This is a genomic window from Streptomyces sp. f51, assembly GCF_037940415.1.
GTDB lineage: Bacteria > Actinomycetota > Actinomycetes > Streptomycetales > Streptomycetaceae > Streptomyces.
The window spans coordinates 3,636,032-3,692,040 of record NZ_CP149798.1 but is presented as its reverse complement, the minus strand read 5'-3'; the positions used below and the strand labels follow the sequence as shown (position 1 = coordinate 3,692,040).

The window sequence follows — 56,009 nt, the reverse complement described above, 5'->3', positions numbered from 1 at the left end:
GCGGACGTACGCCCACTTGCGGTCGTCGAGCCAGGCCACGTAGTCCGAGGGACCGATGTGGACGTTCTTCTCGCCCAGCTCACGGTCGGGGATCTGCGAGGTGACGGCCTGCGTCTTCGAGATCTTCTTGGACTCGAGGCGGTCGCGCTCGAGCATGTTCTTGAAGTCCATGTTGCCGCCGACGTTGAGCTGCATGGTGCGCTCGAGACGGACACCGCGGTCCTCGAACAGCTTGGCCATCACGCGGTGCGTGATGGTCGCGCCGACCTGCGACTTGATGTCGTCGCCGACGATCGGGACGCCGGCCTCGGTGAACTTGTCCGCCCACTCCTTGGTGCCGGCGATGAAGACCGGGAGGGCGTTGACGAAGGCGACCTTGGCGTCGATGGCGCACTGGGCGTAGAACTTCGCCGCGGCCTCGGAACCGACGGGCAGGTAGCAGACGAGGACGTCGACCTGCTTGTCCTTGAGGATCTGGACGACGTCGACCGGCGCCTCGGCGGACTCCTCGATGGTCATGCGGTAGTACTTACCGAGACCGTCCAGGGTGTGACCGCGCTGGACCGTGACGCCCTTGTTCGGGACGTCGCAGATCTTGATGGTGTTGTTCTCGCTGGCACCGATGGCGTCGGAGAGGTCGAGGCCGACCTTCTTCGCGTCGACGTCGAACGCGGCGACGAACTCGACGTCACCGACGTGGTAGTCGCCGAACTGGACGTGCATCAGGCCGGGCACCTTGGTCGCCGGGTCGGCGTCCTTGTAGTACTCGACGCCCTGAACCAGCGAGGCGGCGCAGTTGCCCACGCCGACGATGGCTACGCGAACCGAACCCATTCCGGTTGCTCCCTGTGTCTATCGGTGAAACCCCGAGCGGGGTCTCACGTGGCGGTGTCGTCGGACGGATCCGGCCGGGGGCTGTCCCGGTGCCGGGGCAGGCCGCCCGTCTCTCCAGATGAATTGTCCTGCTGAGCGGAGCCTTCGAACCCGGGACGTTGGACGTCCCGGCCGGCCCGCTCGCTCTCGATGAGCTCGTTCAGCCAGCGCACTTCGCGCTCCACGGACTCCATTCCGTGGCGCTGGAGCTCAAGCGTGTAGTCGTCGAGGCGCTCTCGGGTGCGCGCCAGCGAGGCGCGCATCTTCTCGAGGCGCTCCTCCAGACGGCTGCGGCGACCTTCCAGTACGCGCATGCGTACATCGCGTGACGTCTGCCCGAAGAACGCGAAGCGAGCAGCGAAGTGCTCGTCCTCGTACGCGTCGGGCCCCGTCTGCGCGAGAAGCTCCTCGAAGTGATCCTTACCTTCCGCCGTCAATCGGTAGACGATCTTGGCTCGACGTCCCGCCAGCGTTGCCGTCAGGGCGTCTTCGGGTGTGGATCCTGCTTCCTCGATCAACCAGCCGTTGGTGACCAGCGTCTTGAGGCACGGGTAGAGCGTTCCGTAGCTGAAGGCACGGAACACACCCAGTGACGTATTGAGTCGTTTGCGCAGCTCATAGCCGTGCATCGGGGACTCGCGGAGCAGGCCGAGTACGGCGAACTCGAGGATCCCGGCACGCCGGCTCATCGTCGCCTCCTCCCTGTCGCTGCCTCGTCGGCGCGGCCTTTATGCCGTGCTGATGTATCGACTCGATACATCAGCACGATAGAACGGCGCTGCGGATGCGACAAGAGGGAGCAGAGTGAACGGCGTCACATCACCGATTCATACGAAGCAAGTTGCCTGATTTGGGGTGAACTTCGGCCCTAGGTGTGTTTTGACGGTGCGTACTCTGTGCGGGATGGACAACCACCGGGAACCGAGTGACGTCTGAGTACGTCAACGTCTTTGGTGCAGTACGGGTGAATGCGCGATCGACCGCATCCGTACTTCGGGGGGACCGGAAACCAGCCGCCGTTTCCAGGCGCGCAAAGGTGCGCCTGCCCGAGGAGTAATCGTTCGATGAGCGAGCACCGTCGCAAACCGCCGCAGCCGCAGGGCGGCGGACGTGCCGCGGCCCGGCGCGGCCAGCCGCAGCCCGGCCCGTCCGCAGGCCACCGCGATGCACCGCGAGACGCCACCGGGTCTCCTTCCGATCCGTATGGCCCGGGGGGTGAAGAGACCCCGTTCGGCAGTCGTGCCGAGGCCCGGCGCGCCACGCAGCGCGGGAACGGCGGCGGCCGGCGCAGAGCCGCCGACGGCGCGGGCCACGGCGGTCCCGGAGGAGGAGGGGGCGGCCGGCGCGGTGGTCCCCAGGGACCGGGTGGTCCGGGGCGTGGCCGAGGCCGCGCCCCCGAGCCCGCCAGAAAGCGCATCATCGACTACCCGCGCGCGGGCCGCTTCGGCGCCGCGCGCTGGGTGCCGTCCTGGAAGCTCGTGACCGGCCTGTTCATCGGCTTCACCGGCAGCCTGGTCGTGGCCGCCGGTGTCGGGTACGCCCTGGTGGGCATCCCGGACATCGGCAAGACCGCCAAGGCCCAGAACAACGTCTACTACTACGCCGACGGCACCGAGATGGTCGCCACGGGCGGCGAGGCCAACCGTCAGATCATCGGCTACGCGCAGATCCCCAAGGAGATGCGGTGGGCGGTGATGTCGGCCGAGAACAAGACGTTCGAGACCGACAGCGGCGTCGACCCGATGGGTATCGCCCGCGCCTTCGTGAACATGGCCAAGGGCGGCCAGACGCAGGGTGGCTCCACCATCACCCAGCAGTACGTGAAGAACGCGATGCTCGAGGACCAGTCGCAGACGATCTCCCGCAAGCTCAAGGAGCTCTTCGTCTCGATCAAGGTCGGGGCCAAGGTGCCCAAGGAAGACATCATGGCCGGCTACCTGAACTCCGCGTACTACGGGCGTAACGCCTACGGTATCCAGGCCGCCGCCCACGCCTACTTCAACAAGGACGCCACGAAGCTGGACCCCAGCCAGTGCGCGCTCCTGGCCTCCGTCCTCAAGGGCGCCACGTACTACGACCCCGCCGGCGCCCCCGGGATCGACCCGGTCAACGCCACGGCGGAGAAGAACCGCGCGCGTGCCGAGTCCCGCTGGCACTGGATCCTCAACGAGGAGGTCAAGGACGGCCGGCTGAGCGCCGCGGTCCGGGCCAAGTACACGACGTTCCCCAAGACCCAGTCACCGCGCTCCAACGCGGCGCTGAGCGGGCAGGTCGGCTACCTGGTCGACCTGGCCAACACGTACCTGATCAAGAACAGCGACAAGACCGGGATCACCGAGACCAAGCTCCGTCAGGGCGGCTACCAGATTCACACGACCTTCGACAAGACGAAGGTCGCGGCGCTCGAGGCCGCGGTGAAGAAGGTGCAGAAGGCCAACATCAAGCCCAAGCTGCGCCCGAACAACGACAAGTACGTCCAGTTCGGCGGTGCCTCCGTCGACCCGAGCACCGGTGCCATCGAGGCCATCTACGGCGGTCTGGACGCGACCAAGCACTTCACCGACAACGCCGACCAGACCGGCGCCCAGGTGGGTTCGACCTTCAAGCCCTTCGTCCTGGCGGCGGCCATGACCTGGGGTGTCAGGGACCCCAAGGGAGGTCCGGAGCAGGCGCAGGACGAACGCACCATCGCGTCGCCCAAGAGCCTGTACAGCGGCAAGAACAAGCTCAAGATCAAGGACTACAACGGGACCGACTGGACGGACGACAAGGGCAAGGAGTGGCTCCAGACGAACGACGGCGGCCAGTCCCTCAACCCGCCCACGTACCAGATCGACCTGCGTGAGGCCATGCGCGAGTCCGTCAACTCCGCCTATGTCCAGCTGGGCATGGACGTGGGCCTGGACAAGGTGAAGGACTCCGTCCTGCGCGCCGGCATCAAGGAGTCGAGCCTCGCGAGCTCCAGGTTCCCGTCGTTCTCCCTGGGCACCTCCTCCCCGAGCGCGATCCGTATGGCCGGGGCGTACGCCACCTTCGCGGCCAGCGGCAAGCAGCGGGACCCGTACTCGGTCGAGAAGGTCACCAACAAGGACGGCAACGTCTTCCAGCACGACCGGATCGCGAAGACCGTGGAGGCCTTCACCCCGGCCGTCGCCGACAACGTCACCGACGTCCTCAAGACCGTGGTCGAGAAGGGCACCGGCACCAACGCCCAGCTTCCGGGCCGTGAGGTGGCGGGCAAGACCGGTACCACCGACGGCAACAAGTCGGCCTGGTTCGTCGGCTACACCCCGCAGCTGTCCACGGCGATCGGCATGTACCGCCTGGACGACAACGAGAGCAACAAGAACCGCGAGTTCCTCCAGATGTACGGCACGGGTGGCGAGAAGACCATCCACGGTGCCTCGTTCCCGTCCCAGATCTGGCGGGACTACATGATGGTCGCGCTCCAGGGCGAGAAGCCGGAGTCCTTCCCGGTGCCCACGGACATCGGCACGGTCCTCAACGACGCGCCGAGCCCGTCGCCGACGCCGTCGGCCTCCGAGAGCGTGACCGAGAGCCCGAGCCCGACCCCCAGCGCGACGCTGACGTCCCCCTCGCCCTCGCCGAGTTCGACGTGCAGGAAGTTCGACTGGAACTGCAACAACAACAACGGCGGTACCGACAACGGCGGCACGGACGGTGGTGTGACCTCGTCGCCGACGGCGACGGACAGCACGCCGTCGGCGACGTCCAGCACCGGTACCACCAGAGGCAACGGCAACGGCAACGGCGGCCTCTTCGGAGGCGGCGGCTGACGGTCCGAGACCACCCTTCGCGCGTGCGCCCTCCGGGGAGCACGCGCGAAGCCGTTTCCGGGGTCATACCTGCCTCGGTTCTCAGACACGTACGGCAGGATGTGCGGCATGCCCAGTGCAGAGACGACGCGAGCGAGCGTTCACGAGCCGGAGCTGGTGCGGCCGACCAGGGATGACGAGGTCGCCGCCGGCGGCAGTGAGCTGATCGGCGGGCCCATCGGGAGGCGGGCCCTCCTCGGGACGTCCTGGTGGACTCCCGTACGGGTCGTCGCCCTGGTGATGATCGGCATGTTCGCCCTCGGGATGGTCCAGAAGCTGCCCTGCTACGACGGCGGGTGGTTCTTCGGAGCCAGCTCGCAGTACACGCACGCGTGCTACTCGGACATCCCGCACCTCTACCAGGGACGAGGTTTCGCCGACGGCCTCGTGCCGTACTTCGACAAGATCCCCGGCGACATGGACTACCTCGAATACCCGGTGCTGACCGGTGTGTTCATGGAGGTCGCGGCCTGGCTCACCCCGGGCGGCGGGAGCATCCAGCACCAGGAGCAGGTCTACTGGATGGTCAACGCGGGGATGCTGATGGCGTGCGCGGCGGTCATCGCCGTATGCACCGCCCGCACCCACCGCCGTCGCCCCTGGGACGGCCTCCTGGTCGCCCTGGCGCCCGCCTTCGCGCTCACGGCCACGATCAACTGGGATCTCCTCGCCGTGGCCCTGCTGGCCGCCGCGATGCTCATGTGGTCCCGCGGACGCGCCCTGGCCTTCGGTGTGCTGATCGGGCTCGCCACGGCCGCCAAGTTCTACCCGTTCCTGCTCCTCGGGCCGCTCTTCCTGCTGTGCTGGCGCACCGGCAGGTGGCGGGAGTTCGGTACGGCGCTGCTCGGTGCCGTCGGGGCCTGGCTGGCCGTGAACCTGCCCGTCATGTACCTCGCGCCCGAGGGCTGGGCGAAGTTCTACAGCTTCAGCCACGACCGCGGCGTCGACTTCGGTTCGGTCTTCCTGTTCGTCTCGCAGTGGCTGAAGATCGCGATCACGCCCGACACGGCCAACACCTGGGCGCTGGTCCTGATGGTGATCATCTGCGCGGGGCTGAGTGCCGTCGCGCTCGCCGCCCCCCGCCGGCCCCGCTTCGCCCAGCTCGCCTTCCTGATCGTCGCGGCCTTCATCCTCACGAACAAGGTCTACTCGCCGCAGTACGTGCTCTGGCTGGTGCCGCTCGCGGTGCTGGCCCGGCCGCGCTGGCGTGACTTCCTGATCTGGCAGGCCTGCGAGGTCGCGTACTTCCTCGGCATCTGGATGTACCTCGCGTACACGACCAGCGGCGACGCCCACAAGGGTCTGCCGACCGACGGCTACCAGGTCGCCATCGCCGTCCATCTGCTGGGGACGCTGTACCTGTGCGCGGTGGTCGTGCGGGACATCTTCCTGCCGGAGCACGACGTGGTGCGGCGCGCGGGCGACGACGATCCCTCGGGAGGGATCCTCGACGGCGCGGAGGACGTCTTCGTCCTCGGCCCCGCCGCGCATCCGCCGCGGCACGCGGCTCACTTCGACGGGATTCCCCGGGACGGCTGGAGCGAGCACCCGGCGCCCGGAGAGCGTTCGCTCTGAGCGAACAGGGCGCCCGAGTGACAGACGAAAGGCCGTACACGGTGTCCGTGTACGGCCTTCTCGCTGCTCCGGAGCGCGCCGGAGCCGGGCTCAGCGCTCGACGACCCGGTCGAACTGCGTGGTGGTGTGCCGCAGATGGGCCACCAGCTCGTCGCCGACCTTGGGCTCGGTGGCGTCGTGGGGCACGAAGAGGATCGAGACCTGCATGTGCGGGGGCTCGGCGAACCAGCGCTGCTTGCCCGCCCAGACGAACGGAGAAAGGTTCCGGTTGACCGTCGCGAGGCCGGCGCGGGCGACGCCCTTGGCGCGCGGCATGACGCCGTGCAGGGCCTTGGGGGCCTCCAGGCCCACGCCGTGCGACGTGCCGCCCGCCACGACCACGAGCCAGCCGTCCGAGGCCGCCTTCTGCTGGCGGTAACCGAAGCGGTCGCCCTTGGAGACGCGCGTGACGTCCAGGACGGCCCCGCGGTACTCGGTGGCCTCGTGATCCCCCAGCCACAGGCGCGTCCCGATGCGGGCGCGGAAGTGGGTCTGCGGGAACTGCTGCTGGAGGCGCCGGAGTTCGTCGGCCTTGAGGTGGCTGACGAACATGGTGTGCAGCGGCAGCCGGGCGGCGCGCAGGCGGTCCATCCAGCCGATGACCTCCTCGACGGCGTCCGAGCCGTCGGTGCGGTCCAGCGGCAGGTGGATCGCGAAGCCCTCCAGGCGGACGTTCTCGATGGCGGAGTGCAGATGCGGCAGGTCGTCCTCGCTGACGCCGTGCCGCTTCATCGAGGACATCACCTCGATGACGACACGGGCGCCCACGAGGCCGTACACGCCGTCGATGGACGACACGGAGCGGATGACGCGGTCGGGCAGCGGTACGGGCTCCTCGCCGCGCCTGAACGGCGTCAGGACCAGCAGATCGCCGCCGAACCAGTCCTTGATCCGGGCGGCCTCGTACGTGGTGCCGACGGCGAGGATGTCCGAACCCAGGCGGGTGGCCTCGTCCGCGAGCCGTTCGTGGCCGAAGCCGTAGCCGTTGCCCTTGCAGACGGGGACGAGCCCCGGAAACTGCTCGGACACCTGCTTGTGGTGTGCCCGCCAGCGCGCGGTGTCGACGTAGAGCGTGAGCGCCATGGCCGGTCCCGGAACCTTTCTCGTGGCTGCGGTGTATCAGGGGTATGAAAAGGAATTGTCGCTGATTCGCGGGGCCGATGGGGCTGTCCCGGGCCGGTTCGGCGGCCCGGGATGCGATTCGGGGCGGAGCGGCGGCCCGGGAAGCGGTTCCGGACGGCTCAGCGGCGGGACATGTACATGTCGAGAGCCTTGTGGAGCAGCTTGTTCAGCGGGAAGTCCCACTCGCCGAGGTACTCGGCGGCCTCTCCGCCCGTGCCCACCTTGAACTGGATCAGACCGAAGAGGTGGTCGGTCTCGTCCAGCGAGTCCGAGATGCCGCGCAGGTCGTAGACGGTGGCTCCGAGCGCGTACGCGTCGCGCAGCATGCGCCACTGCATCGCGTTCGAGGGCCGCACCTCGCGCCCGATGTTGTCCGAGGCGCCGTAGGAGTACCAGACGTGCCCGCCGACGACGAGCATCGTCGCCGCCGAGAGGTTCACGCCCTCGTGCCGCGCGAAGTAGAGCCGCATGCGGTTGGGGTCCTCGGTGTTGAGAGCCGTCCACATGCGCTGGAAGTACGAGAGCGGGCGCGGCCGGAAGTGGTCACGGACCGCGGTGATCTCGTAGAGCCGCTGCCACTCCTCCAGGTCCTGGTAACCGCCCTGGACGACCTCGACGCCGGCCTTCTCGGCCTTCTTGATGTTGCGGCGCCACAGCTGGTTGAAGTTCCTGTGGACCTCTTCGAGGGAACGATTGGCCAGCGGCACCTGGAAGACGTAGCGGGGCTGGACGTCGCCGAAGCCGGCACCGCCGTCCTCGCCCTGCTGCCAGCCCATGCGGCGCAGCTTGTCGGCGACCTCGAAGGCGCGCGGCTCGATGAAGTCGGCCTCGATGTCGCGCAGGCGCTTCACGTCCGGGTTCTGGATGCCGCCCTTGATGGACGTGGCCTCCCAGCGCCGGATGATCACGGGCGGGCCCATCTTCACGGAGAAGGCGCCCTGGTGCTTGAGGTGCGCGAGCATCGGCTGGAGCCAGTCGTCGAGGTTCGGCGCGAACCAGTTGATGACCGGGCCCTCGGGCAGATAGGCGAGGTAGCGCTTGATCTTGGGCAGCTGGCGGTAGAGCACCAGACCCGCGCCGACGATCTGGCCGGTCTTCTCGTCGAACCATCCGAGGCTCTCGGAGCGCCACTCCGCCTTCACGTCCGCCCATGCGGGGACCTGCATGTGGCTGGCCGCGGGCAGGCTCTGGATGTATGCCAGATGCTGCTCTCGGCTGATGGTCCTCAGGGTCAGGCTCATTCGGGGCGCTCCTCGGGCTGGTGTGTCCCCATGGGTACAAGGGCTCCGGCTCTCGCGCCGAAGCCTACTGCGCCCTGCGAGCGCCCCGAATGGCCGTATGGAACCTGGGACCCGGGGGCGCGGTGCGGGACGCCCCGAGGTCAGGGGAAAACGGACGTTCGACTCAGATCACACCGCCCGCGAGGCTCAGATCACGCCGCCGAAGAGGCCCCCGTGGGCCAGACCGAGGTAGAAACCGACGCCCGAGAGACCGAGCCCGACGATCAGTCCGAAGCGTTCCCGGGTCGTCTCGGAGATGAACTGGCCGTAGGCACCGGCGAGGATCCCGACCAGACCGGCCCACGAGCTGAGCAGATGCAGGCTGTGGAACATCGACGTGACGAAGGCCAGGACTCCGCACACCAGGGTCACCACGAGCAGGGTGTCCTGGAGCGGATGAGGCTTGCCGTCCGTGGCGAAGAGTGAGCCGGTGGTGGTGGGACGCATTGTCTGTGCCATAAGGCACCTCCTGCGGAAGGCGGCGCATGGTAGCGCCGTACACACCCGATGTGTACAGATTGACGGCCAACCCGGTCGGATTTCAACCGGAAGCGGGTGTGCAGGTAGTCTGTACCCTCTGCACCGGTGTCTGCCCAGGCTCAAGGCCAGGTCACGACAGGGATTGCCGCTCGATTCACCGATCGGCGGGCCCGTTGTCAGTGGCGGCCGATACCGTTGCGTACGCATCACAACCCTCCTGCCACGGAACGACCGTGGCCGCTGAGTCCAAAGGAGGTGGGTTCCACATGCGTCACTACGAAGTGATGGTCATCCTCGACCCCGATCTGGAGGAGCGCGCTGTCGCCCCCCTGATCGAGAACTTCCTCTCCGTCGTCCGTGAGGGCGCCGGAAAGGTGGAGAAGGTCGACACCTGGGGCCGTCGTCGTCTCTCGTACGAGATCAAGAAGAAGCCCGAGGGCATCTACTCGGTCATCGACCTTCAGGCCGAGCCTGCGGTCGTCAAGGAGCTCGACCGCCAGATGAACCTGAACGAGTCGGTCCTCCGGACCAAGGTCCTCCGTCCCGAGACCCACTGAGCTTCCCAGCTCAGCTGATCTCGGGCATCGAGTAGTACCAGCAGCCAGCAGCAAACCCGCCGAGAGGTTCCCCCATGGCAGGCGAGACCGTCATCACGGTCGTCGGCAATCTTGTCGACGACCCCGAGCTGCGCTTCACCCCTTCCGGTGCGGCGGTCGCGAAGTTCCGTGTCGCGTCCACCCCCCGCACCTTCGACCGTCAGACCAATGAGTGGAAGGACGGCGAGAGCCTGTTCCTGACCTGCTCGGTCTGGCGTCAGGCGGCTGAGAACGTCGCCGAGTCGCTCCAGCGCGGCATGCGCGTCATCGTGCAGGGCCGCCTGAAGCAGCGGTCCTACGAGGACAACCAGGGCGTCAAGCGCACGGTCTACGAACTGGACGTAGAGGAAGTCGGCGCCAGCCTGAAGAACGCCACGGCCAAGGTCACCAAGACCACGGGCCGCGGCGGTCAGGGCGGATACGGCGGCGGCAGTGGCGGCGGCCAGCAGGGCGGCGGCTGGGGCGAAGGCTCCGGCGGTGCCCAGCAGGGCGGCGGCGCTCCGACCAACGATCCCTGGGCGACCGGCGCTCCCGCCGGTGGCAACCAGGGCGGCGGCGGTGGCGGTGGCGGCTGGGGCGGAAGCTCCGGCGGCTCCGGCGGCGGCTACTCGGACGAGCCCCCCTTCTAGGCCTCAGGGCCGAGGGTGGGCCGTACTCCCACTTCTTGATCACACAGGAGATACACCATGGCGAAGCCGCCTGTGCGCAAGCCGAAGAAGAAGGTCTGCGCATTCTGCAAGGACAAGGTCACGTACGTGGACTACAAGGACACGAACATGCTGCGGAAGTTCATTTCCGACCGCGGCAAGATCCGTGCCCGCCGCGTGACCGGCAACTGCACGCAGCACCAGCGTGACGTCGCCACGGCTGTGAAGAACAGCCGTGAGATGGCGCTGCTGCCCTACACGTCCACCGCGCGATAAAGGAAGGGTGACCGACACATGAAGATCATCCTTACCCACGAGGTCTCCGGCCTCGGTGCCGCCGGCGAAGTCGTCGACGTCAAGGACGGCTACGCTCGCAACTACCTGATCCCGCGGAACTTCGCGATCCGCTGGACCAAGGGTGGCGAGAAGGACGTCGAGCAGATTCGTCGTGCTCGCAAGATCCACGAGATCGCGACCATCGAGCAGGCCAACGAGATCAAGGCCCGCCTCGAAGGTGTCAAGGTCCGTCTGGCCGTCCGCTCCGGCGACGCCGGTCGTCTCTTCGGTTCCGTCACCCCGGCCGACGTCGCTTCGGCGATCAAGGCTTCCGGTGGCCCCGAGGTCGACAAGCGCCGCATCGAGCTGGGCTCGCCCATCAAGACCCTGGGCGCCCACGAGACGTCCGTGCGTCTGCACCCCGAGGTTGCCGCGAAGGTCAGCATCGAGGTTGTCGCTGCCTGAGTGCAGCACTCGGCATAGCTGAGAGGAAGGGCCGCACCCCTCGGGGTGCGGCCCTTCTGCTTGTCCTGGACGCGTGAGGGCGGGAGTTCCCTGGGCGCGTGGCGTGGGTGTTCCCAGACGGGACGGCCGTTTCACGTGAAACCGGCGCCTTGTTTCCCGTGAAACGGCCCGTGTACGTCAGTGGGGTGCGCGGTCCTGAAGCGTTCGGCCTACGTCAGCGGGGGCGCGGTACGTCAGCGGGTCGCGCCGGTGACAATCCAGCGGCCCGAGCGGGAGCGTAGCCACAGGGTCAGCATCCGCATCGCCATCATCAGCGTCATCGCGCCCCAGAGAGCGGTCAGCCCTCCGCCGAGAACGGGAACGAGCAGCGCTGCCGGGGCGAACACCGCCAGGGTGAGCAGCATGGCCCAGGCCAGGTACGGACCGTCCCCCGCGCCCATCAGCACGCCGTCCAGGACGAAGACGATCCCGCAGATCGGCTGCGAGACGGCCACCATCACCAGGGCCGGCAGCGCGGCGTTCTGCACACCCGGGTCGCCGCTGAACAGCGGAAGGAAGAGGGGGCGAGCGGCGATGACCAGGAGACCGAGTACGAGTCCGGTGGCGAGCCCCCACTGCACCATGCGCCGGCAAGCCTCACGGGCGCCAGGGGCGTCGTCCGCGCCGAGGTAGCGCCCGATGATGGCCTGCCCCGCGATGGCGATGGCGTCGAGCGCGAAGGCGAGCAGACTCCACAGCGACAGGATGATCTGGTGGGCGGCCATGTCGGCGTCCCCGAGCCGGGCGGCCACCGCCGTGGCGATCAGGAGGATCGCCCTGAGCGACAGCGTTCGGACGAGCAGGGGGGTGCCGGCCTGGGCGCAGGCTCGGATGCCGGCCGCGTCCGGCCGCAGGGGGGCGCCGTGCTTCCGCGCTCCGCGCAGGACGACGTGGAGATAGACAGCGGCCATGCCGCACTGGGCGATGACCGTGCCCCAGGCGGAGCCGGCGATGCCGAGATCCGCGCCGTAGACGAGGGTGGCGTTGAGCACCGCGTTGGCGACGAATCCCCCGACGGCGACGTACAGCGGAGTCTTCGTGTCCTGGAGTCCCCGGAGGATTCCCGTGGCGGCCAGCACGACGAGCATGGCGGGGATGCCGAGCACCGAGATCCGCAGATACGTCGTCGCGTACGGGGCGGCGGCGTCGGAGGCGCCGAACACCTCCATGAGTGCGGGTGCGGTGGGCAGGGCGAGGGCGATCACGGCAACGCCGATGAGCAGCGCGAGCCAGATTCCGTCCATGCCCTGGCGGATCGCGGCCCGCAGATCTCCGGCGCCGACCCTGCGGGCGACCGCTGCCGTCGTGGCGTACGCGAGGAAGACGAAGACTCCCACGGCTGTCATGAGGAGGGCCGAGGCGACGCCGAGACCGGCCAGCTGCGCGGTCCCGAGATGGCCGACGATGGCACTGTCGGCCAGCACGAAGAGAGGCTCGGCCACGAGCGCGCCGAACGCCGGAACGGCCAGTGCCACGATCTCTCGGTCGTGCCGGTGCCGGGTGGCCCTGGGTGCCACGGGAGCCTGTGTCATGGGCATCAATCTAATCTTCCACAGGTAAGAGATGCAAAAGGCGAAGGACCCTTACTTCCGTGCGTGCGGGGTGTGTTCTGGCGCACTGTTCGAGGCGATCTTGATCCGGCTGGGGAAGTTTTTCTTCTGCACAGCCGGTGGATGGGAAAATGCCAGGTCAGAGCCTGTTCTTCAGAAGGCCTGAGGGCTTGTTCACAGGGCTGTCCACCGGGTCGTGCACAGGTTTCGCGGAGTTCTCCACAGCATCGGGGCCGTCGTCCACATGGCCTGTGGATAACCAGATTGGCTGACGGTGCCCGCGGGCCTAACGTGGTGCGGCGCCCGTTCTCTTCTCCGGCCTCGGAAAGCTCGCAAAACCGACGCGTGAGATGCGGAGTCGGGCCGCTCACTTGTCAGTGCCGTGCCGTAGAAATTAAGGGCACTGCTAGGTCCGCTCCGCGGACGGGAGGAGGTGGCTCGGTGACTATTTCCGAGCCCTTGGACGACCCCTGGGCGGAGAGTGGCCCCAGTGATCGTCTGCCCTCGTCCCGACGGCGCGGGAACGGAGGCCGAGGCCGCGACGAGCAGCACGACCGGGACAGCGATTCCTGGGAGAGCGGCGGTTCGTCGTTCGAGCGGGTGCCGCCGCAGGACCTCGACGCCGAGCAGTCCGTGCTCGGTGGCATGCTCCTGTCGAAGGACGCCATCGCCGACGTCGTCGAGGTGCTCAAGGGCCACGACTTCTACCGGCCCGCGCACGAGACCATCTACGGCGCGATCCTCGACCTGTACGCGAAGGGCGAGCCGGCCGACCCCATCACGGTCGCGGCCGAGCTCACCAAGCGCGGCGAGATCACCAAGGTCGGCGGCGCCCCGTATCTGCACACGCTGGTCCAGACGGTCCCGACCGCGGCGAACGCCGAGTACTACGCGGAGATCGTGCACGAGCGCGCGGTCCTGCGCCGCCTGGTCGAGGCCGGCACGCGGATCACCCAGATGGGATACGCGGCCGACGGCGACGTGGACGAGATCGTCAACAGCGCCCAGGCCGAGATCTACGCGGTCACCGAGCAGCGCACCACCGAGGACTATCTGCCGCTCGGCGACATCATGGAGGGCGCGCTCGACGAGATCGAGGCGATCGGATCGCGTTCGGGGGAGATGACCGGTGTTCCGACCGGCTTCACCGACCTCGACTCGCTCACCAACGGTCTGCACCCCGGCCAGATGATCATTATCGCGGCCCGTCCCGCCATGGGTAAGTCGACGCTGGCGCTGGACTTCGCCCGCGCCTGCTCGATCAAGCACAACATGCCCAGTGTGATCTTCTCGCTCGAAATGGGCCGCAACGAGATCGCGATGCGCCTGCTGTCCGCCGAGGCCCGCGTGGCGCTGCACCACATGCGGTCCGGCACGATGACGGACGAGGACTGGACCCGGCTCGCCCGTCGTATGCCGGACGTCTCGGCCGCCCCCCTCTACATCGACGACTCCCCGAACCTGTCGATGATGGAGATCCGCGCCAAGTGCCGCCGTCTCAAGCAGCGTGCCGACCTCAAGCTCGTGGTCATCGACTACCTCCAGCTGATGCAGTCCGGCGGCAAGCGTTCCGAGAGCCGCCAGCAGGAGGTCTCCGACATGTCGCGAAACCTGAAGCTGCTGGCCAAGGAGCTGGAACTGCCGGTGATCGCGCTGTCGCAGCTCAACCGTGGCCCCGAGCAGCGTACGGACAAGAAGCCGATGGTCTCCGACCTGCGTGAGTCCGGCTCGATCGAGCAGGACGCGGACATGGTCATCCTGCTCCACCGCGAGGACGCGTACGAGAAGGAGTCCCCCCGCGCCGGTGAGGCCGACATCATCGTCGGCAAGCACCGTAACGGCCCGACGGCGACGATCACGGTGGCCTTCCAGGGCCACTACTCACGCTTCGTGGACATGGCACAGACCTGATCGACTCCGGGACGGGGCACTCAGCGCCTCGTCTCGTATCTGGTCAGGATCACTCCGCCGGGCAAGGTCCGTGTCTCCACCAGGTTCAGGTTCACCCAGTTGTCCAGCGCGGTGAAGAACGGCGTGCCGCCGCCCGCCAGGACCGGCGCGGTGGCCAGCACGTACTCGTCGATCAGCCCGGCCCGCATGGCCGCCGCGGCGAGCGTCGCGCCACCGATGTCCATGGGGCCGCCATCCTCTGCCTTGAGCCGGGTGATCTCGGCGACCGCGTCGCCGGTGACCAGACGGGTGTTCCAGTCCACCGTGTCGGTCGTCGAGGAGAACACCACCTTCGCCATGTCCCGCCAGCGGCGTGCGAACTCGATCTCCGCCGAGGTGACGCCGGGCTGCTGGTCGGCGGTCGGCCAGTGGGAGCTCATCGTCTGCCACAGCTTGCGCCCGTACAGCGACAGGTCCGTCGCCCGCAATTGGTCGGACCAGAACTGGAACAGTTCGTCGCTCGGCACGCTCCAGCCGATGTCGTCGCCGGGCGCGGCGATGTAGCCGTCCAGGGTCAGGTTCATGCCGTAGATCAGTTTCCGCATGGCCCAGCCTTCCGTCCGTGGGTGTCCGGCGTGTGGACCGGCACGGCGCGGGAAACTCATCGGTGCGCGATCCGGGCTCGCCGGTCGTCCTCGTGCCCGGGGCTCAGCGTGGTGTACCCGGCCGGCACGGGCAACCCGACTCACGCAAGACCGGCACACCACGAGGGGCGGGACCCGCACGGCCCGCGGGTCCGTGGCGGTTCAATCCGCTCGACGTGCGGCGCCGGGACGGGTGGACTGGTGCCATGACGACATCCCACGATGAGCTGCTTCCCGAAACGCGCCGGGCCCTGCTGCACCGCATCGCCGTGGCACAGAGCGAGGGCCGGGCGCCCTCACTCGTCGCGACGGTGGTCCGAGGCGGGAAGGCGGTGTGGAACGGGGCGCGGACCTCGGTGTCCGGTCACGGTCCGGACGAGAACGTGCAGTACCGGATCGGCTCCATCACCAAGACCTTCACCGCCGTACTGGTGCTGCGGTTGCGCGACGAGGGCGTCCTGGACCTGGGTGACCCGCTGGAGAAGCATATGCCCGGCACGGGTGCGGGGGAGGTCACCATCTCCCAACTGCTCGCGCACACGGGAGGATTGGCCGCCGAGTCACCGGCGCCGTGGTGGGAGCGCACCTCCGGTTCGCTGCGTCCCGAACTGGCCGACGTGCTCGGTGAGCAGCCCTTCCGGCATCCGGTCGGACGGCGGCACCACTACTCGAACCCCGGCTACACCTTGCTCGGAGCGCTGGTCGAGGAGCTGCGCGGCGCACCCTGGGAAGAGGTTCTGCGCCACGAGATTCTCGAACCGCTCGGCCTGCACCGTACGAGCACCGGCCCGCAGGCACCGCACGCGGGAGGATGGGCCGTCCATCCCTGGGCGGACGCGATGATGCCGGAACCCGCGGAGGATCTCGGGCGGATGGCTCCAGCAGGGCAATTGTGGTCCACCACAGGAGACTTGGCCCGCTTCGCCGCCTTCCTCGCGCATGGTGACGAGCGGGTGCTGAGCGCGGAGTCCGTCAGGGAGATGCGCGCGCCCGCCGCTCCGCCGGAGACCGCGGAGCTCGCGGCGGGGTCCTCGTACGGGCTCGCCCTTCAGATCGTGCATCGCGACGGCCATACCCTCGTCGGGCACTCCGGTTCGCTGCCGGGCTTTCTGGCCGGACTGGTGATCAGTGTGGAGGACGATGTCGCGGCGGTCGTGCTGTCCAACTGCACCTCGGGACCGCCCGTGTTCAGTGTCGCCGCCGATCTGGTGCGGATCGTCGCCGAGGCGGAGCCGCGGATCCCCGAGCCCTGGCATCCGATGGCCGAAGTGGACCAGGCCGTACTGGAGTTGGCGGGCCAGTGGTACTGGGGGACTCAGGCGTTCGGGCTTCGGCTGCCGGCCGATGGGGGGCTGGTGCTGGGCCCGCTCCAGGGTGCCGGCCGGGGCGCCCGCTTCCGGGCGAACGGCGACGGGACCTGGATGGGACTCGACGGCTACTACGCGGGCGAGCTCCTGCGGCCCGTACGACGGCCTGACGGGTCCCTGAGCCACCTGGACCTCGGCTCGTTCGTGTTCACGCGGCAGCCGTACGACGAGGGCGCTCCCGTGCCCGGTGGAGTGGACCCGGAGGGCTGGCGAGGAATCAGCTAGGCGCCACCGGACACGAGGGGCCCTGTTTCACGTGAAACAGGGCCCCTCGTCCTGCGTCCGGCGAACTCCTCAGAGCGGGAGTTTGAAGCCGATGTGCGAGGCCTCGAATCCGAGCCGCTCGTAGAAGCGGTGGGCGTCGGTGCGGGACGCGTCGGAGGTCAGCTGGACGAGCGAGCAGTCCTGACGGCGGGATTCGCCGACCGCCCACTCGATGAGCTCCGTCCCCAGACCGCTGCCGCGCTCGTCGGCGTGGATGCGCACGGCCTCGATGACCGAGCGCGTGGCCCCTCTGCGGGACAGCCCGGGAATCACGGTGAGTTGCAGCGTGCCCACGACCCGGCCGTCGCGGACGGCGACGACCAGGTGCTGGTTCGGGTCGCGGCTCAGCCGGTCCAGGGCGTCCAGGTACGGGGTCAGGTCGTCGGGCGACTCCCGCCGGGCACCCAGCGGGTCGTCGGCCAGCATCGCGACGATCGCGGGCACGTCGTCGGCGGACGCGGCTCGTATCTCAAGATCAGCCATGGAGGCAGCCTACGAGGACACGCCCACGGAAGGCGCGGGCTGCAAGGGAGTGCCCGCCGACTCGACGGCCCGGACCAGTGGCGCCAGGTCGGGGTTCCCGGCCGCTTCGTCGAGTGCCTCGCGCAGGGCCCTGTCGTTGGTGGGCCTCGCCGAGGCGAGGAGCTCGAGTCCCGCCTCGCTGACGTTCGTGTAGATGCCACGCCGGTCGGTGGGGCACAGATAGCGGGCCAGCAGTCCGCGGTCCTCGAGTCGGGTGACCAGTCGCGTCGTGGCGCTCTGGCTGAGGACGACCGCGTCCGCGACCTGCTTCATCTGGAGATGACCGCCCTCGCCGTCGTGCTGCCGGCTGAGCACGTCGAGCAGGGAGTACTCCCGCACGCTGAGCCCGTGCGCGGCTTGCAGGGCCCGCTCGATGTGGGCCTCGATCCTCCCGTGCAGCAGGGAGAGTGCGCACCATCCCTGAGCGAGGGCGGTGAGCGCGGGGTCCGTGGCTGTCATGACGATTCCTCCGTCCCGGAGCGGCTGAGACCAGGATAGGGCACGGCCGCAATAGCCCGCTGTTGCATATAGCCCGCGTCTGCAACTATTGTGAGCGAAGGCAAAGCGCTCGTGCAATCTTCTGGAAGGTGCCTCCACCATGCCTCTCGCGCTTCTGGCCCTCGCGATCGGGGCCTTCGGGATCGGGACGACCGAGTTCGTGATCATGGGCGTCCTGCCCGAGGTCGCCGGAGACTTCGGGGTCTCCATTCCCACGGCTGGACTGCTGGTGACCGGCTATGCCCTGGGGGTGGTGATCGGCGCGCCGATCATGACCGCGCTCGGCACGAAGGTGTCCCGCAAGCGGATGCTGATGGTGCTGATGGGGCTGTTCGTCCTCGGCAATCTGATCTCCGCCGTGGCTCCGGCCTTCTGGCTGATGTTCGCGGGCCGGGTGGTCGCCTCTCTCGCCCACGGTGCCTTCTTCGGCATCGGATCGGTGGCGGCCGCCGAACTGGTGGCCCCTGAGAAGAAGGCCGGCGCCATCGCGATGATGTTCAGCGGGCTCACGGTCGCCAACGTCGTCGGCGTCCCCCTGGGCACGCTGATCGGGCAGTCCGCCGGGTGGCGTGTCACCTTCACGGCAGTCGCCGCGCTCGGTGTCGTCGGGCTGCTGGGCATCGCCAGGCTGGTCCCCGAGATGCCCAGGCCCGAGGGAGTGCGTCTGCGCCACGAACTGGCGGCCTTCAAGAACGTCCAGGTCCTGCTCGCCATGGCGATGACCGTGCTCGGTTTCGGCGGTGTCTTCGCGGCCGTCACCTACATCGCGCCGATGATGACGCACGTCGCCGGCTTCGCCGACGGCTCCGTCACCTGGCTGCTGGTCCTGTTCGGCCTCGGCATGGTCGGCGGGAACCTGGTCGGCGGCAGGTTCGCCGACCGCGCGCTGATGCCGATGCTGTACGTGTCCCTGGGCGGCCTCGCCGTCGTGCTCGCCCTCTTCACCGTCACCGCGCACAACAAGATCCTGGCGGCCGTCACCATCGCCCTCATCGGCGCTCTGGGCTTCGCGACCGTGCCTCCCCTTCAGAAGCGTGTTCTCGACCAGGCGCACGGCGCCCCCACGCTGGCCTCGGCCGTGAACATCGGCGCCTTCAACCTCGGCAACGCCCTTTCCGCCTGGCTCGGCGGCGTCGTCATCGCCGCGGGCCTCGGATACACCGCCCCCAACTGGGTGGGTGCGGCCCTCGCCGCCGGAGCGCTCGTCCTGGCCGTCGTCTCGGCCGCCCTGGAGCGCCGCACGTCCCGGGCCGGCCTCGTGGTCGCCGGAGGCGTCCCCGCCGAGCCTCGGACCGCCGTCCACCACTGACCCGGGATCGATCCGCCTCGGGACCAGGGCCGTTCCGCGGCGGGCCCGATCCGGCACGTTCCCGACCCGACACAGAACACCCCCACAAGGAGAAGTCCCTGATGAGCACCACCACCGCTGTCGCCCCGCTGAGCATCGAGGACGCCGAGGTCCTGGTCACGGAGGCCCGGCGCGCCGCCGAGGCCGCCGGTGTCCGGGTCAGCGTCACCGTCCTCGACGCGGGCGGCCATCTGCTCGCCTTCCGGCGTGATGACCTGGCCGTGCTGATCTCGGGAGAGACCAGCACGCGCAAGGCCTACACCGCGCTCCAGCTCGACTCGGCCACGGCCGATCTCGTCGACGCGGTGCAGCCCGGCGGCCTCTTCCACACGCTGCCCACCGCGCTCGACCGCCCCCTGCTGTTCATCGCGGGCGGTGTTCCGGTCCACCGCGGCGGCCGTCTGATCGGGGCGATCGGGGTCGGCGGCGGTATGCCCGACCAGGATCACGGCTTCGCCGTCGCCGCCGTCGAATCGCTCGTCTGACGTTCTCAGGACGGGCCCGTACGACGTACGACGGTCCGGATGCGCCGGTCCCTCAGGCTTCCCGGGGGACCGGCGCCTCGTGCGTCCGGGGCCGTTGCCGAGTCGCTAGCCGGCGGCCACCGTCAGCGGTGCGAAGCGGCGGGTCCAGTCGCCGGGCAGTTCCGGGATGTTGTGCGTCATGACCGCGTTGAGGCCGACCGGGGCCAGCCCGCGCTCCTTCAGCCAGCTCAGCAGGTCCTCGTGCCGGACGTCGATGTCGGTGCGCAGGGGCCGGTCGGTGTGCGCGGCGAGGGAGGAGACGAGCGCTTTCGCCGTCTCCGTGTCCCGGGCGATCAGGGGACCCACGACGTGGGTGTCCATATTGGGCCAGGCGGCCGCGTAGCCGATGATCCGTCCGTCCTCCTCGGCCACGCGCAGCTGGTCCGCGAAGGCGGGCAGCCGCGTGATCATGTGCGTGCGGTCCGAGCCGAAGACCTCTTCGTCCAGCCCGAGGAGGGGAGCCAGATCGCCCGCCGTGGCCGGGCGGGTGAAGACCGCGGACGCGGAACCTTCGGAAGTGAACACCCCGCGGACCATCTCCGCGTGGCCGATCACCTTGAACCCCAACTCCTCGTAGAGCGGGCGCCCGTACGGGGTGGCGTGCAGGGTCAGCGGCGTGCTGCCCATCTCCTCGACGAGGTGCCGCATCAGACGGCGGCCGACACCCCGGCGGGCGTGCCGCTCGGCGACGAGGACCATTCCGATCGCGGCCAGCTCGGGACGCTCGCGCGGTCCATAGTCCGTCACCACGCACACGGCGACCAGACCGCCTGTGGGGTCGTCGATCCCGTATCCGGTCCCCGCGGCGAGCAGCAGACCCCACTTGTGTTCCTCGCGGGGCCAGCCCCGGTTCTCTGACAGGTCGGCGCAGGCGACGAGGTCGCGGGGCGTCAGACGGCGAATGGGCAGAGCGGCGGCGGAAGAAGTCGGCACACGGATCAGGCTGTCCGAGACGAACCCCTGCCGTCCACCGCTTTCCCGGCACTGCTCCCGGCTTTTGGCGGTGCTCCGTTCCGTCGGCACCAGTGACCGGCGGTTTCACGTGAAACCGCCGACCTGGGTGAGTGACCTGTGGTCTCCCGGATCAGCCCAGGTCGGGCGCGTGCATGGCGCGTACGCCCTCGATGTTTCCGTCGAGATAGTGCCGCAAGGACAGTGGTACGAGGTGTACGGAGGCGATACCGACCCGGGTGAACGGGACACGGACGATCTCGTATTCGCCGCAGGGCTCGTCCACCTCGGGACCGTGGCGCAGGGACGGGTCCATGGACTCCAGCCGGCAGACGAAGAAGTGCTGGACCTTCACGCCGGTCGCGCCGCCGTCGTCGCCGATGTGCTCGACGGTGTCGACGAAGCAGGGCACCACATCGACGATCTTGGCGCCGAGCTCCTCGTGCACCTCACGGTGGAGTGCTTCGACGACAGTCGCGTCCTCCGGTTCGACCCCGCCACCCGGTGTGAGCCAGTAGGGATCGACACCGGGCTTGGTGCGCTTGATCAGGATCAGGTCGTCGCCGTCGAGCAGGACGGCACGTGCGGTGCGCTTGACCACGGGTCGGACGGTCATGGGAGAAATGTGGCCCGGCTGGTTCCACGTGAAACATCGTGGGACCGCGATTCCGCGCGAAAATCCCGAGGAATGTCCCTGATCCCGTGTGCGTGCCCGCCTCAGCTCCAGTCGGAAGCCGCCCGCAGCAGCCATTCGTGCGCCCGGGCGATGTGCGGCATCGCCAGCGTTCCGGTCCGCACGACCAGGAAATAGGTACGCAGCGGGGGGACCGCGGGGTCGAGGAGCGCCACGAGGTCTCCGCGTTCGATGGCGTCGGAACAGAGATATCTGGGCAGGACGGCGAGACCCGCTCCGGCGGCGGCACAGGCGAGGACCGCCCTGAGATCCGGAACGATCACCGTGCCGGAGGCGGCTGGACGGCAGTCGAAGACGGAGGCCCAGTAGCGGGCGACGAGCGGCAGCGACTCGTGGACCTCGACGACGGGGAGGTTCTCCAGGGTCTGGGCGCCCCTGCGGCGGAGTTTGCCGGGGCTGATCTCGGCGGCCCAGCGTGGAGCGGCGACCAGGACGTGCTCCTCGTCGCAGAGCGGAGTCGCGGTGAGCAGCGCACCCCGCGGCTGGGCCGTCGTCATGGCCAGATCGTGATGTCCGGCGGCGAGCCCCTCCATCGTCTCCTCCGCGTTGCCGAAGGAGGCGCGCAGGGCGAAGCCCTGGCCGTCGTCCCCGGTCAGTCCCATGAGAGCGGGTAACGCGCGTTCCGCGGTGAACTCGGGCGGTCCCGCGAGATGCAGTGTGCGAAGGGACGAGTCCTCGTCGAGGCCCGTACCGGTGATCTCCACGAGGGCGTCGAGGTGCGGCGCCGCCTTGTGGGCGAGCTCGTCGCCCATGGTCGTGGGGGTCACGCCACGCGCCTGGCGCAGGAACAGGGGCCGCCCCAACTGGCTTTCCAGTGTGCGGATCTGCGAGGTGACGGCCGGTTGGGACAGGCCCAGCAGTGCGGCGGCACGAGTGAAGGATCCGGCCCGGTGCACGGTCACGAACGTGCGCAGCAAGGCCAGGTCCATGGTGCCTCTCCCCTTTCAGCACCCCCGCGCGAACCTCAACTATAAATAAGTCGATAGGTCGCTGTCGCTACCGTGATTGGACACTGACACAGAGTCAACTAGCCTTGTTCGCGCGGTTCTTCGCGCAAAGAACCGGAACGGTCCGAGCCACGAGGGGGGAGGCTCGGACCGTTCGTTGTGCGGAGTGGCGGGCTGATCCCGCCGTGGCGGGCGCCTATTCCGCGGATGCGTCGAGGGCCCGCAGAATGTCCGCCACCAGGTCCTCGGGATCCTCGGCGCCGGCGGAGAGGCGGATGAAGCCGGCCGGGACGGCGTCCCCGCCCCACCGGCCGCGCCGCTCGGCCGTGGACCGCACCCCGCCGAAGCTGGTGGCGTCGTCCACCAGGCGCAGCGAGTCGAGGAAGCGTTCCGCGTGCTCGCGCGAGGGCAGCGTGAAGGAGACCACGCAGCCGAAGCGGCGCATCTGCTGCGAGGCGATCTTGTACGAGGGGTCCTCGGGCAGTCCCGGGTACCGCAGCCCCGTCACCTCGGGCCGGTCCCGCAGCACCTCGGCGATCGTCTTCGCGGTGGCGCTCTGGCGGTCCGCCCGCAGCTGGAGCGTGGCGAGGGAACGGTGGGCCAGCCATGCCTCCATGGGGCCGGGGATGGCACCGACGACCTTGCGCCAGCGTCGTACCGGAGCCATCAGTGCCGCGTCCTTGGCGGTGACGTAGCCGAGGAGGATGTCGCCGTGCCCGGTGAGCATCTTGGTTCCGCTGGCCACGGAGAAGTCGGCGCCCAGCTCCAGCGGGCGCTGCCCGAGCGGGGTGGCCAGCGTGTTGTCCACGGCGACCAGCGTGCCCTGCGCGTGGGCGGCGGCCACGAGGCGCCGCAGGTCGCAGACATCGAGACCCGGGTTGGACGGTGTCTCGATCCACAGCAGCTTCGCGCCGTCCAGCACCTCCAGCTGGGCATCGCCGGCGGTGGGTGCGGTGCGCACCTCGACGCCGAACGCGGTCAGCTGCTCGCGCACCAGGGGAAGCACCTGATAGCCGTCGTCCGGAAGGACGACGATGTCACCGGCCCGCAGCTGCGAGAAGAGCACCGCGGAGATGGCGGCCATGCCGGAGGGGAAGGAGAGCGTCTCGACGGACTCCCGCCCGGGCGCCTCCAGTTCGCCGATGGCACGCTCCAGGAGCGTCCAGGTCGGGTTCTCGTCGCGGCCGTAGGTGTACGGGCCGGTGGGCTCACCGGGCAGATGGAAGTGCGCGGCGAAGACCGGGCCGGGAAGGGTCGGCTCGTACTTGACCGGCTCGGGCAGTCCGGCCCGTACCGCACGGGTGCCGTCACCCGGCACCGTCGCCCGTGTGTCCGCGTGTTCGTCCGCGGGGCCGGTGCCCTTGTCCGTCGTGCCGAAATCCTCTGGCGTCATGCCGTTGGTCCTTCCACTTGCTCGCGTACCGCGGCGAGCAGCCCAGGGCTCGCCGCCTCCACCATCTCAAGACATGCCTCGAAGCCGTCCAGGTGTCCGTAGTACGGATCGGGGACGTCCAGGTCGTCGCCGGCGGTGGGGTCGTACGAGCGCAGCAGCCGGACCTTCCCGGCGTCCTCGGCGCTGCTCGCGAGACGGCGCAGGGCCTTGAGGTGTCCTGTGTCGAGGGCGATGACGAGATCGAGACGGGAGAACCACGAGGCCTGGAACTGCCGGGCTGCGTGGCCGCTCTCGTAGCCGCCCGCCTCCAGCACGGCGACGGTGCGTTCGTCCGCTCCGTCGCCCTCGTGCCAGCCGCCCGTGCCCGCGCTGTCGACCTCGACGAGTTCGTCGAGTCCGGCCCGCTCCACATGCGCGCGGAAGACGGACTCGGCCATCGGCGAGCGGCAGATGTTGCCGGTGCAGACGAAGCAGACGCGGTAGGTCATGGAACTCTCTCAGCCGTTCAGTCGCCGTCGGGCAGGACGACGTTGAGCGCCCAGGAGACGATGGAGATGATCAGGCCGCCCAGGACGGCGGTCCAGAAGCCCTCCACGTGGAAGCTCAGGTCGAGTTTGTCGGCGAGCCACGAGGTGAGCATCAGCATCAAGGCGTTCACCACAAGGGTGATCAGGCCGAGGGTGAGGATGAAGAGCGGGAAGGTCAGTACCTTCACGACCGGCTTGACCAGGAAGTTCACCAGTCCGAAGACCAGTGCCACGAGGATGAGCGTGCCTATCTTCTTGCCCGTGCTGTCGCCCGTCAGGGTGATCTTGTCGAGCAGCCAGACGGCGACGGCCAGGGCCCCCGCGTTGGCGAGCGTCTTGACTACGAAATTCTTCATGTGTCTGATCGTGGCAGAGAGATCGACTGGCAAGAAGAGGCTGTGGAAACAGCCTGTGGTGCACGAGAGCGGACGAGGGCGATGAAGGCATTCCGGCTGGATGAACTGGAGGCGGAACGCGCCGCCAACGACGGTGCGTACCTCCAGTTTCTGCGTGAACGGAACATGTCGGTCGGGCTCTACGCGCTCGACGCGGGTTCGTTCGACCCGCAGAAACCGCACGGCCAGGACGAGGTGTACTTCGTGGCCAGCGGGCGGGCGTCGATCACGGTCGGCCTGGAGACCACTCAGGTGGCCCGGGGCAGCGTCGTCTACGTACCGGCCGGGGTGGCCCACAAGTTCCACCACATCACGGAGGATCTGCGGGTCCTGGTGATGTTCTCTCCGCCCGAGAGCTGACCGCGCGTCTCAGGGTTCCCTAGGGGGACGGTCAGGGGAGGACAAGGGGTGCGAGGCCACCGCGCGGCCCCCTGCGCCGCCTAGCATCGGATGCGAGACACCAGAGAGCCCGGAATCAGAGTCCCGGCGTCGGGACCGCGGGCGAGGAGAGGTAAGGACAGGGCGATGCAGGAGATCTTCAGCGGTATGCCGTGGTGGGTGAAGTGGGTCGCGGTGCCGGTCATCGCCCTGGTGGTGTTCGGAGGTCTGATAGCGACCGTCGTCGGGTTCGTCATCGGCCTGCTCTTCAAGCTGCTCGTCTTCGTCGCGCTGGTCGGCGGGCTCATCTTCGTCGTGCGGAAGTTCATGTCGGGTTCCTCCTCGCGCAGCGACTGGTGAGGCGCGAGAGGGTGAGCGGCAGGTAACGGCGAAGGGGGAAAGGGAACCCAAGGTTCCCTCGGCAGGGGGAAGTTTTCCGGTGAGGCCGCGTATATGCGGTGACGGGCCGTTAGAGTCCGGAACCCGACGCGGGGCCGACCCCGCGGGCAGCGCACAGCCCCCTCCCGTGATTCCCCGCACGGGCGGTCCTCCTCGCTCTTCGGAGTGCCCCTTGGCCACGGTCGACACCGCACCCGTACCATCCGTCGCTCCACCCTTCCGGCGACCGGGCACGCCCGCGGCGGCACGCGTTCCACCGGTCCAGCCGCGTAGCTCGCCGGGGGAGCCACCGCCCTCCCGCGGCCCGTCGGCATCCCCCAGGGAGCCGGCGCCGCCCCGGACCGCGACGGTGGAGGAATCCGCCCGGCGCACCGCGCCGGCGGAAGGGCTCTCCGGGCGCACCAGGCCCTCGGCGGCCCCGAGTTCCCCCTCCGCGCCCGCGAGGACCGCGCGGCCCGCCCGCACCCCCGCCCCGGGGCCCGAAGGCGCTCCCCTGGACTCGCACGCCACCACGCTGATCGGCTCGGTGCAGCGTGCGATGCGTCTGCTGGAGGCCGTCGCCTCGCGTGAGCAGGGCGCCCCCGCCAAACAGCTCGCGCGCGAGGCGGGACTGGCCCTGCCGACGGCCTACCACCTGCTGCGCACGCTGGTCCACGAAGGCTATCTGCGCCGTGACAGCGGGCTGTTCTTCCTCGGCGAGGCCGCCGAGCGGCTGAGCACCAGCGGAGCCCGGCAGAAACGTCGCGGCGCGGTACGGGACACCCTCGCGCACTGGCGCGACATGATCGGCGCCCCCATGTACTACGCGGTCTACCGCGAGGGCGAGATCGAGGTCCTGTGCGTCGTCGACAGCCCGGCGAACCCGGCGGTCCAGGAGTGGGCCGACTTCCGTGAGACCGGGCACGCCCACGCGGTCGGCCAGTGTCTGCTCGCCCAGCTCGACGACAAGTCACGGCGTGACCACCTCGACCGCTACCCGGTGCGGGCGCTCACCCCGTACACGGTGCGTGACGAGGACCGGCTGCTGCGGCGCCTGGAACGGACCGGCCGGATGGAACCGGTGGTCGAGCGGCAGGAGTACGCGCTGGGCACGGTCTGCGCGGCGATCCCAGTCACCGCGGGCGGTTCGGCCGCCGCTGTGGCCTTCTCCCTTCCGTCCCACCAGGGTGACCGCCTGATGCCCGCGGCACGGAGGCTGCACGGTGAGGTCGGACGGCTGCTAGGAACACTCGCCTTCTCTATCAGTATCTGAAAACTCACTCCTTGTAATCCAGCATGCACGTTGAGCAATATTTCCAGCAGTGTCGGGTGGGATGAATCCTGGCCGGTGGACGGCAAACGACGGGGTAGGCGATGCGCGAGTCGGTGCAGGCAGAGGTCATGATGAGCTTCCTCGTGTCCGAGGAGCTGTCCTTCCGCATTCCCGTCGAACTGCGATACGAGACCTGTGATCCGTACGCCGTGCGGTTGACCTTCCATTTGCCCGGCGACGCGCCTGTGACCTGGGTGTTCGGGCGGGAACTGCTGATCGACGGAGTGGGCAGGCCCTGCGGTGACGGCGATGTGCACATCGCTCCGGCCGACCCCGAGGCGCTCGGGGAGGTGCTGATCCGGCTTCAGGTCGGTGGCGATCACGCGCTGTTCCGGTCCGGGACCGCGCCGCTCGTAGCCTTCCTCGACCGCACGGACCGCCTCGTGCCGCTCGGGCAGGAACGCTCCCTCGAAGGATTCGACTCATCGCTCGACGCGGTGCTCGACCGCATCCTCACCGAGGAACAGAGCGCGGGCTGACACCGGGGCCGGCCCGGAGCGGCGTAACGCTTCCTCGCAAGGCCCGCCGACGCAGGATGGTTTCAGCACTTTCCTCGGGCGGTCAGTGCTTGCGACGACGTCCCTTGCCGGCGCGTGCCGGGGGCCTGGCCGCCGCGGTCTGAGCGGGGACGCTCGCGCCCCCGTCGCGGTCCGCGGCGACCACCAGGGCGGCGAGCGCCGTCGTCACCGGTACGGCGGCCACCAGACCGATCGAACCGACCAGCGTGCGCACGATCTCCTCGGCGACCAGCTCGCTGTTGGCGACGGTGCCCACGCTGCTCTGCGCGATCGAGAAGAGCAGCAGCAGCGGCAGCGCGGCGCCGGCGTAGGCCAGGACGAGTGTGTTGACGACGGACGCGATGTGGTCGCGGCCGATACGGATGCCCGCGCGGTACAGACCGCGCCAGCCCATCGTGGGGTTCGCCTCGTGCAGTTCCCAGACCGCGGAGGTCTGCGTCACTGTCACGTCGTCCAGGACACCGAGTGAACCGATGATGACGCCGGCCAGCAGCAGGCCGCTCATGTCGATGGACGGGTACAGGCCGTGGATCAGGCCGGTGCTGTCGTCGGTGTTGCCGGTCAGCACGGCCCAGTCGATGAAGACGGAGCCGAGCAGGCCGATCAGCACCAGGGAGAGCAGGGTGCCGACCACGGCCACGGACGTCCGGGCCGACAGACCATGACACATGTAGAGCGCGATCAGCATGATGGCGCTGGACCCCACGACCGCCACGAGCAGCGGGTTCGAGCCCTGGAGGATCGCGGGCAGGATGAAGAAGTTCAGGATCATGAAGCTGATGGCCAGGGCGACCAGCGCCATGACGCCGCGCATCCGCCCGATCACCACCACGACCAGCGCGAAGATCACGGAGAGCAGCGTCAGGGGCAGCTTCCGGTTCGCGTCCGTGACCGAGTACTGGAGGTCCTTGGGGGCGGAGGGCTCGTACGCGACGACGACCTTCTCGCTCTGGTGCAACTGCCGTGACTGATCCGGCTGGACGATCTCGGTGAACGTGCGGCCCGTGTCCTTTCCGGTGTCGATCCGGACCGTCGCCTTCTTGCAGTCCCCCGCCGCCGGGCGCTGGGCCGCGGAGCCCCCGGCGGCGGAGGTGTCGCCGACCTGGGCCCCCGAGGAGGCGTTCACGGACTTGCAGTCCACCCGGTCGATCCTGGTGACGGTCGCCTGCTGGGTCTGCCGGTCGAAGCCGACACCGGTGCGCTCGTGGGCCGGAGCGCCGCCGGGCCACAGCACCACCAGTCCCACCGCGACCGCGGCCGCGAAGGGGATGAGCACCGCGGCGATGACCTTGCGCAGACGCTGGGAGACGGGTGCTGCCGGACCGTGGCTGTGGGAATGCCCGTGCCCGGCGCTCGGGAGCTCGTCCCGCCCGCGGCGCGGACCAGGACCGTGGCCGTCGCCGGACCCGTGATGGTCGCTCTCGGGCCCGTGCCCGTGCCCCTGTTCATGCCCGTGCCCCGGCCCGTGCTCATGCTCGGGTCCGTTGCCGCGGCCCTGCCCACGGCCGCCGTCGGAGCCGGAACGGCGCGGTGGCTCGGACGGAGAGAACGGGTGCTGGCGGCTGGTCGTCACCGCCCGATCATCGCAAGAACGTCAAGGGCCCTCTGTTCACCGCGCCAAACATGACGCTAGCGTGGAGGCACCTTTGCACACGCGGGAGCTCGGAGCACCGGGCTGAGAGGGCGCTGACCTCCGTCTTCGCGATGTTTCACATGAAACATCGGCGATCGGAAGCCGCTGCGTCGACCGCTGAACCTGTTACCGGGTAATGCCGGCGTAGGGAGTAGGTCTCATGACCGACAAGGATGTACGCACGCCTGCCTTCAACCGGACGGACGGGGTCCCCCCGTCGTCCGAGAACGGCGAGGACAAGCGCTCCATCGGCTGGCACAAGGCGTACGTCGGGGGCACACGCCCCGATCTGCGGGTGCCGGTTCGCCAGGTGCACCTCACCAACGGGCAGTCCGTGACGTTGTACGACACTTCCGGCCCGTACACCGATCCGACCGTCGACACCGATGTGCGCAGGGGGCTGCCGCCACTGCGTGAGAACTGGATCATCGCCCGTGGAGACACCGAGGAGTACGCGGGCCGTCCCGTCCGCCCCGAGGACGACGGGATCAAGCACACGGCCCCACGGGGAGGGCTGCGCAACCTCGACGCGGTCTTCCCCGGCCGGCCGCGTCAGCCCCGCCGGGGACGTGCCGGGCAGGCGGTCACCCAGCTCGCCTACGCGCGGCGCGGCGAGATCACGCCCGAGATGGAGTTCGTGGCGGTCCGGGAGAACGTCGACCCCGAGGTCGTACGGGAGGAGATCGCCGCGGGCCGGGCGGTGCTGCCGGTGAACGTCAACCACCCCGAGATCGAGCCCATGATCATCGGCAAGCGGTTCCTCGTGAAGGTCAACGCCAACATCGGCAATTCCGCGGTGACGTCCTCCATCGAGGAGGAGGTCGAGAAGATGACCTGGGCGACCCGCTGGGGCGCCGACACGGTCATGGACCTGTCCACCGGCCGCAACATCCACACCACACGCGAGTGGGTGCTGCGCAACTCCCCCGTTCCCATCGGGACCGTGCCGCTCTATCAGGCACTGGAGAAGGTCGACGGCCGTGCCGAGGAGCTGACCTGGGAGATCTACAAGGACACGGTCGTCGAGCAGGCCGAGCAGGGCGTGGACTACATGACGGTCCACGCGGGCGTGCGCCTGGCGTACGTGCCGCTCACCGCGAACCGCAAGACAGGCATCGTCTCGCGCGGCGGATCGATCATGGCGGCCTGGTGCCTGGCGCACCACAAGGAGTCGTTCCTGTACGAGAACTTCGAGGAGCTCTGCGAGATCCTCGCCGCGTACGACGTCACCTACTCGCTGGGAGACGGGCTGCGGCCTGGTTCCATCGCGGACGCCAACGACGCGGCGCAATTCGCGGAGTTGAGGACGCTCGGGGAACTCAACACGGTCGCGAAGCGTTTTCAGGTTCAGACGATGATCGAAGGCCCGGGCCATGTCCCGATGCACAAGATCAAGGAGAACATCGACCTTCAGCAGGAGATCTGTGATGAAGCTCCGTTCTATACCCTCGGCCCGCTGACGACGGACGTCGCGCCGGCGTACGACCACATCACTTCCGGCATCGGTGCCGCGATGATCGCCTGGTGGGGCACGGCCATGCTCTGCTATGTCACGCCCAAGGAGCACTTGGGCCTGCCCGATCGAGACGACGTCAAGACCGGCGTCATCACCTACAAGATCGCCGCCCACGCAGCCGACCTCGCCAAGGGGCACCCGGGTGCGCAGGAATGGGATGACGCGCTCTCCGACGCCCGCTTCGAGTTCCGGTGGGAGGACCAGTTCAATCTGGCCCTCGATCCGGACACGGCGCGGGAGTTCCACGACCGGACGCTGCCGGCCGAACCCGCCAAGACGGCCCACTTCTGCTCCATGTGCGGGCCGAAGTTCTGCTCGATGAAGATCAGTCAGAACATCAACGAGCGGTTCGGCGGTGACGTGGCCGACGGCGCCTCCGCCGAGGAGATCTCCGAGGGCATGCTCCAGAAGTCCCGGGAGTTCGCGGAGGCGGGCAACCGCGTGTATCTGCCGCTGGCCGACTGAGCCACCCCACGGGGGCGCGGTCCGGGACGGGGACCCGGACCGCCGCCCTCGACCCGGTCACGGAGCGGGCCCGTCGCCCTCGTCACGGTCACGGCGTGACGTCCTGCGGGTACCAGCGCAGTTCGACGGTGTTGCCGTCCGGGTCCCGGACGTAGACCGAGGTGGCACTGCCTCGCGCGCCGAACCGCTGCACGGGCCCTTCGAGCACGGTGAAGGTTCCCGACGCGATGACCTGGTCCCAGTCCAGCGGTTCCACGGTGAGACAGATGTGGTCGACGTTGGACCCCTCGGGGGCATGGGCCACGAGGTCGATGATGGTCTCCGCGGTGATCCTCACCGACGGGAACGGGGCCTGGCCGCGCCGCCATTCGGCGACGCGTACGGGTTCCAGGCCGAGCAGTCCGATGTAGAAGGCCAGGGACCGTTCGACGTCCTGGACGTTGAGGACCAGGTGGTCGAAGGCCTTCACGCGCACGGTGGTCATGTCGTCTCCAGGTCGACGGCGTGGCGGGAGCCACGCGCTGAGCAGGGCGGGTCGATCACGTCGGCACGGCCGCGCCCGGTTCCTTCCCGCGGGCTGTGCGGACGCCTTCTACGATCCGCCGCGGGGCGGACGCCATCAAGACGTGATCGCTGCACGACTGTTGAGCCAGATTTAACGACGGGGGATTCATGCTGGAGCGACTGGAGACCGAGACCTTTCTGACGCTGGCCGAGGAACTGCACTTCGGCCGCACCGCCGAGCGCCTGCGGATCACGACCGGACGGGTCAGCCAGGTGATCAAGGCACTGGAGCGCCAAGTGGGCGGCCTGCTGTTCGAACGCACCAGCCGTTCCGTCCGGCTCACCCCGGTCGGCCGGCAGCTCGCGGACGATCTGGCGCCCCTGGTCGCCGGGATGGAGGAGGCGCTGCGAAGGGCGGCCGACGCCGGCCGGGGGATCACGGGAGAGCTGCGGGCCGCCTTCCTCGGTGAATGGACCGCGCCCGCACTCCTCAGAGCGGTCGGCCTGTTCGGCGAGCGGCATCCCGACTGCCGGGTCGAGGTGCGGGAGGTCCAGCTGTCCAACTCGCGGGCGAGTCTGCTGGACGGCTCGATCGACGTGCTGCTCGCCTCGTTCCCGTTCGACGGCATGGCCTGTGGTCCCGCGCTGTTGCGGGAGAGCCGGGTCCTGGCCGTCGCGGCAGGTCATCCGCTGGCCGGCGAGGAGCGGCTGTCCCTCGAGGTGCTCGCCGAACACCCCGTGGTGCAGTACCCCGAGGTGACCTCGGTGGGGTTCAAACGCGACCGAACGCCGGATCACACCCCCTCGGGCCGGCCCGTGCCCAAGGGGCCGGTCGGCGGGTCGTTCTCCGAGATGCTGACGCTGGTCGCGATGGGCCGGGGCGTCCTCCCGGTCGGGGAACACTCCCGGCAGTACTACCCACGGCCCGATGTCGCCTACGTCCCCCTCCACGACGCGCGGCCGATCGAACGGGGACTGGTGTGGAGGGAGAGCAACACAAGCGAGCGCCTGCGCGCGTTCGTGCGGGCCGCGACGGACGCGGCGGCCTCTTCTCACCCGCCCGCGTATCGGTCGGATCCACCGGCGGCTTCTGCGGGGAGACTGGGCCCATGACACCGACATCGATGAGCAAGGGCGCCAACCTTCCCGTTGCCGCACGGCAGGTGCGGGTCGTACTCGGCTGGTCCGGAGGCCCCGGAGCGCCGGACGCCGACGCCTCGGCCCTGCTGCTCCGCGCGGACGGACGGGTGCGCGACGACGGTGACTTCGTCTTCTACAACCAGCCCCGGCACGTCTCCGGGGCCGTGCGTCACTCGGGCAAGCGGCGGGAGGGCGAGGAGACGACGGACACCGTCGAGGTGGATCTGCGTGGCCTGGAGCCCGAGATCCAGCGGGTGGTCCTGGGCGCCTCCGCCGACGGGGGCACCTTCGGTGAGCTGTCGGGTCTGCGACTGAGGCTGTTCGACGCCGGGACCGGGGAGGAGCTGGCGTTCTTCGACATGGAGGCGACGACGGAGACGGCCTTCATCGGCGGCGAGCTGTATCTGCGCGGAGATCAGTGGAAGTTCCGCGCGGTGGGCCAGGGGTACGCCTCCGGACTCGCCGGCCTGGCCACCGACTTCGGGATCAGCGTCGACGAGGAGCCGGGCGGCTCCGGGAGCGCGGAGCAGAGGGGAGCGGCCGCCGGAGCCACCTCACCGGCACCCCCGCCCGCGCCCCCGCACGTGCCTTCGCCCCCGACCGCGCCCGTCCCCCCGGCACCCCCGTCGGCTCCCCCGTCCGTCCCGGTGTCTCCACTCCCCCCGGCTCCTCCGGCCCCCGCCCCGGGCGTCGGCTCGGCTCCTCGGCTCGTGAAGGGGGAGGAGCGGTTGCCCCTGGACATGCGCAAGCGGCTCTCCCTGCGCAAGGAGCAGGTGGCGGTCAGTCTGCGCAAGCACGGAGCCGTGGGCGTCAGAGCCCGCGTCATCCTGGTCCTGGACGCTTCCGGGTCGATGTCGTTCCTGTACTCCAAGGGTGTCGTGGCCGACGTGGTGGAGCGGATGGCCGCCGTGGCGGCCCAGCTGGACGACGACGGGGAGATGCAGGCGTGGACCTTCGCGTCGAATCCGGCCCGGCTTCCGGACCTCGCCCTGGGGGACCTGCCGGACTGGCTGGAGCTTCATGTCCGGGTCGGTGAGCTGACCCTGTTCCGGCGGAAGAAGCCGAAGAAGGGCCTGCTGCCGGGGCAGGTGGACATGCGGGCGGTCGGCATCCAGAACGAGGAGCAGAAGGTGATTGCCGAGGTCCGCACCTATGTCCGTGAGCACCCGGCCGCCGATCCCACGCTGGTGCTCTTCTTCTCCGACGGCGGTGTCTACCGCAACAAGGAGATCGAGACGGAACTGCGGGAGGCGGTGGAGGAGCCGGTCTTCTGGCAGTTCGTCGGGCTGGGGCGCTCCAACTACGGCGTGCTGGAGCGGTTCGACACCCTGCCGGGCCGGCGCGTGGACAACGTGGGCTTCTTCGCGGTCGACGACATCAGCGACGTACCGGATCCGGAGCTGTACGACCGGCTGCTGTCCGAGTTCCCCTCGTGGATGAAGGAGGCGCGGCGGCTGGGCATTGTCTGAGACCAGCCCTTGGCCGAAGGACGGTGGAGGACTCCCGCGGGGCGACCGCAGCGCCACCGCGGGGCGGTGTGGTGCGGGCAACGCCGCACCGGCAGCGGTGTGTGGGCCCGCGCGCCCGCGCGGGCCCTCTCCTGCCTCGGACCCGGCCGTCGGCCGGCCGGGTCACTCGGGCTGGTGTTCCGGTCCCCCGAAGTCCGGGCTGGTGAAGTCAGGGCTGGAGAAGCTCGGGCGCGGGCCCGCCGCGGGTCCGCCGTCGGGGCTGCTGAATCCCGGCCGGTCGTACCCGAGGTGGGGTATGCGGCTGGGGGCCGGAGCGGGACGGCCCAGTGCCGCCGAGCCCGGGTCCGCGAGGGCTTCCCGGAGGAACGGCAGGATGCCGCGCTCCAGCAGGGCGTCACGCCAGGCGTCCTTGGCCCGGTTGACCTGCTGGGTCAGCTCGTCGCCCGCTCCGGCCCGCAGGGAGGACGAGCCGTTGCGCAGCGCGGTCAGCAGTAGTCCGGCCGCGGCGACCAGAATGGCGGCCGCCGTGACCGCGCCGAAGACCCAACCGGTGGTCAGAAGGGTTCTGGCGATGGCCGGCTCGGGGTCGAGCATCCTCAGGACATAGCCCACGAGCAGGAATATCACCGCTGCCGTCCCGGCCAGGACCGGGGCGAGCACCGCGACGACGGCGACCGCGCCGGCACCGGCGGTCTCGGTGACCTCTCCGACGGTGGCGGCGAGACCCATGGCGGTCGTGTCCGGCTCGGCGGAGCCGGTTTCCTCGCTCAGTGCCGGGGCGGACCGCGCCGGGCGGCGCAGTTCGCTGCGGATCTTCACATAGTGCGCGTACTCGTCCGACGCGGCCGTCGTGATGAGGGCCGTGGCGTTGAGCGCCATGGTGCGCAGTTGTTCGAGGTTGAGCCGCTGGCCGACAGCGGCGAGTTCCGGGCGGTGTGGTGCGGAGCGCAGCGCCTCATCGAGGATCCGCTCGTATTCCTGGCGGTCCTCGCTCAGCAGGTGCTGCGGAACGCTGTTCATCTGCATCCCCCGATGCTCCGTAGGGCTGGTGGCTCGCACGCTGACGAGCCGTCGGGCAGAAACGGAGGGGAGCCTGCTACGGATAAGCCGATGGTAGAGCGGCGACGGCACGCCGTGACAGGGGGTTTCCAGAAATTGGCCCCCGCCCGGAATGGTCCGCCCGCCGGCCGCCTGGCCGCCGAACGCTCAGATATCCAGCGGAAGTTGCTGGACCAGCAGCTTTCCGGCCATGGTCACTCCGCCGTCCATCGCGATGGCCAGGCCGTCGGCGTAGACGTGCGGTCCTTCGATGACGGGGCCCGCTCCGGACTCGCCGTCCTCCGGGACCACCTCGCCCAGGAGGTAGGGAATGGGGCTGTGACCGTGGACGATGCGGGCGCCGCCGTAGGCGCCGAGCAGTTCGCGGACCGCGTCGGCGCCGTCGTCGCGGAAGGCGAAACGCCGGGTGAACTTGCGGAAGAGGTCCCAGCAGTCCTCGGCGTCGTTGCGCGTGAGGGTCTCGCGGACGGTGTCGTTGACCGCTTCGATGGAGTCGCCGTAGTCGAGGTAGGCGGTGGTGTCGGAGTGCACCAGAAGGTGTCCGTCGACCAGTTCCATGGCGTCGAGGCGGGCCATCCACTGGAGGTGGTGGTCCTGGAGGCGGTCCATGTCCGTCTTCTGGCCGCCGTTGAGCAGCCAGGCGGCCTGGAAGGTGGCGGTGCCCGCACCGGAGCTGACGGGCGTGTCGCCGAAGCGCTTGGCGCCGAGCAGCAGCAGCTCGTGGTTGCCCATGAGGGCCTTGCAGTACCCGCCGGCCGCGGCCGCCTCGGCGGACAGCCGCATCACGAGGTCGATGACGCCGATGCCGTCAGGGCCGCGGTCGGTGAAGTCGCCGAGGAACCACAGGCGTGCGGTGCCGGCCGACCAGCTGCCCGCGGCGTCGACGAGGCCCTTGGCCCGGAGCGCGGCGAGGAGCTGGTCGAGATAGCCGTGGACGTCTCCGACGACGTACAGCGGGCCGGGTCCGGCGCCGGGCGCCGGGGCGGGCGCCCCGGCGGGGTCGAGGACGACCTGCTGGGTGTCGCCCCGGTTGATGACCGGGAGATCGCGCTGCGTGGGCGTGTATCCCTCGGAGAACTCTCCGGGGAACTCCGGGGGAGCGTCCACGGACGCGTACGGGGAGGATTCTCCCGACGCGTACCGCTCGGTCTCCCCGACGGGTCCTGCGCCCTCGCCGTGAGGCGTGTTCTGCGCATACGGACCGGTCTCATGGACGTACCCCGGCACCCGGAAGTCGCGCAACGTCGCCGTCCGCACCACCTCGGGTCCCTGACCGGCCCCCTGAGTCATCGACCCCTCCACCACGATCGCGCCGCATCTGCACCGGTTCGGACTGCCTGGTCGCAGCGGCCCGCGGTGTCGTCCGCCCATCATAGGAATGCGGATCGCGCCATGTGATGACCCAGGGGTGGTGAATCGGAACAGGAGCCCAGTTCACCGCGGTTTTCGCCCGAATTGGGCGGGGCTCGCCCCGCCCGATCCGGATCGGGCGTCAGCCCTGCTCGGGTGATCGGGGCGGGCTGACCGTCGTCCGGGGCGGCCGGCGCTGCGAGGAGGTCCGCACGATCAGCTCCGTCGGTATCACCTGCTCGACCGGTTGGTCCGATTCGACCCCTTCGATCGCGTCGATCAGCAGCTGGACGACGGCCGTGCCGATTCTGCGCGGTTTGAGGGACAGGGTCGTGACGGGCGGCTCGGTGCTGGCGTAGACGTTCGACTCGCTGCAACACACCAGCAGCAGGTCGTCGGGTACGCGCAGACCGTAGCGGCGGGCGGCGGCCAGCAGGTCGGTGCCGTTCGGGTCGAAGAGGCCGTAGACGGCGTCCGGGCGGTCGGGCCGGGCGAGGAGCCGGTCGGCGGCGACGGCTCCGGCGCACGGATCGTGCGCCGGATAGGCCTCGTAGACCGGATCCTGGCCCACTCGCTCGCACCAGCGCAGGTAGGCGGTGGTGGAGAGGTGGGTGTACGTGTCCGTGGTGGTGCCGGTGAGAAGGCCGATGCGGCGGGCGCCCGCGTCCGCCAGGTGGTCGAGGATGCCGAGGACGGCGGCCTCGTGGTCGTTGTCCACCCAGGCGGTGACCGGGAGCGATCCCGCGGGCCGGCCGTCGGAGACGACCGGCAGCCCCTGGCGGACCAGCTCGCTGACGACCGGATCCTGGTCGGAGGGGTCGATGACCACGGTTCCGTCCAGGGCGACGTTCGACCACACGTCGTGGCGGGAGGTCGCGGGGAGGATGACCAGGGCGTATCCCCGGGCGAGCGCGGCCGAGGTGGCGGCTCTGGCCATCTCGGCGAAGTACGCGAACTCGGTGAAGGTGAAAGGTTCATCCCCGTACGTGGTCACGGTCAGGCCGATGAGGCCCGACTTTCCGGTACGGAGGGTCCGGGCCGCGGCCGAGGGGCGATAGCCCAGCCGGTCGGCGACCTCGCGGACATGGCGTCGGGTGGCGTCCGGGAGCCGTCCCTTGCCGTTGAGGGCGTCGGACACGGTTGTGATGGAGACCCCTGCTGCCGCGGCCACGTCTCTGATGCCCGCCCGGCCCGGCCGACCGCCTCGGCGGGAGGTCTCCGCCCGGCTCACCTGGTGCTTCCCTGCTGCTGTCATGGCGAGCCGATAGTAGGGCTCATACGGTGGGGTAGTGCGGACGCATATGCACGCGTTGACAGGCACGTTTCTGCATGGTCGAGAGTCCCTAACTTCCTTGGAAATGAAGGCAGTTGAGCGATCTCATCCCAGTACGTGACGTGTCGGCGCGTGCGGGCCTGCCAAGCGGGCCATGTCTCGAAGAGGTCTCAACTCACCTGTACGAGGGATGCGCGCCACGGCGTGAGCCACCGGCGCATGTGATAGTCGGCGACGCGCCCCCTTTCGTACGACTTCGTACGAGGACGGCCGGCGGCCCGAGCGGCGCGGGCGCGGGGCCCGTGCCCGCGGCATCCGGGGGCGATCGCTTGGCCGTGTGCGTGCCGGTGCGGACACCTGCCGGTGTCGGGTTGTCCACAGGCCATTCGCAGCGGCGCGGAATCCTCATAAGGTGAGAAGTATTGGTAGCCGGTGGTGGTCATGAGCCGCTGGTGGTCACGAGGAGGACTGCGGTGAGCGACACGAACCCCAAGCTGCGTGCCGAGCTGGCGGGGATTCCCACCTACAAGCCCGGCAAGCCGGCCGCCGCCGGCGGCGCCGTGGCGTACAAGCTGTCCTCCAACGAGAACCCGTACCCGCCGCTGCCCGGTGTGGTCGAGAGCCTGACCGCGGCGACCGGTTCGTTCAACCGTTACCCGGACATGGCGTGCACCGGGCTGATGAACGAGCTGGCGGACCGTTTCGGCGTCCCCGTCTCGCACCTGGCGACCGGCACCGGCTCGGTCGGCGTCGCGCAGCAGCTGCTCCAGGCCACGAGCGGTCCCGGCGACGAGGTCATCTACGCCTGGCGGTCCTTCGAGGCGTACCCGATCATCACCCAGATCAGCGGGGCGACCTCGGTGCAGGTGCCGCTGACCCCGGGCGAGGTGCACGACCTGGACGCGATGGCCGACGCCATCACCGAGCGGACCCGGCTGATTTTCCTCTGCAACCCGAACAACCCGACCGGCACCGTGGTGCGCAGGGCCGAGCTGGAGCGGTTCCTGGACCGGGTGCCGAGCGATGTGCTGGTCGTCCTGGACGAGGCGTACCGCGAGTTCATCCGTGACGTCGAGGTCCCGGACGGTGTGGAGATCTACCGTGACCGGCCCAACGTCTGTGTGCTGCGCACCTTCTCCAAGGCGTACGGTCTGGCCGGTCTGCGGGTCGGCTTCGCGATCGCTCACGAGCCGGTGGCGGCCGCGCTGCGCAAGACGGCGGTGCCGTTCGGGGTGAGCCAGCTGGCCCAGGACGCCGCGGTGGCGAGCCTGCGCGCCGAGGACGAACTGATCGGCAGGGTCGGCTCCCTGGTCTCGGAGCGCACCCGGGTGGTCGACACGCTGCGCGGTCAGGGCTGGACGGTGCCCGAGACGCAGGCCAACTTCGTGTGGCTGCGCCTGGGGGAGCGCACCCTCGACTTCGCCGCGCACTGCGAGCAGGCCGGTGTCGTCGTGCGCCCCTTCGCCGGCGAGGGTGTTCGCGTCACCATCGGGGAGACCGAGGCCAACGACATCTTCCTGAAGGCGACCGAGAGCTTCCCCAAGGGGCTGTAGCGGACCCACTGCCAGCCGGGGTGGCGTTGTCCGTCGCCCCGTGAAGGCGTCCGCCCGTGAGCCGTGGCCGAGGGGCCCGTACGTGGTGTTCGCGTACGGGCCCCTCGGCATGCCCGGGGCCGGACACGCGCGAGGTGAGGGCGACTCCAGGGGCCGTGTGTCGGTCCGAGGCCGCCCGGCCCCTCCAGGCCGGGTCCCTTCGGCCCCGTTTAGGGACCCCCCACCCCTCTTGCCTCGAACGGGTATGCGTCATAATTGCTTGTGAATGTGAACGCGTTCACAAGCGTGTCCTGTTGCTCCCGTGATGTCTGTTGTGAAGCGGGCACACTGCCGCTGTGACCACGGCGACGTAAGGAGACTGACGACGTGGAATTGGCTTTGGCGCCGGAAACCATGGCGCGATGGCAGTTCGGCATTATCACCGTCTACCACTTCTTCTTCGTTCCCCTGACGATCTCGCTCGCCGCGCTCGTCGCCGGCCTGCAAACCGCCTGGGTGCGTACGGAGAATCAGAAGTACCTCAGGGCGACCAAGTTCTGGGGCAAGCTCTTCCTGATCAACATCGCGATGGGCGTCGTCACCGGCATCGTCCAGGAGTTCCAGTTCGGCATGAACTGGTCCGCCTACTCGCGCTTCGTCGGTGACATCTTCGGAGCGCCGCTCGCCTTCGAGGCCCTGATCGCCTTCTTCTTCGAGTCCACCTTCATCGGGCTGTGGATCTTCGGCTGGGACAAGCTCCCGAAGAAGCTCCACCTCGCCTGCATCTGGATGGTCTCCATCGGCACCGTCCTGTCGGCGTACTTCATCCTCGCGGCCAACTCGTGGATGCAGCACCCGGTCGGCTACCGGATCAACAAGGCGCGTGGGCGTGCGGAACTCACCGACTTCTGGCACGTACTGACGCAGAACACCGCGCTCGCCCAGGCGTTCCACACCCTCACGGCCGCCTTCCTGACCGGCGGCGCGTTCATGGTGGGCATCGCCGGGATCCACCTGGCCCGCAAGCGGCATGTCGCCGTCATGAAGACCTCGCTGCGGCTCGGCCTGGTCACCGTCGTCATCGCCGGTCTCCTCACGGCGATCAGCGGCGACACCCTGGGCAAGATCATGTTCAAGCAGCAGCCGATGAAGATGGCCGCCGCCGAGGCGCTGTGGGACGGCCAGGACTCCGCGCCCTTCTCGATCTTCGCGTACGGAGACGTCAGCAAGGGCCACAACACCGTCGAGCTGTCGATCCCGGGGATACTGTCCTTCCTCGCCGACGACGACTTCAACTCGTATGTGCCCGGCATCAACGACACGAACAAGGCCGAGCAGGAGAAGTACGGTCCCGGCGACTACCGCCCCATCATCCCGGTCACCTTCTGGGCGTTCCGCTGGATGATCGGCTTCGGCATGGCGTCCTTCGCGATCGGCGTCGTCGGACTCTGGCTGACCCGCAAGAAGTTCATGCTGCCGCAGCACCTCAGGGTCGGCGAGGACGAGGCGCCGCACCTGGTCCTGTTCAAGAACAAGGCGCTCGGCCCGAAGCTCACCAAGTGGGGCTGGCGCATCGCCATCTGGACGCTGGCCTTCCCGCTGATCGCCAACTCCTGGGGCTGGATCTTCACCGAGATGGGCCGTCAGCCGTGGGTCGTCTACGGCGTGCTCCAGACCCGCTTCGCGGTCTCCCCCACCGTCTCGCAGGGCGAGGTCATCACCTCGCTGACCGTCTACTCGCTGATCTACGCGATCCTCGCCGTCATCGAGGTCAAGCTGCTGGCGAAGTACGTGAAGGCCGGCCCGCCCGAGCTCACCGAGTCCGACCTCAACCCGCCCACCAGGATCGGCGGCGACTCCAGTGACGCCGACAAGCCGATGGCCTTCTCCTACTAGGCTCAGGGAGCTGCTGAGTCATGGAACTTCACGACGTCTGGTTCGTCCTCATCGCCATCCTCTGGATCGGCTACTTCTTCCTGGAGGGCTTTGACTTCGGAGTCGGCATCCTCACCAAGCTGCTGGCCCGTGACCGCACCGAGAAGCGGGTGCTGATCAACACGATCGGTCCTGTGTGGGACGGCAACGAGGTGTGGCTGCTCACAGCCGGCGGCGCGACCTTCGCCGCCTTCCCCGAGTGGTACGCCACCCTGTTCTCCGGCTTCTATCTGGCCCTGCTGCTCATCCTGGTCTGTCTGATCGTGCGCGGAGTCGCCTTCGAGTACCGGGCGAAGCGGCCCGAGGAGCACTGGCAGCGCAACTGGGAGGAGGCGATCTTCTGGACCTCGCTGATCCCGGCGTTCCTGTGGGGTGTGGCCTTCGGGAACATCGTGCGCGGAGTGAAGATCGACCGGAACTTCGAGTACGTGGGCAACTTCTGGGATCTGCTCAACCCCTACTCGATCCTCGGTGGGCTGGTGACGCTCACGCTGTTCACCTTCCACGGAGCTGTGTTCGTCGGGCTCAAGACGGTGGGCGACATCCGGGAACGGTCGCGGAAGCTGGCGATCCAGGTCGGTCTGGCGACGGCCGTGCTGGCGCTGGTCTTCCTCATCTGGACCCAGGTCGACAGCGGTGACGGCGCGTCGCTGGCCGCGCTGATCGTGGCCGTGGCCGCCCTCGTCGCGGCGCTGGCGATGGTCAACGCCGGACGGGAGGGATGGGCCTTCATCCTCTCGGGGGTCACCATCGTGGCGGCCGTCGCGATGCTCTTCCTGTCGCTCTTCCCGGACGTCATGCCGTCCTCGCTCAACGCGGACTGGAGCCTCACGGTCACCAACGCCTCGTCGAGTCACTACACCCTGAAGATCATGACCTGGTGTGCCGTGATCGCCACGCCGATCGTTCTGGTCTACCAGAGCTGGACCTACTGGGTGTTCCGCAAGCGCATCGGCACGCACCACATCGCCGTGGACGCGTCGCACTGAATCCGATGTAACGGCATGTTTCACGTGAAACGTGCCCAATGGGCCAAAGGTGTGTTTCACGTGAAACCAATTGATCCTCGCCTGCTTCGGTACGCCCGAGCCACCCGCCTGTTTCTTGTGGCGATCGTGGGGCTGGGCGTCGCCGGAGCGGCTCTGGTCATCGCTCAGGCGATGCTCATCGCCGAAGTGGTGGTCGGAGCCTTCCAGCACGGGTCCTCCGTCGCCGAACTGCACATCCCCCTGCTGCTGTTGACGGCGGTGGCGGTCGGTCGCGCTGTGGTGGCCTGGCTCACCGAGCTGGCCGCGCACCGCGCGAGCGCCGCGGTCAAGTCGGAGCTGAGGGGGCGGCTGCTGGAGAAGGCCGCCTTGCTCGGGCCCGGCTGGCTCAGCGGCCGGCGGACCGGGTCTCTGGTCGCTCTCGCGACCCGGGGTGTCGACGCGCTCGACGACTACTTCTCGCGCTATCTGCCGCAGTTGGGGCTCGCTCTCGTCGTCCCGGTCGCCGTCCTGGCGCGCATCGTCACCGAGGACCGGGTCTCGGCCGCGATCATCGTCGGCACCCTGCCGCTCATTCCTCTGTTCATGGTGCTGATCGGCTGGGCCACGCGCAGCCAGATGGACCGTCAATGGCGGATGCTCTCCCGCCTGTCCGGGCACTTCCTGGACGTGGTCGCGGGACTTCCCACACTCAAAGTGTTCGGCCGCGCCAAGGCGCAGGCCGAGTCGATCCGGAAGATCACCGGCGAGTACCGGCAGGCGACCATGCGGACGCTGCGGATCGCCTTCCTGTCGTCCTTCGCCCTGGAACTTCTCGCCACCATCTCGGTGGCCCTGGTCGCGGTGACCATCGGTATGCGCCTCGTGCGGGGCGAACTGGACCTGTACACCGGGCTCGTCATCCTGGTGCTGGCACCCGAGGCCTATCTGCCCCTGCGGCAGGTGGGAGCGCAGTACCACGCCGCCGCCGAGGGACTCGCCGCCGCCGAGGCGATCTTCGAGGTGCTGGAGACCCCGGCACCGAGGTACGGCTCGCTGCGGGTGCCCGCGGGGGAGATCGCCTTCGAGGGAGTGACCGTGCGGTACCCGGGACGGTCCGCGGACGCGGTCTCGGACGTCTCCTTCACGGTCGAGGCCGGTGAGACGGTCGCCCTCGTCGGCCCCAGCGGCGCGGGCAAGTCGACGCTGCTCAGCGTTCTGCTCGGCTTCGTGGAGCCCGCCGCCGGTCGGGTCCGGGCCGGGGGAGCCGACCTGGCCGACGCCGACCTCGCCGACTGGCGCTCGCGGATCGCCTGGGTGCCGCAACGACCCCATCTGTACGCCGGATCCATCGCCGAGAACGTACGGCTGGCGCGTCCCGACGCCGACGACACCGCGCTGCGCCGGGCCCTGGTCGACGCCGGTGCGGCGGAGTTCGTCGACGCGCTGCCCGCCGGAGCCGACACGCTCCTCGGCGAGGACGGCGCCGGACTGTCGGCCGGGCAGCGTCAACGCCTGGCCCTCGCGCGGGCCTTCCTCGCGGACCGGCCCGTGCTGCTGCTCGACGAGCCGACGGCCGCGCTCGACGGCGCGACCGAGGCCGAGGTCGTCGCGGCGGTCCGGCGGCTCGCCGTGGGACGGACCGTCCTGCTGGTCGTGCACCGGCCGGCCCTGCTGGACGTCGCGGACCGGGTGGTCCGCCTGGAAGCCCCCGCCCCAGGGGTGCCGCGCCCGGCGGCCGAGGCCGACGCCCCCGGCCCGTCGGGGCCGCCCCGCATCCCGCTCCCCCGGGAGGACGAGCCGACGGGCACGTTCCCGGCGGACGCCGAAGCCCACTCCTCGCATGCTCCCCGCCGCAGCGATGCGCTCGCCCGCGTCCGGGCGATGGCTGCCCCCCGACGGCGTCCGCTGGCGCTGGCCCTGCTCCTCGGCGGCCTCGCGCTCGGGAGCGCCGTCGGCCTCATGGCGACCTCCGGATGGCTCATCTCCCGGGCCTCCCAGCAGCCGCCGGTCTTCTATCTGATGGTGGCCGTCACGGCCACCCGGACGTTCGGCATCGGCCGGGCGGTGTTCCGGTACGCGGAGCGGCTCGTGTCGCACGACGCCGTGCTGCGGATGCTGGCCGACACCCGCGTGGCCGTCTACCGGCGCCTGGAACGGCTCGCGCCTGCCGGACTGCGGACCACTCGGCGCGGTGACCTGCTCTCGCGGCTCGTCGCCGACGTGGACACCTTGCAGGACTACTGGCTGCGCTGGCTCCTGCCGGCCGGAGCCGCGGTGCTCGTCTCCGCCGCCTCCGTCGGGTTCACCGCCTGGCTGCTGCCCGAAGCCGGGGCGGTCCTCGCCGCCGGTCTGCTGGCGGCCGGAGCCGGGGTCCCCCTGGTGACCGGCGCCGTGGCGCGCCGCGCCGAGCGACGGCTGGCTCCCGCGCGCGGCGAACTGGCGACCCAGGTGGCCGACCTGCTCACCGGTACCGCCGAACTGACCGTCGCGGGCGCGCTGCCGGCCCGTACCGCGAAGGCACGGCGGGCCGACGGCGTCCTCACGGGCATCGCCTCCCGGGCCGCCACCGCCACCGCACTCGGCGACGGACTCACGGCACTCGTCTGCGGGCTCACCGTCGCGGCCACCGCCGTCGTGGGCGCCCAGGCGTTCGCCGCGGGACGGCTGCACGGCGTGCTGATGGCCGTCGTCGTCCTCACCCCACTGGCCGCCTTCGAGGCCGTCATGGGACTGCCGCTCGCCGTCCAGTACCGGCAGCGGGTGCGCAAGAGCGCCGAGCGCGTCCACGAGGTGCTCGACGCCGCCGATCCCGTACGCGAGCCGGAAAAGCCCCTCCCCGCGCCCGCGTCACCGTTCCCGCTCCAGGTGTCCGGACTCCGGGCCCGGCACGTCGGACAGGACCGTGAGGCGCTGGCCGGACTCGACCTGACCCTCCAGGAGGGCCGCAGGGTCGCCGTGGTCGGCATGTCCGGGGCCGGAAAGACGACGCTGGCACAGGTGCTGCTGCGGTTCCTGGACCCGGAGGCGGGGACGTACACGCTGGGCGGCACGGACGCCCGCGGGCTGGACGGGGACGCCGTGCGCCGGCTGGTCGGGCTGTGCGCCCAGGACGCGCACCTCTTCGACAGCAGCGTGCGCGAGAACCTGCTGCTCGCCCGCAAGGACGCCACGGAGGCCGCGGTGCGCGAGGCGCTCGGACGAGCCCGCCTCCTCGACTGGGTGGACGGGCTGCCCGACGGGCTCGACACCCTGATCGGCGAACACGGGGCACGGCTGTCCGGCGGTCAGCGCCAGCGGCTCGCGCTGGCACGCGCGCTGCTCGCAGACTTCCCCGTCCTCGTTCTCGACGAACCGGCGGAACACCTCGACCTGCCGACGGCCGACGCGCTCACGGCGGATCTGCTGGCCGCGACCGAGGGCCGTACGACCGTGCTGATCACGCACCGGCTGGCCGGGCTCGACGCGGTGGACGAGGTGATCGTGCTCGCGCGGGGCCGCGTGGTCCAGCGCGGGGCGTTCGCGGAACTGTCGGCCGTCGACGGGCCGCTGAGGGAGATGGCGGAACGGGAGACCGCGGCGGATCTGCTGGTGCGTGCGGTGGCCTCCTGAGCCGGACTCATTAGGCTCGAAGCATGTCAGCGGTGAGGGGCTCCCCCGTCCCGGGCGACGAAGGCACAGGTGGCGGTGCGGGCGCGGCGGCGCGGGCGGTCCGTGCTCCCGCGGGGCTGTCCGCCGCCTCCGCTGCACGGGTGCCGCAGCTGCTTGAGGCGGTGCGCACGGTCGGGTCGGGGCTTGAGCTGCGCTCCAAGCTCGACCGGATCTGCGAGACGGCGGCCGAACTCACCCAGGCGCGCTACGCGGCCATCGGAGTCGTGGACGAGAGCGGACAGGGTCTCGCGGAATTCGTCCAGTACGGCGTCGACGAGGAGACCGCCCGCGCCATCGGACGGCGGCCCGACGGCCGCAGAGGGCTGCTGGGCGCGCTCATCCGCGACCCCGACCCGGTGCGCCTGGCGGACCTGACCGACGATCCGCGCTCCTGCGGGTTCCCGGCCGGTCATCCGCCGATGCGCAGTTTCCTCGGGGTACCGATCCGGGTGCGGGGGGAGATCTTCGGAAACCTGTATCTCACGGAGAAGCGGGGCGGCGGCACCTTCGACGACGACGATCTCGACATGCTCCGGGTGTTCGCCACGGAGGCAGGGACCGCCATCGGCAACGCCCGTCTGTACGAGGCGGCGAAGCAGCGTGAGCGCTGGATCGACGGCTCGGTGGCCGTCACCACCGTGCTGCTGGCGGGCGGCGACGCCGAGGACGCGTTGCAGGTCGTGGCGGAACAGGCCCGCCGGCTCTCCGGTGCCGCGGCCGGGCTCGTGCTGCTGGCCACGGAGGAGGGCGGTCTGGAGGTCGTCGCGGTGGCCTCGGACCACCCGTCGAGGCTGCTCGGCGTGGTTGTCCCGCCGGAGAGCGAACTGGTCGCCGAACTCCGCGACGGAAACCCGGTGTTCGTGACGGACGCGTCCGCCGACCCACGTATGCGCACCGATCTCACCCACGCCTACGGGCCCGTCATGATGCTCCCCTTGCAGAGCGACGGCCGGGTGCTCGGAGCCCTGCTCACCCCGAGATCCCGCGACGGACGCCAGTTCACCGGGACCGAGCGGAGCGTCGCCACGCAGTTCGCCTCGCAGGCGGCCCTGGCGCTGATGATGGCCGAGACCCAGCGCGACCGGGAACGGCTCGCGGTGTACGAGGACCGCGACCGGATCGCCCGTGACCTGCACGACCTGGTCATCCAGCGGCTGTTCGCCACCGGAATGATGCTGGAGAGCGCACAGCGCCGGTCGAACGTGCCCGAGGTGTCGCGGGGGGTCGGCAAGGCCGTCGACGAACTCGACGTCACCATCCAGGAGATCCGCACCGCGATCTTCGCGCTTCGACAGGGTCCCGCCGAGACGCCGTCCGAGCTGAGCACCCGCGTCCTGCGCGAGATCAACATGGCCGCCGTGCCCCTCGGGTTCCACCCCGGGCACCGCTTCACAGGACCCGTCGACACGGCGGTCGGCGAACTCACCGGCAAGAACCTCATCGCCGCGCTGCGCGAGGCGCTCTCCAACGCCTTCCGGCACGCGGGGGCCTCCCGGATCGAGGTCTCCGTCGATGCCGACGTCCTCCTGCCGGACGGGCGGCCTGGTGTGCGCCTCGCCGTCGCGGACGACGGCGTGGGCATCCCCGACGGCGGCCGGCGCAGCGGTCTGAAGAACCTCGAGCGGCGTGCCGAGTCGCTGGGCGGCGCGAGTTGGTACGGGCCGGGGATCGGTCCTGACGGCGGCGGTACGACGGTGGTGTGGCAGGTACGGCGCTGAACCCCCTTGCGCGGGCGATCTGTTCGCGATCCCCACGGGCGACCTGTTCGTGGTCCGCGCCGGTGCCGGGCGTCCGGCGGCCCGTCGGCGGGGTCCCGTTCGGCCGGGAAGCTGGGCCATTCGTGACGTCCTGTCCCCCAGGTGCACCCCTTGAACGGGCCGGGTCCGGGAGCGCGGGCCACGATCGCTGTCATGCGCTCCTCTCGCCGCCATCCCCTCCTGATCCCGGCCCTGTTGTCCGTGCTCGTGGTGCTCGCGGCCCGGCCGGCCGCGGCCGACGGCGACGGTGCGGACCTCGACATCAGCACCCAGGTGGCGCGGCTGTACGAGGACGCCTCCGTGGCCTCGGGACAGTACGAGGCCGGGCGGCAGGACGCCGAGGCGCAGCGCGGCTGGGCGGAGCGGGCCGAGCGCCGGCTCGTGCGGGAGCGGCGGGAGATCTCCGTACTGCACGAGGACCTGGGGCGCATTGTGCGCGCCCAGTACCGGCAGGGCGGCGGGCTGCCGTACACGGCGCAGATCCTGTTCGCGAAGGATCCCGACGGGCTGATGCGCGGTCAGCACGCGGTGCGGCGGGCCGATCTGGCCGTCGCGGGCGCCGTCGCGAGGAGCCGGCGTGCCGAGGGACGGCTCGCCGTGGACGAGGCGAAGGCCCGTTCGGAGTGGCGGGCGCTGGAGCGACGGACCGACGATCTCGCCGCGATCAAGCGGACCATCGAGGCCAGACTCGACGAGGCGCGCTCGGCGTTGCAGAGCCGGGCGGACGCCTCCGTGGCGGCCGGTGCCTGCCGAGGGGCGGTCCGTCTCGACCAGCCGCCGCCGGCGTTCACCAGCGCGTGGGTCGCTCCCGTGGAGACGTACGAACTCTCCGCCGGCTTCGGCAGCGGGGGTGAGCACTGGGCGCACCGGCACACCGGGCAGGACTTCGCGGTGCCCATCGGCACTCCGGTGCGGGCGGCCGGAGCGGGCCGGGTGGTGAAGGTGTCCTGTGGCGGCGCCTTCGGCATCGAGGTCGTGATCGAGCACCCCGGCGGCTACTACACGCAGTACGCGCATCTCGCGGCCGTCGCCGTCGACCAGGGGCAGCGGGTCTCGACCGGGGAGTGGATCGGGCAGTCGGGCACCAGCGGCAACTCCACGGGCCCGCATCTGCACTTCGAGGTGCGGGTGACACCGGACATGGGATCGGCGATCGACCCGGTGCCGTGGCTGGCGGAGCACGGGGTCGTCGTCTAGCGCCACAGGCCCTCGGGCGGGTGTCGCCCGAGGGCCTGCGGCCGTGCTCCCGCCGCTCTACGAGCGGTCCGCCAGGATCTGTTCGATCACGACCGCCACACCGTCCTCGTTGTTCGCGACCGTGCGCCCGGAGGCGGCGGCGATCACGGCCGGGTGGGCGTTGCCCATCGCGTACGACCGGCCGGCCCAGGTGAGCATCTCGACGTCGTTCGGCATGTCACCGAAGGCGACGACCTCCTCCGGCGCGATACCGCGCTCGGCGCAGCACAGCGCGAGCGTGCTGGCCTTGGAGATGCCCGGGCCGCTGATCTCCAGCAGGGCGCTGGGGCTCGACCGGGTCACGTTGGCCCGGTCGCCGATGGCGGGGCGGGCGACGGCGAGGAACTCGTCCGGGTCCATGTCCGGGTGGAACGCGAGCACCTTCAGGACGGGCTGATCGGCGTCCAGCGCGTCCTCGGCGAGGAGCTTCTCGGCGGGAAGGACGATCTCCGGGGGCTCCATGTGCATCAGGGGGTAGCCCGGTTCGAGATGGAGGCCGAACGTCCGCTCGACGGCGCAGACCGTGCCGGGCGCCGCGGAACGCAGGATCCGGATGACGTCCAGGGCGGTGTCGGGGGTCAGTTCGCGGATCTTGACGAAGCGGTGGGCGCCGGGGCCGCCGTGCAGGTCGACCACGGCGGCGCCGTTGCCGCAGATGGCCAGGCCGTGCCCGTGGACGTGGTCGCTGACGACGTCCATCCAGCGGGCCGGGCGGCCGGTGACGAAGAAGACCTCGATGCCGGCCTGTTCGGCGGCGGCGAGGGCGGCGATCGTGCGGTCGGACACCGATTTGTCGTCGCGCAACAAGGTGCCGTCGAGGTCCGTGGCGATCAGCCGGGGCGGGACGGTGGAGGCCGGGGTCTCGGGCCGGCGAGTCGCTGAGGTCACGTGCTCATTCTCCCGCATATATGCGCACGGCCGTGCGGCGGTGCGCACACTTGAGTGGTAACCGCCGCATCCGGCCCCGTGCCGTCACGCGCCGCCGGGTCCCGGGGCACGGCTCAGCCCAGCTGGGCCACCGCTTCCATCGCGATCCGCTCGAAGACCTTGGCGTCGGCGGCGAACTCCGAGTCGGGGATCGGCCAGTGGATCACGATGTCGGTGAAGCCCAGTTCGGCGTGCCGGCCCGCGAAGTCGACGAACGCGTCGAGGGACTCCAGGGGGCGGCCCCGGTCCGGGGTGAAGCCGGTGAGCAGGATCTTGTCGAGCTCCGCCACGTCCCGGCCGATCTCGGCACACGTGTCGGCGAGCTTGGAGACCTGTCCGCGAATGGCCTGAACCGACTGCTCGGGGGTGCCCGTCTCGAACAGCTTCGGGTCGCCGGTCGTCACCCAGGCCTGCCCGTGCCGGGCGGCGAGCTTCAGCCCGCGCGGGCCGGTGGCGGCCACGGCGAAGGGCAGCCGGGGGCGCTGGACACAGCCCGGGATGTTGCGCGCCTCGTGCGCCGAGTAGAAGTTTCCGCCGTAGGAGACGGAGTCCTCGGTCAGAAGCCGGTCGAGCAGGGGGACGAACTCACCGAAGCGGTCCGCGCGCTCACGCGGGGTCCACGGGTCCTGGCCGAGCGCGGTGGCGTCGAAACCGGTGCCGCCCGCCCCGATGCCGAGGGTGATCCGGCCGTTCGAGATGTCGTCGAGGGAGATCAGGTCCTTGGCGAGGGTGACCGGGTGCCGGAAGTTGGGCGAGGTCACGAGCGTGCCGAGACGCAGCCGGTCGGTGATGGCGGCCGCCGCGGTCAGGGTCGGTACGGCCCCGAACCACGGGCCGTCGCGGAAGGTCCGCCAGGAGAGGTGGTCGTAGGTGAACGCGGTGTGGAAGCCGAGCTGCTCCGCGCGCTGCCATGCGGAACGCCCGCCCTCGTTCCAGCGGACGTACGGCAGGATCACGGTGCTCAGACGCAGACTCATGCGTCGAGCGTAGACGGAGCCGGGAGGTGAACGCCTCAGGACCAGGCTCCCGGCGCCTCGGCGCCAGGCTCCCGCGATCAGTGCGGCCAGGCTCCCGCGATCAGTGCGGACAGGTTCCCGGGACCAGCGTGGCCAGGCTCCCGCGACCGGTGCGGCCAGGCTCCCGGGATCGACCGGGCCCGGTGTCCCGGCTCGCTGAGCGCCCGGTGTCCCGGTTCGGCGAGGCCCGGTGTCCCCACTCACTGGGGCCCGGTGTCCCGGATCAGTGAGCCGCGGGAAACCGCAGGTAGCGCGGGGGTACGGCCTGGGTGAGCCAGACGCCGTTGGCGCTGACCCGGAAGACATGGCCGTCCCGGTGCATGGCGGCGGCGTCCACGGACAGGACGAGCGGGCGGCCTCGGCGGGCGCCGACGCGGGTGGCCGTCTCGCGGTCCGCCGAGAGGTGTACGTCGTGCCGGTTCATGGGCCGCAGGCCCTCGGCGCGGATCGCGTCCAGGCTGCGGGCCACGGTCCCGTGGTAGAGGTACGCCGGCGGGGTCGCCGGGGGCAGTCCGAGGTCGACCTCGACGGAGTGGCCCTGGCTGGCCCGGATCAAGGTTCCCTCGACGGCGAAGCGCCGCTTGTCGTTGCTGGCCACCACATGGTCGAGCTCTGCGCGGGTGAACCGGAAGCCGTGCGCGACGGCCGCGGAGATCAGCGTGTCGATCTCGACCCAGCCGCCCTCGCCGAGGGTGAGACCGATCCGCTCGGGCTGGTGCCGCAGATGCTTCGAGAGGTACTTCGACACCTTCACGGTGCGCTTTTCATCCATCGGTTCATCGGCTCGTCTTTCCGTCCGATCATCCGTCTGCTCATGTTCCTTCATCCTCCCAGCGTGCCTGGAGAGAGACGGATCACGCATTTGATTTTGGGTTGGAGGTTTGATCCACAACCAAGTGACGTTATCCACAGGTGAATTGACGAATCTGTGGACAACAAGCCTGCGGTTCAGGGGGTTTCGTCAACACCTGTGGCAAGAGGGCTGTTTGTCGTCAGGCGGTCCAACGTGCGTGTCTGTAGCTCCCGTTCGGTGGCCGCCGTCACGAACTCCGCCGCGTGCTCCACGCCAACCAGACGCTCCACGGCCTGCATTGTCCCGGCGGGCACCTCCACCGGACGTGCTCCTCCCGGCTCCATCGGCACCGGACCGGCCGTGAGCTGGCGGCTCAGATGACGGGTCGCGAAGTGCCGCATCGCACGGGCCAGTTCGGCGTCCACCGCCTGCTGGGCGAGCGGCCGCAGCCGCCGGACGAGCGAGGCCGCCTCGGCCGCCTGCGCGTCGCTCGGCGGACGCTCCCCCAGATAGCGCGCGAAGACATGCTCCGTGGTGAACTCCAGGAAACGGGACGCGATGTGCTCGACCTGCCCCCTCAACTCCCGCAGGTGGCGGGCGATCGCGGGCAGGGAGACACCGGCGTTGTGCAACTCGACCGCCACGGAAAGTTCTTGGGGGCTCGGGACGAGGAATGTGTCCTCGTCTCCCGGAACGGGCTCCAGCACACCCAGTTCCACGGCCTCCGCCACCGCCGCGTCGTCGGGACGGCCCCCGAACCGCTCCACCAGCTCGCTCCGGGAGATCCGGGCGGCCTCCTCGTCGGTCCACGGCCCGTCGACCTCCGCGACCAGGCCCAGTATTCCGCCGAGACCCCGGCCCGCGTCCCAGGCCTCAAGGAGTTCCTTGATCGAGGCCAGGGTGTAGCCGCGGTCCAGGAGGTCGGCGATCTGCCGCAGCCGCGCCAGATGGGCGTCCGCGTACACGTTGGCGCGCCCGCGGCGCTCGGGGCGGGGCAGCAGCCCGCGGTCCTGATAGGCGCGGATCGTCCGGACCGTGGCGCCGCTGCGGTGCGCCAGGTCCTCGATGCGGTACGCGGCGCCGCCCGCCTCGTCGCTCATCCCCGCCTCACAGACGTGGCTCCACACGGGCGATCGCGCGCAGCACCCCGGGCGCGAACCGGTGCAGGAGACGGGCTCCGCGCGCCTCCGGGGTCACCGGGACCACCGCCTCGTCGCGGACGACCGCGCGCAGGATCGCGTCGGCGACCTTCTCCGGCGGGTAGTTGCGCAGGCCGTAGAGCCGCGCCGACTTCTTCTGGCGCCGCTTCTCCTCGGCCGCGTCGACCCCGGCGAAACGCGCGGTCGCGGTGATGTTGGTGTTGACGAAGCCGGGGCAGACCGCCGAGACGCCGATGTCCTTCCCGGCCAGCTCCGCGCGCAGACACTCGCTCAGCATCAGCACGGCCGCCTTGGAGGTGCTGTAGGCGGGCAGTGCCTTTGAGGGCTGATACGCGGCCGCCGAGGCGATGTTGACGATGTGTCCGCCCTGACCTCGCTCGGCCATCTGCTTCCCGAAGAGCCGGCAGCCGTGGATCACGCCCCACAGATTGACGTCGAGGACCGTCCTCCAGTCGTCCGCCGTGGTGTCGAGGAAGGAGCCGGAGAGCCCGACGCCGGCGTTGTTCACCAGGACGTCCACGACGCCGTACTCGGCGGCGACCCTCTCGGCGAGCTTCTCCATGGCCTGCTCGTCGCCGACGTCGGCGATCTCGGCCCAGGCCGCAGGTGAGCCGATCAGCTGCGCCATCTCCGCCGTGCGGACGGCGGCCTCGGCGTCCCGGTCGACGGCCACCAGCCGCGCGCCGGCCTCGGCGAACGCGAAGGCGGTGGCCCGCCCGATGCCGCTGCCGGCGCCGGTGACGAGCACGAGCTGCCCCCCGAACCGGTCCGCGTACGTTCCGGAGGCGGCCGGCTCGGGCGCGGGCACACCGGCCCCGCGGCCCTCGTTGGCGGTCACGAACTCGGCTATCCAGGCGGCCAGTTGGTCGGGACGGGTCCGCGGGACCCAGTGTTTGGCGCTCAGCGTGCGGCGCACGGAGTCGGGGGCCCACTTCTCCAGCTCGTCGTACAGCCGCTCGGAGAGGAAGGCGTCGCCGAGGGGCGTGATGAGCTGCACGGGCGCGTGGGCGTACGCGTCCTCGCGGGGCCGGCCGAGGCGGGACCGTACGTTGTCGCGGTAGAGCCACGCCCCGTGCGCCGCGTCGGAGGGCAGCGACGCGGTCGGGTAGTCGCCCGCGGGCACCTTCTCCAGCCGCTGGAGGATCTTCGGCCACCGCCTGCCCAGGGGGCCGCGCCAGGCCAGCTCGGGTAGCACCGGCGTGTGCAGCATGTACACGTACCAGGACTTGGCGCCCTGCCCGAGGAGCTGGCCGATCCTGCGCGGGGTGGGCCGCCGCATCCGCCGCTTGATCCAGTGGCCGAAGTGGTCCAGGGACGGACCGGACATCGAGGTGAAGGACGCGATCCGGCCCTCCGTGCGGGCGATCGTGACGAACTCCCAGGACTGCACCGAACCCCAGTCGTGGCCCACGAGGTGCACCGGCTCACCGGGGCTGACCGCGTCGATCACCGCGAGGAAGTCGTCGGTCAGCTTCTCCAGCGTGAACCCGCCGCGCAGCGGCCGCGGCGCGCTCGACCGGCCGTGCCCCCGTACGTCGTACAGCACGACATGGAAGCGGTCGGCGAGCCGCGCGGCGACCTCGGACCACACCTCCTTGGAGTCCGGATAGCCGTGCACGAGCACCACGGTCGGCTGACTCGCGTCGCCCAGCTCGGCGACGCACAGCTCGATCTTGCCTGTCCGCACCCGGCGCTCGCGCGCTCCCACGAGACTCACTTGTCCTCCGCCCAGCGCCGCACGTGCGGCAGATCGTCGTCGAGCCAGAACGCGCTCTCTTCGGGGTCCCTGGAGTCCGTGACCACCAGGAGCTCCTCGAACTTCGCGCCCGTACCCCGGAAACCGAGGTGCGGTTCGACCGCCCACAGCCCCGGCCGGGGCGGGTGGTCGGAGAAGGTGTACGGCGACCACAGCGGGGACCAGCCCTCCCGGTGCCCGTGCAGCGCGTCGCTCGCCAGCCCCTTCAGGGACCGGACGCCGAACCCGAACAGACGCGGGGACCAGGGCCGCTCCCGCACCCGGTCCACCTTGTGCGCGATCACTCCGAACGGATACGCGCGGTGCCGGTTGGCGCAGCCCTGGCGGACCATCAGCCGGTCCACGTCCTCGTAGATCTCGCGCAGGGACCGGCGCTCGCGCACCTCGCGCAGGATCAGCTCGCGGTGCGCCTCCAGATCGGTGAGCAGCCTGTCCTGCACGGGGTTCGGCCCGAGCGAGCCCGAATAGCCGATGTCCGCCGTGAAACCCTGGTGCACCGGCGCCATGTCGAGGATGAACGGCATCCCCGGCTCCAGCCGGCGCTCGGTGGGGAAGAACTGCAACGGGATCCGGAAACCGGCGAAGGCCGTGCGGTCGCCGAACCAGGCGAACGGCAGATGGAACCAGTCCCGCACCCCGCGCTCACGCAGCCACACCCGCTGCATGCGCGCCGCCTCCCGCTCGGTGACACCGGGCTTCAGCTGCGCCGCGACCGCCTCCGCGCATGCGTACGCGAGCCGCTGTACCTCTCTGAACCCGCGCAGTTCCAACGGGAGTTCGCCTGTCATGGCCGTCGTCATGCCACCGCCCCACCTGTCCGCACCGACTGCGGTACGTGCCCGTAACGTGACACTGGCGAATGTGACAGTTGTTAGAGGCTGCGTCAATAGGCCCGTGACCGCCTGTGGACGACGAGCCGCCTGTGGACAACCGGCCGCGCGGAACCGCCCGGGCTCCCGGCACCCGTACCTGAGGGTGACCCCTACGGGCCCGTACGCCTGGAGGCTGACGCCGATCCACCTCCGTGGGCTGACGACCCCTGTGGCGCGCGCCACTACCGTCGAAGCGTGACTGTGATCGCGACCGAAAGCCTGAGCAAGCGGTACCCCCGGGTGACCGCGCTTGACCGGCTCTCCGTGGACGTCGGGCCCGGTGTGACCGGACTCGTCGGAGCCAATGGAGCCGGCAAGTCCACACTGATCAAGATCCTGCTGGGTCTGTCCCCCGCCACCGAGGGCCGCGCGCACGTGCTCGGCCTCGACGTCGCCACCGAGGGCGCCGCCATCCGCGAGCGGGTCGGGTACATGCCCGAGCACGACTGCCTGCCGCCCGACGTCTCGGCCACCGAGTTCGTCGTCCACATGGCGCGGATGTCCGGGCTGCCGCCGGCCGCCGCCCGCGAGCGCACCGCGGACACCCTGCGCCACGTCGGCCTCTACGAGGAGCGGTACCGCCCCATCGGCGGCTACTCGACGGGCATGAAGCAGCGCGTCAAACTCGCGCAGGCCCTCGTCCACGACCCG

The 56,009-nt window shown here is 69.9% G+C and carries 50 protein-coding genes and 1 riboswitch (2 of these 51 running past the window's edge); of the genes, 24 read left to right on the top strand and 26 right to left on the bottom strand.

The window, feature by feature from the left end:
* A protein-coding gene (locus tag WJM95_RS16165) for an inositol-3-phosphate synthase (RefSeq protein WP_339130435.1) crosses the window boundary here: on the bottom strand, positions 1-834 show its 5' portion. 249 nt of this gene lie to the left of the window's left edge; the window shows 834 of its 1,083 coding nt (coding positions 1-834); the start codon lies at positions 832-834; its stop codon lies beyond the left edge, outside the window.
* A 44-nt stretch (positions 835-878) separates the two neighbouring features.
* Positions 879-1,562, bottom strand: a complete 684-nt coding sequence (locus tag WJM95_RS16160; protein WP_339130434.1) for a PadR family transcriptional regulator — start codon at positions 1,560-1,562, stop codon at positions 879-881.
* A 375-nt stretch (positions 1,563-1,937) separates the two neighbouring features.
* Between WJM95_RS16160 and WJM95_RS16155 the strand changes: the two genes are divergently transcribed.
* On the top strand, positions 1,938-4,670 hold the full coding sequence (locus WJM95_RS16155; RefSeq protein ID WP_339130433.1) for a transglycosylase domain-containing protein: 2,733 nt from the start codon (positions 1,938-1,940) through the stop codon (positions 4,668-4,670).
* 99 nt (positions 4,671-4,769) lie between these two features.
* On the top strand, positions 4,770-6,284 hold the full coding sequence (locus tag WJM95_RS16150; protein WP_339130432.1) for a glycosyltransferase 87 family protein: 1,515 nt from the start codon (positions 4,770-4,772) through the stop codon (positions 6,282-6,284).
* Between the two features lie 90 nt (positions 6,285-6,374).
* Here WJM95_RS16150 and WJM95_RS16145 read toward each other — a convergent pair whose 3' ends face one another.
* From WJM95_RS16145 to WJM95_RS16135, 3 genes are all read right to left on the bottom strand, one after another.
* A complete protein-coding gene (locus WJM95_RS16145) occupies positions 6,375-7,406 on the bottom strand; it encodes an alanine racemase (RefSeq protein ID WP_339130431.1) in 1,032 nt (343 codons plus the stop codon).
* 158 nt (positions 7,407-7,564) lie between these two features.
* Complete coding sequence (locus WJM95_RS16140; RefSeq protein WP_339130430.1) at positions 7,565-8,686, bottom strand: peptidoglycan bridge formation glycyltransferase FemA/FemB family protein; 1,122 nt, start codon at positions 8,684-8,686, stop codon at positions 7,565-7,567.
* A 186-nt stretch (positions 8,687-8,872) separates the two neighbouring features.
* Positions 8,873-9,184 carry a hypothetical protein gene (locus WJM95_RS16135; RefSeq protein WP_339130429.1) on the bottom strand — a complete coding sequence of 104 codons (312 nt, stop codon included), beginning with the start codon at positions 9,182-9,184 and terminating at the stop codon, positions 8,873-8,875.
* A 287-nt stretch (positions 9,185-9,471) separates the two neighbouring features.
* Between WJM95_RS16135 and rpsF the strand changes: the two genes are divergently transcribed.
* The 4 genes from rpsF (at position 9,472) to rplI (ending at position 11,189) form a co-directional block, all read left to right on the top strand.
* Positions 9,472-9,762, top strand: coding sequence for a 30S ribosomal protein S6 (gene rpsF, locus WJM95_RS16130; RefSeq protein ID WP_037615007.1), 291 nt, complete (start codon positions 9,472-9,474; stop codon positions 9,760-9,762).
* A 74-nt stretch (positions 9,763-9,836) separates the two neighbouring features.
* Positions 9,837-10,430 (top strand): single-stranded DNA-binding protein, encoded by a 594-nt coding sequence (locus tag WJM95_RS16125; RefSeq protein WP_339130428.1) that lies wholly within the window; start codon positions 9,837-9,839, stop codon positions 10,428-10,430.
* A 57-nt stretch (positions 10,431-10,487) separates the two neighbouring features.
* The gene (rpsR, locus tag WJM95_RS16120) at positions 10,488-10,724 is read left to right on the top strand and encodes a 30S ribosomal protein S18 (protein ID WP_003949403.1); all 237 of its coding nucleotides are present in this window, start codon (positions 10,488-10,490) and stop codon (positions 10,722-10,724) included.
* 18 nt (positions 10,725-10,742) lie between these two features.
* Positions 10,743-11,189, top strand: coding sequence for a 50S ribosomal protein L9 (rplI, locus tag WJM95_RS16115; protein ID WP_328450525.1), 447 nt, complete (start codon positions 10,743-10,745; stop codon positions 11,187-11,189).
* A 233-nt stretch (positions 11,190-11,422) separates the two neighbouring features.
* Here the strand turns inward: rplI and WJM95_RS16110 are convergent, their stop codons facing one another.
* Positions 11,423-12,766 (bottom strand): MATE family efflux transporter, encoded by a 1,344-nt coding sequence (locus WJM95_RS16110; RefSeq protein ID WP_339130427.1) that lies wholly within the window; start codon positions 12,764-12,766, stop codon positions 11,423-11,425.
* A gap of 453 nt (positions 12,767-13,219) precedes the next feature.
* Between WJM95_RS16110 and dnaB the strand changes: the two genes are divergently transcribed.
* Complete coding sequence (dnaB, locus tag WJM95_RS16105) at positions 13,220-14,689, top strand: replicative DNA helicase (RefSeq protein ID WP_339130426.1); 1,470 nt, start codon at positions 13,220-13,222, stop codon at positions 14,687-14,689.
* A gap of 20 nt (positions 14,690-14,709) precedes the next feature.
* Here dnaB and WJM95_RS16100 read toward each other — a convergent pair whose 3' ends face one another.
* A complete protein-coding gene (locus WJM95_RS16100) occupies positions 14,710-15,273 on the bottom strand; it encodes a dihydrofolate reductase family protein (RefSeq protein ID WP_339130425.1) in 564 nt (187 codons plus the stop codon).
* Between the two features lie 245 nt (positions 15,274-15,518).
* Here WJM95_RS16100 and WJM95_RS16095 point away from each other — a divergent pair, with 245 nt between their 5' ends.
* The gene (locus tag WJM95_RS16095; RefSeq protein WP_339130424.1) at positions 15,519-16,904 is read left to right on the top strand and encodes a serine hydrolase domain-containing protein; all 1,386 of its coding nucleotides are present in this window, start codon (positions 15,519-15,521) and stop codon (positions 16,902-16,904) included.
* A 69-nt stretch (positions 16,905-16,973) separates the two neighbouring features.
* Here WJM95_RS16095 and WJM95_RS16090 read toward each other — a convergent pair whose 3' ends face one another.
* Together WJM95_RS16090 and WJM95_RS16085 are read right to left on the bottom strand one after the other, a co-directional pair.
* Positions 16,974-17,426: a GNAT family N-acetyltransferase gene (locus WJM95_RS16090; protein ID WP_339130423.1), complete on the bottom strand. Its 453-nt coding sequence runs from the start codon at positions 17,424-17,426 to the stop codon at positions 16,974-16,976.
* A gap of 9 nt (positions 17,427-17,435) precedes the next feature.
* Positions 17,436-17,924, bottom strand: coding sequence for a MarR family transcriptional regulator (locus WJM95_RS16085; RefSeq protein ID WP_339130422.1), 489 nt, complete (start codon positions 17,922-17,924; stop codon positions 17,436-17,438).
* A 139-nt stretch (positions 17,925-18,063) separates the two neighbouring features.
* Between WJM95_RS16085 and WJM95_RS16080 the strand changes: the two genes are divergently transcribed.
* Together WJM95_RS16080 and WJM95_RS16075 are read left to right on the top strand one after the other, a co-directional pair.
* Positions 18,064-19,272 (top strand): MFS transporter, encoded by a 1,209-nt coding sequence (locus WJM95_RS16080; RefSeq protein ID WP_339130421.1) that lies wholly within the window; start codon positions 18,064-18,066, stop codon positions 19,270-19,272.
* Between the two features lie 101 nt (positions 19,273-19,373).
* Positions 19,374-19,796, top strand: a complete 423-nt coding sequence (locus WJM95_RS16075) for a heme-binding protein (protein WP_339130420.1) — start codon at positions 19,374-19,376, stop codon at positions 19,794-19,796.
* 105 nt (positions 19,797-19,901) lie between these two features.
* Here WJM95_RS16075 and WJM95_RS16070 read toward each other — a convergent pair whose 3' ends face one another.
* The 6 genes from WJM95_RS16070 to WJM95_RS16045 all read right to left on the bottom strand — a co-directional run bounded on the left by WJM95_RS16070 (position 19,902) and on the right by WJM95_RS16045 (position 24,703).
* Complete coding sequence (locus WJM95_RS16070) at positions 19,902-20,768, bottom strand: GNAT family N-acetyltransferase (protein ID WP_339130419.1); 867 nt, start codon at positions 20,766-20,768, stop codon at positions 19,902-19,904.
* Positions 20,769-20,919: 151 nt separating this feature from the next.
* Positions 20,920-21,402: an NUDIX hydrolase gene (locus tag WJM95_RS16065; RefSeq protein WP_339130418.1), complete on the bottom strand. Its 483-nt coding sequence runs from the start codon at positions 21,400-21,402 to the stop codon at positions 20,920-20,922.
* 101 nt (positions 21,403-21,503) lie between these two features.
* Positions 21,504-22,409, bottom strand: a complete 906-nt coding sequence (locus WJM95_RS16060) for a LysR family transcriptional regulator (protein WP_339130417.1) — start codon at positions 22,407-22,409, stop codon at positions 21,504-21,506.
* A 214-nt stretch (positions 22,410-22,623) separates the two neighbouring features.
* Complete coding sequence (locus WJM95_RS16055; RefSeq protein WP_339130416.1) at positions 22,624-23,820, bottom strand: cystathionine gamma-lyase; 1,197 nt, start codon at positions 23,818-23,820, stop codon at positions 22,624-22,626.
* Positions 23,817-24,308, bottom strand: a complete 492-nt coding sequence (locus WJM95_RS16050; protein ID WP_339130415.1) for a low molecular weight protein-tyrosine-phosphatase — start codon at positions 24,306-24,308, stop codon at positions 23,817-23,819. The genes WJM95_RS16055 and WJM95_RS16050 overlap by 4 nt, the downstream gene beginning before the upstream one ends.
* Positions 24,309-24,325: 17 nt before the next feature.
* The gene (locus WJM95_RS16045) at positions 24,326-24,703 is read right to left on the bottom strand and encodes a phage holin family protein (RefSeq protein WP_339130414.1); all 378 of its coding nucleotides are present in this window, start codon (positions 24,701-24,703) and stop codon (positions 24,326-24,328) included.
* Between the two features lie 81 nt (positions 24,704-24,784).
* Here WJM95_RS16045 and WJM95_RS16040 point away from each other — a divergent pair, with 81 nt between their 5' ends.
* The 4 genes from WJM95_RS16040 to WJM95_RS16025 all read left to right on the top strand — a co-directional run bounded on the left by WJM95_RS16040 (position 24,785) and on the right by WJM95_RS16025 (position 27,310).
* Positions 24,785-25,102, top strand: a complete 318-nt coding sequence (locus tag WJM95_RS16040) for a cupin domain-containing protein (RefSeq protein WP_339130413.1) — start codon at positions 24,785-24,787, stop codon at positions 25,100-25,102.
* Between the two features lie 165 nt (positions 25,103-25,267).
* Positions 25,268-25,480: a DUF5326 family protein gene (locus WJM95_RS16035; RefSeq protein ID WP_339130412.1), complete on the top strand. Its 213-nt coding sequence runs from the start codon at positions 25,268-25,270 to the stop codon at positions 25,478-25,480.
* Positions 25,481-26,012: 532 nt separating this feature from the next.
* Positions 26,013-26,771, top strand: coding sequence for a helix-turn-helix domain-containing protein (locus WJM95_RS16030; RefSeq protein ID WP_339135596.1), 759 nt, complete (start codon positions 26,013-26,015; stop codon positions 26,769-26,771).
* A 101-nt stretch (positions 26,772-26,872) separates the two neighbouring features.
* Positions 26,873-27,310 carry an SsgA family sporulation/cell division regulator gene (locus tag WJM95_RS16025; protein WP_339130411.1) on the top strand — a complete coding sequence of 146 codons (438 nt, stop codon included), beginning with the start codon at positions 26,873-26,875 and terminating at the stop codon, positions 27,308-27,310.
* 82 nt (positions 27,311-27,392) lie between these two features.
* On the opposite strand, the gene WJM95_RS16020 is transcribed toward WJM95_RS16025, so the two are convergent.
* A complete protein-coding gene (locus tag WJM95_RS16020; protein WP_339130410.1) occupies positions 27,393-28,922 on the bottom strand; it encodes a YibE/F family protein in 1,530 nt (509 codons plus the stop codon).
* Between the two features lie 71 nt (positions 28,923-28,993).
* A riboswitch (TPP riboswitch) is annotated at positions 28,994-29,150 on the top strand.
* Between WJM95_RS16020 and thiC the strand changes: the two genes are divergently transcribed.
* Positions 29,143-30,963 (top strand): phosphomethylpyrimidine synthase ThiC, encoded by a 1,821-nt coding sequence (thiC, locus tag WJM95_RS16015; RefSeq protein WP_339130409.1) that lies wholly within the window; start codon positions 29,143-29,145, stop codon positions 30,961-30,963. (Overlaps the previous riboswitch by 8 nt.)
* 88 nt (positions 30,964-31,051) lie before the next feature.
* On the opposite strand, the gene WJM95_RS16010 is transcribed toward thiC, so the two are convergent.
* On the bottom strand, positions 31,052-31,447 hold the full coding sequence (locus WJM95_RS16010) for a VOC family protein (protein ID WP_339130408.1): 396 nt from the start codon (positions 31,445-31,447) through the stop codon (positions 31,052-31,054).
* Positions 31,448-31,635: 188 nt separating this feature from the next.
* On the opposite strand from WJM95_RS16010, the gene WJM95_RS16005 reads away from it, so the two are divergent.
* Positions 31,636-32,580 carry a LysR substrate-binding domain-containing protein gene (locus WJM95_RS16005; protein ID WP_339130407.1) on the top strand — a complete coding sequence of 315 codons (945 nt, stop codon included), beginning with the start codon at positions 31,636-31,638 and terminating at the stop codon, positions 32,578-32,580.
* Entirely contained in the window at positions 32,577-34,076 is a 1,500-nt protein-coding gene (locus tag WJM95_RS16000; protein ID WP_339130406.1) for a VWA domain-containing protein, read from the top strand. The genes WJM95_RS16005 and WJM95_RS16000 overlap by 4 nt, the downstream gene beginning before the upstream one ends.
* Positions 34,077-34,238: 162 nt before the next feature.
* Here WJM95_RS16000 and WJM95_RS15995 read toward each other — a convergent pair whose 3' ends face one another.
* From WJM95_RS15995 to WJM95_RS15985, 3 genes are all read right to left on the bottom strand, one after another.
* The gene (locus WJM95_RS15995; RefSeq protein ID WP_339130405.1) at positions 34,239-35,102 is read right to left on the bottom strand and encodes a hypothetical protein; all 864 of its coding nucleotides are present in this window, start codon (positions 35,100-35,102) and stop codon (positions 34,239-34,241) included.
* A 180-nt stretch (positions 35,103-35,282) separates the two neighbouring features.
* On the bottom strand, positions 35,283-36,425 hold the full coding sequence (locus tag WJM95_RS15990; RefSeq protein ID WP_339130404.1) for a metallophosphoesterase: 1,143 nt from the start codon (positions 36,423-36,425) through the stop codon (positions 35,283-35,285).
* A 202-nt stretch (positions 36,426-36,627) separates the two neighbouring features.
* Complete coding sequence (locus tag WJM95_RS15985) at positions 36,628-37,740, bottom strand: LacI family DNA-binding transcriptional regulator (RefSeq protein WP_339130403.1); 1,113 nt, start codon at positions 37,738-37,740, stop codon at positions 36,628-36,630.
* Between the two features lie 491 nt (positions 37,741-38,231).
* Between WJM95_RS15985 and hisC the strand changes: the two genes are divergently transcribed.
* From hisC to WJM95_RS15955, 6 genes are all read left to right on the top strand, one after another.
* A complete protein-coding gene (hisC, locus tag WJM95_RS15980) occupies positions 38,232-39,311 on the top strand; it encodes a histidinol-phosphate transaminase (protein ID WP_339130402.1) in 1,080 nt (359 codons plus the stop codon).
* A 366-nt stretch (positions 39,312-39,677) separates the two neighbouring features.
* Positions 39,678-41,186, top strand: a complete 1,509-nt coding sequence (locus tag WJM95_RS15975; protein WP_339130401.1) for a cytochrome ubiquinol oxidase subunit I — start codon at positions 39,678-39,680, stop codon at positions 41,184-41,186.
* A gap of 20 nt (positions 41,187-41,206) precedes the next feature.
* Positions 41,207-42,214, top strand: coding sequence for a cytochrome d ubiquinol oxidase subunit II (cydB, locus tag WJM95_RS15970; protein ID WP_339130400.1), 1,008 nt, complete (start codon positions 41,207-41,209; stop codon positions 42,212-42,214).
* Positions 42,215-42,274: 60 nt separating this feature from the next.
* Positions 42,275-45,802, top strand: coding sequence for a thiol reductant ABC exporter subunit CydD (gene cydD / locus WJM95_RS15965; protein WP_339130399.1), 3,528 nt, complete (start codon positions 42,275-42,277; stop codon positions 45,800-45,802).
* Positions 45,803-45,825: 23 nt separating this feature from the next.
* Positions 45,826-47,559 (top strand): GAF domain-containing protein, encoded by a 1,734-nt coding sequence (locus WJM95_RS15960; protein WP_339130398.1) that lies wholly within the window; start codon positions 45,826-45,828, stop codon positions 47,557-47,559.
* A 192-nt stretch (positions 47,560-47,751) separates the two neighbouring features.
* Positions 47,752-48,795, top strand: coding sequence for a peptidoglycan DD-metalloendopeptidase family protein (locus WJM95_RS15955; RefSeq protein ID WP_339130397.1), 1,044 nt, complete (start codon positions 47,752-47,754; stop codon positions 48,793-48,795).
* A gap of 57 nt (positions 48,796-48,852) precedes the next feature.
* Here WJM95_RS15955 and WJM95_RS15950 read toward each other — a convergent pair whose 3' ends face one another.
* From WJM95_RS15950 to WJM95_RS15925, 6 genes are all read right to left on the bottom strand, one after another.
* The gene (locus WJM95_RS15950; RefSeq protein WP_339130396.1) at positions 48,853-49,740 is read right to left on the bottom strand and encodes a Cof-type HAD-IIB family hydrolase; all 888 of its coding nucleotides are present in this window, start codon (positions 49,738-49,740) and stop codon (positions 48,853-48,855) included.
* 95 nt (positions 49,741-49,835) lie between these two features.
* Positions 49,836-50,738, bottom strand: coding sequence for an LLM class flavin-dependent oxidoreductase (locus WJM95_RS15945; RefSeq protein WP_339130395.1), 903 nt, complete (start codon positions 50,736-50,738; stop codon positions 49,836-49,838).
* A gap of 262 nt (positions 50,739-51,000) precedes the next feature.
* A complete protein-coding gene (locus WJM95_RS15940; RefSeq protein ID WP_339130394.1) occupies positions 51,001-51,549 on the bottom strand; it encodes an RNA 2'-phosphotransferase in 549 nt (182 codons plus the stop codon).
* A gap of 176 nt (positions 51,550-51,725) precedes the next feature.
* Positions 51,726-52,670, bottom strand: coding sequence for a MerR family transcriptional regulator (locus tag WJM95_RS15935; protein WP_339130393.1), 945 nt, complete (start codon positions 52,668-52,670; stop codon positions 51,726-51,728).
* A 7-nt stretch (positions 52,671-52,677) separates the two neighbouring features.
* The gene (locus WJM95_RS15930; protein WP_339130392.1) at positions 52,678-54,447 is read right to left on the bottom strand and encodes an SDR family oxidoreductase; all 1,770 of its coding nucleotides are present in this window, start codon (positions 54,445-54,447) and stop codon (positions 52,678-52,680) included.
* Complete coding sequence (locus WJM95_RS15925; protein WP_339130391.1) at positions 54,444-55,286, bottom strand: M24 family metallopeptidase; 843 nt, start codon at positions 55,284-55,286, stop codon at positions 54,444-54,446. The genes WJM95_RS15930 and WJM95_RS15925 overlap by 4 nt, the downstream gene beginning before the upstream one ends.
* Positions 55,287-55,559: 273 nt before the next feature.
* Here WJM95_RS15925 and WJM95_RS15920 point away from each other — a divergent pair, with 273 nt between their 5' ends.
* Positions 55,560-56,009, top strand: partial view of an ABC transporter ATP-binding protein gene (locus WJM95_RS15920; protein ID WP_339135594.1) — the start only. It continues 513 nt past the right edge of the window; 450 of the gene's 963 nt are visible here — the first part of the coding sequence; the start codon lies at positions 55,560-55,562; the stop codon falls past the right edge of the window.

What these genes read in the sequence shown, in the direction of transcription:
- cydB (WP_339130400.1), top strand. Translation starts at nt 41,207, where the DNA reads ATGGAACTTCACGACGTCTGGTTCGTCCTCATCGCCATCCTCTGGATC.
- WJM95_RS16135 (WP_339130429.1), bottom strand. Translation starts at nt 9,184, where the DNA reads ATGGCACAGACAATGCGTCCCACCACCACCGGCTCACTCTTCGCCACG.
- WJM95_RS15985 (WP_339130403.1), bottom strand. Translation starts at nt 37,740, where the DNA reads ATGACAGCAGCAGGGAAGCACCAGGTGAGCCGGGCGGAGACCTCCCGC.
- WJM95_RS16125 (WP_339130428.1), top strand. Translation starts at nt 9,837, where the DNA reads ATGGCAGGCGAGACCGTCATCACGGTCGTCGGCAATCTTGTCGACGAC.
- WJM95_RS16090 (WP_339130423.1), bottom strand. Translation starts at nt 17,426, where the DNA reads ATGGCTGATCTTGAGATACGAGCCGCGTCCGCCGACGACGTGCCCGCG.
- WJM95_RS16065 (WP_339130418.1), bottom strand. Translation starts at nt 21,402, where the DNA reads ATGACCGTCCGACCCGTGGTCAAGCGCACCGCACGTGCCGTCCTGCTC.
- WJM95_RS15925 (WP_339130391.1), bottom strand. Translation starts at nt 55,286, where the DNA reads ATGACGACGGCCATGACAGGCGAACTCCCGTTGGAACTGCGCGGGTTC.
- WJM95_RS15950 (WP_339130396.1), bottom strand. Translation starts at nt 49,740, where the DNA reads ATGCGGGAGAATGAGCACGTGACCTCAGCGACTCGCCGGCCCGAGACC.
- WJM95_RS16155 (WP_339130433.1), top strand. Translation starts at nt 1,938, where the DNA reads ATGAGCGAGCACCGTCGCAAACCGCCGCAGCCGCAGGGCGGCGGACGT.
- WJM95_RS16025 (WP_339130411.1), top strand. Translation starts at nt 26,873, where the DNA reads ATGCGCGAGTCGGTGCAGGCAGAGGTCATGATGAGCTTCCTCGTGTCC.
- WJM95_RS16035 (WP_339130412.1), top strand. Translation starts at nt 25,268, where the DNA reads ATGCAGGAGATCTTCAGCGGTATGCCGTGGTGGGTGAAGTGGGTCGCG.
- WJM95_RS16100 (WP_339130425.1), bottom strand. Translation starts at nt 15,273, where the DNA reads ATGCGGAAACTGATCTACGGCATGAACCTGACCCTGGACGGCTACATC.
- WJM95_RS15940 (WP_339130394.1), bottom strand. Translation starts at nt 51,549, where the DNA reads ATGGATGAAAAGCGCACCGTGAAGGTGTCGAAGTACCTCTCGAAGCAT.
- rpsF (WP_037615007.1), top strand. Translation starts at nt 9,472, where the DNA reads ATGCGTCACTACGAAGTGATGGTCATCCTCGACCCCGATCTGGAGGAG.
- WJM95_RS15945 (WP_339130395.1), bottom strand. Translation starts at nt 50,738, where the DNA reads ATGAGTCTGCGTCTGAGCACCGTGATCCTGCCGTACGTCCGCTGGAAC.
- WJM95_RS16075 (WP_339130420.1), top strand. Translation starts at nt 19,374, where the DNA reads ATGAGCACCACCACCGCTGTCGCCCCGCTGAGCATCGAGGACGCCGAG.
- WJM95_RS16140 (WP_339130430.1), bottom strand. Translation starts at nt 8,686, where the DNA reads ATGAGCCTGACCCTGAGGACCATCAGCCGAGAGCAGCATCTGGCATAC.
- WJM95_RS16145 (WP_339130431.1), bottom strand. Translation starts at nt 7,406, where the DNA reads ATGGCGCTCACGCTCTACGTCGACACCGCGCGCTGGCGGGCACACCAC.
- rpsR (WP_003949403.1), top strand. Translation starts at nt 10,488, where the DNA reads ATGGCGAAGCCGCCTGTGCGCAAGCCGAAGAAGAAGGTCTGCGCATTC.
- WJM95_RS16110 (WP_339130427.1), bottom strand. Translation starts at nt 12,766, where the DNA reads ATGCCCATGACACAGGCTCCCGTGGCACCCAGGGCCACCCGGCACCGG.
- rplI (WP_328450525.1), top strand. Translation starts at nt 10,743, where the DNA reads ATGAAGATCATCCTTACCCACGAGGTCTCCGGCCTCGGTGCCGCCGGC.
- WJM95_RS15990 (WP_339130404.1), bottom strand. Translation starts at nt 36,425, where the DNA reads ATGACTCAGGGGGCCGGTCAGGGACCCGAGGTGGTGCGGACGGCGACG.
- WJM95_RS16010 (WP_339130408.1), bottom strand. Translation starts at nt 31,447, where the DNA reads ATGACCACCGTGCGCGTGAAGGCCTTCGACCACCTGGTCCTCAACGTC.
- WJM95_RS15960 (WP_339130398.1), top strand. Translation starts at nt 45,826, where the DNA reads ATGTCAGCGGTGAGGGGCTCCCCCGTCCCGGGCGACGAAGGCACAGGT.
- WJM95_RS16000 (WP_339130406.1), top strand. Translation starts at nt 32,577, where the DNA reads ATGACACCGACATCGATGAGCAAGGGCGCCAACCTTCCCGTTGCCGCA.
- WJM95_RS16160 (WP_339130434.1), bottom strand. Translation starts at nt 1,562, where the DNA reads ATGAGCCGGCGTGCCGGGATCCTCGAGTTCGCCGTACTCGGCCTGCTC.
- WJM95_RS16095 (WP_339130424.1), top strand. Translation starts at nt 15,519, where the DNA reads ATGACGACATCCCACGATGAGCTGCTTCCCGAAACGCGCCGGGCCCTG.
- WJM95_RS16055 (WP_339130416.1), bottom strand. Translation starts at nt 23,820, where the DNA reads ATGACGCCAGAGGATTTCGGCACGACGGACAAGGGCACCGGCCCCGCG.
- WJM95_RS16085 (WP_339130422.1), bottom strand. Translation starts at nt 17,924, where the DNA reads ATGACAGCCACGGACCCCGCGCTCACCGCCCTCGCTCAGGGATGGTGC.
- WJM95_RS16080 (WP_339130421.1), top strand. Translation starts at nt 18,064, where the DNA reads ATGCCTCTCGCGCTTCTGGCCCTCGCGATCGGGGCCTTCGGGATCGGG.
- WJM95_RS16005 (WP_339130407.1), top strand. Translation starts at nt 31,636, where the DNA reads ATGCTGGAGCGACTGGAGACCGAGACCTTTCTGACGCTGGCCGAGGAA.
- WJM95_RS16050 (WP_339130415.1), bottom strand. Translation starts at nt 24,308, where the DNA reads ATGACCTACCGCGTCTGCTTCGTCTGCACCGGCAACATCTGCCGCTCG.
- WJM95_RS15955 (WP_339130397.1), top strand. Translation starts at nt 47,752, where the DNA reads ATGCGCTCCTCTCGCCGCCATCCCCTCCTGATCCCGGCCCTGTTGTCC.
- WJM95_RS16150 (WP_339130432.1), top strand. Translation starts at nt 4,770, where the DNA reads ATGTGCGGCATGCCCAGTGCAGAGACGACGCGAGCGAGCGTTCACGAG.
- WJM95_RS15995 (WP_339130405.1), bottom strand. Translation starts at nt 35,102, where the DNA reads ATGCAGATGAACAGCGTTCCGCAGCACCTGCTGAGCGAGGACCGCCAG.
- WJM95_RS16040 (WP_339130413.1), top strand. Translation starts at nt 24,785, where the DNA reads ATGAAGGCATTCCGGCTGGATGAACTGGAGGCGGAACGCGCCGCCAAC.
- WJM95_RS16060 (WP_339130417.1), bottom strand. Translation starts at nt 22,409, where the DNA reads ATGGACCTGGCCTTGCTGCGCACGTTCGTGACCGTGCACCGGGCCGGA.
- WJM95_RS16045 (WP_339130414.1), bottom strand. Translation starts at nt 24,703, where the DNA reads ATGAAGAATTTCGTAGTCAAGACGCTCGCCAACGCGGGGGCCCTGGCC.
- WJM95_RS15935 (WP_339130393.1), bottom strand. Translation starts at nt 52,670, where the DNA reads ATGAGCGACGAGGCGGGCGGCGCCGCGTACCGCATCGAGGACCTGGCG.
- thiC (WP_339130409.1), top strand. Translation starts at nt 29,143, where the DNA reads ATGACCGACAAGGATGTACGCACGCCTGCCTTCAACCGGACGGACGGG.